Source organism: Empedobacter sp. GD03739 (assembly GCF_029843245.1).
Taxonomy (GTDB): Bacteria; Bacteroidota; Bacteroidia; order Flavobacteriales; family Weeksellaceae; genus Empedobacter; species Empedobacter falsenii_B.
Genome location: NZ_JAOCHX010000013.1, coordinates 1 through 57671, shown reverse-complemented (window position 1 = coordinate 57671; position 57671 = coordinate 1). Strand labels below are relative to the sequence as shown.

At 31.1% G+C, this 57671-nt stretch carries 47 protein-coding genes (1 of these 47 running past the window's edge); 24 read left to right on the top strand and 23 right to left on the bottom strand.

Translation table 11 applies throughout. The features are described 5' to 3' along the window. Nucleotides 1-237: the final stretch of a polysaccharide deacetylase family protein gene (locus tag N5E64_RS06045; RefSeq protein WP_280036361.1), read on the top strand. Its footprint begins 669 nt before the window's first position; the window shows 237 of its 906 coding nt (coding positions 670-906); the start codon falls outside the window, past its left edge; the stop codon is at nt 235-237. Between the two features lie 50 nt (nt 238-287). Here the strand turns inward: N5E64_RS06045 and N5E64_RS06040 are convergent, their stop codons facing one another. From N5E64_RS06040 to porU, 4 genes are all read right to left on the bottom strand, one after another. Then, nucleotides 288-689, bottom strand: coding sequence for an OsmC family protein (locus tag N5E64_RS06040; RefSeq protein ID WP_115000762.1), 402 nt, complete (start codon nt 687-689; stop codon nt 288-290). Continuing rightward, complete coding sequence (locus N5E64_RS06035; RefSeq protein ID WP_280036359.1) at nt 682-1602, bottom strand: pirin family protein; 921 nt, start codon at nt 1600-1602, stop codon at nt 682-684. Before N5E64_RS06035 ends, N5E64_RS06040 begins: the two co-directional genes overlap by 8 nt. A 126-nt stretch (nt 1603-1728) precedes the next feature. Beyond that, the gene (gene porV, locus N5E64_RS06030) at nt 1729-2910 is read right to left on the bottom strand and encodes a type IX secretion system outer membrane channel protein PorV (protein WP_280036357.1); all 1182 of its coding nucleotides are present in this window, start codon (nt 2908-2910) and stop codon (nt 1729-1731) included. A 37-nt stretch (nt 2911-2947) separates the two neighbouring features. Beyond that, nucleotides 2948-6811 carry a type IX secretion system sortase PorU gene (porU, locus tag N5E64_RS06025; protein WP_280036355.1) on the bottom strand — a complete coding sequence of 1288 codons (3864 nt, stop codon included), beginning with the start codon at nt 6809-6811 and terminating at the stop codon, nt 2948-2950. Nucleotides 6812-6975: 164 nt separating this feature from the next. Here porU and gldJ point away from each other — a divergent pair, with 164 nt between their 5' ends. The 4 genes from gldJ to N5E64_RS06005 all read left to right on the top strand — a co-directional run bounded on the left by gldJ (nt 6976) and on the right by N5E64_RS06005 (nt 11688). Next, nucleotides 6976-8604, top strand: coding sequence for a gliding motility lipoprotein GldJ (gene gldJ, locus N5E64_RS06020; protein ID WP_280036377.1), 1629 nt, complete (start codon nt 6976-6978; stop codon nt 8602-8604). 65 nt (nt 8605-8669) lie between these two features. Further along, a complete protein-coding gene (gene murF, locus N5E64_RS06015; RefSeq protein WP_280036353.1) occupies nt 8670-9950 on the top strand; it encodes a UDP-N-acetylmuramoyl-tripeptide--D-alanyl-D-alanine ligase in 1281 nt (426 codons plus the stop codon). A 21-nt stretch (nt 9951-9971) separates the two neighbouring features. Next, a complete protein-coding gene (locus N5E64_RS06010) occupies nt 9972-10493 on the top strand; it encodes a hypothetical protein (protein WP_115000770.1) in 522 nt (173 codons plus the stop codon). A gap of 85 nt (nt 10494-10578) precedes the next feature. Next, nucleotides 10579-11688 carry an endonuclease gene (locus tag N5E64_RS06005; protein WP_125349845.1) on the top strand — a complete coding sequence of 370 codons (1110 nt, stop codon included), beginning with the start codon at nt 10579-10581 and terminating at the stop codon, nt 11686-11688. 387 nt (nt 11689-12075) lie between these two features. Here N5E64_RS06005 and fsa read toward each other — a convergent pair whose 3' ends face one another. After that, nucleotides 12076-12732 (bottom strand): fructose-6-phosphate aldolase, encoded by a 657-nt coding sequence (gene fsa / locus N5E64_RS06000; RefSeq protein WP_038331430.1) that lies wholly within the window; start codon nt 12730-12732, stop codon nt 12076-12078. An 83-nt stretch (nt 12733-12815) separates the two neighbouring features. Further along, entirely contained in the window at nt 12816-13568 is a 753-nt protein-coding gene (locus tag N5E64_RS05995) for an SDR family NAD(P)-dependent oxidoreductase (protein WP_125349843.1), read from the bottom strand. A 188-nt stretch (nt 13569-13756) separates the two neighbouring features. On the opposite strand from N5E64_RS05995, the gene N5E64_RS05990 reads away from it, so the two are divergent. From N5E64_RS05990 to N5E64_RS05965, 6 genes are all read left to right on the top strand, one after another. Then, nucleotides 13757-14515 (top strand): hypothetical protein, encoded by a 759-nt coding sequence (locus tag N5E64_RS05990; protein ID WP_280036348.1) that lies wholly within the window; start codon nt 13757-13759, stop codon nt 14513-14515. Between the two features lie 7 nt (nt 14516-14522). Continuing rightward, the gene (locus N5E64_RS05985; RefSeq protein ID WP_280036346.1) at nt 14523-15284 is read left to right on the top strand and encodes a hypothetical protein; all 762 of its coding nucleotides are present in this window, start codon (nt 14523-14525) and stop codon (nt 15282-15284) included. Between the two features lie 36 nt (nt 15285-15320). Then, complete coding sequence (locus N5E64_RS05980; protein WP_280036343.1) at nt 15321-17363, top strand: S9 family peptidase; 2043 nt, start codon at nt 15321-15323, stop codon at nt 17361-17363. A 151-nt stretch (nt 17364-17514) separates the two neighbouring features. Then, the gene (locus N5E64_RS05975) at nt 17515-19377 is read left to right on the top strand and encodes a RecQ family ATP-dependent DNA helicase (RefSeq protein ID WP_280036341.1); all 1863 of its coding nucleotides are present in this window, start codon (nt 17515-17517) and stop codon (nt 19375-19377) included. A 2-nt stretch (nt 19378-19379) separates the two neighbouring features. Continuing rightward, on the top strand, nt 19380-20321 hold the full coding sequence (gene fmt, locus N5E64_RS05970; RefSeq protein ID WP_257468211.1) for a methionyl-tRNA formyltransferase: 942 nt from the start codon (nt 19380-19382) through the stop codon (nt 20319-20321). 132 nt (nt 20322-20453) lie between these two features. Next, nucleotides 20454-20741 (top strand): HU family DNA-binding protein, encoded by a 288-nt coding sequence (locus N5E64_RS05965; RefSeq protein WP_019975917.1) that lies wholly within the window; start codon nt 20454-20456, stop codon nt 20739-20741. Between the two features lie 125 nt (nt 20742-20866). Here the strand turns inward: N5E64_RS05965 and N5E64_RS05960 are convergent, their stop codons facing one another. The 3 genes from N5E64_RS05960 to N5E64_RS05950 are packed head-to-tail and all read right to left on the bottom strand — an operon-like array spanning nt 20867 to nt 23556. Continuing rightward, nucleotides 20867-22249 carry an MFS transporter gene (locus N5E64_RS05960; RefSeq protein WP_125349838.1) on the bottom strand — a complete coding sequence of 461 codons (1383 nt, stop codon included), beginning with the start codon at nt 22247-22249 and terminating at the stop codon, nt 20867-20869. A gap of 15 nt (nt 22250-22264) precedes the next feature. Further along, complete coding sequence (locus N5E64_RS05955) at nt 22265-23410, bottom strand: DcaP family trimeric outer membrane transporter (protein ID WP_257468212.1); 1146 nt, start codon at nt 23408-23410, stop codon at nt 22265-22267. Further along, the gene (locus N5E64_RS05950) at nt 23392-23556 is read right to left on the bottom strand and encodes a hypothetical protein (RefSeq protein ID WP_280036335.1); all 165 of its coding nucleotides are present in this window, start codon (nt 23554-23556) and stop codon (nt 23392-23394) included. Before N5E64_RS05950 ends, N5E64_RS05955 begins: the two co-directional genes overlap by 19 nt. A gap of 615 nt (nt 23557-24171) precedes the next feature. Here N5E64_RS05950 and N5E64_RS05945 point away from each other — a divergent pair. Further along, entirely contained in the window at nt 24172-25011 is an 840-nt protein-coding gene (locus tag N5E64_RS05945; protein WP_280036333.1) for a GNAT family N-acetyltransferase, read from the top strand. 52 nt (nt 25012-25063) lie between these two features. Here N5E64_RS05945 and N5E64_RS05940 read toward each other — a convergent pair whose 3' ends face one another. After that, nucleotides 25064-26872, bottom strand: a complete 1809-nt coding sequence (locus tag N5E64_RS05940) for a chloride channel protein (protein ID WP_280036330.1) — start codon at nt 26870-26872, stop codon at nt 25064-25066. Between the two features lie 163 nt (nt 26873-27035). On the opposite strand from N5E64_RS05940, the gene N5E64_RS05935 reads away from it, so the two are divergent. Continuing rightward, the gene (locus tag N5E64_RS05935; protein WP_125349834.1) at nt 27036-27503 is read left to right on the top strand and encodes a DUF6265 family protein; all 468 of its coding nucleotides are present in this window, start codon (nt 27036-27038) and stop codon (nt 27501-27503) included. Here the strand turns inward: N5E64_RS05935 and N5E64_RS05930 are convergent, their stop codons facing one another. Further along, entirely contained in the window at nt 27504-28697 is a 1194-nt protein-coding gene (locus N5E64_RS05930; RefSeq protein ID WP_280036326.1) for a Pycsar system effector family protein, read from the bottom strand. A gap of 24 nt (nt 28698-28721) precedes the next feature. Here N5E64_RS05930 and N5E64_RS05925 point away from each other — a divergent pair, with 24 nt between their 5' ends. Then, a complete protein-coding gene (locus N5E64_RS05925) occupies nt 28722-32444 on the top strand; it encodes a metallophosphoesterase (protein ID WP_280036323.1) in 3723 nt (1240 codons plus the stop codon). Between the two features lie 33 nt (nt 32445-32477). Here N5E64_RS05925 and N5E64_RS05920 read toward each other — a convergent pair whose 3' ends face one another. The 9 genes from N5E64_RS05920 to N5E64_RS05880 all read right to left on the bottom strand — a co-directional run bounded on the left by N5E64_RS05920 (nt 32478) and on the right by N5E64_RS05880 (nt 42368). Continuing rightward, a complete protein-coding gene (locus N5E64_RS05920) occupies nt 32478-32891 on the bottom strand; it encodes an SRPBCC domain-containing protein (protein ID WP_280036321.1) in 414 nt (137 codons plus the stop codon). Nucleotides 32892-32894: 3 nt separating this feature from the next. Beyond that, nucleotides 32895-35213, bottom strand: coding sequence for a hypothetical protein (locus N5E64_RS05915; RefSeq protein ID WP_280036319.1), 2319 nt, complete (start codon nt 35211-35213; stop codon nt 32895-32897). A gap of 66 nt (nt 35214-35279) precedes the next feature. After that, on the bottom strand, nt 35280-36035 hold the full coding sequence (gene yaaA / locus N5E64_RS05910; RefSeq protein ID WP_038336050.1) for a peroxide stress protein YaaA: 756 nt from the start codon (nt 36033-36035) through the stop codon (nt 35280-35282). Between the two features lie 268 nt (nt 36036-36303). Next, a complete protein-coding gene (locus tag N5E64_RS05905; protein WP_280036316.1) occupies nt 36304-37053 on the bottom strand; it encodes a GLPGLI family protein in 750 nt (249 codons plus the stop codon). A 14-nt stretch (nt 37054-37067) separates the two neighbouring features. Then, entirely contained in the window at nt 37068-37793 is a 726-nt protein-coding gene (locus N5E64_RS05900) for a GLPGLI family protein (RefSeq protein ID WP_280036313.1), read from the bottom strand. Nucleotides 37794-37799: 6 nt separating this feature from the next. Further along, nucleotides 37800-38552: a GLPGLI family protein gene (locus N5E64_RS05895; protein WP_280036312.1), complete on the bottom strand. Its 753-nt coding sequence runs from the start codon at nt 38550-38552 to the stop codon at nt 37800-37802. 144 nt (nt 38553-38696) lie between these two features. Continuing rightward, nucleotides 38697-39476, bottom strand: a complete 780-nt coding sequence (locus N5E64_RS05890) for an HAD family hydrolase (RefSeq protein ID WP_219034910.1) — start codon at nt 39474-39476, stop codon at nt 38697-38699. Between the two features lie 60 nt (nt 39477-39536). Next, nucleotides 39537-40826, bottom strand: coding sequence for an L-lysine 6-transaminase (gene lat / locus N5E64_RS05885; protein WP_115000945.1), 1290 nt, complete (start codon nt 40824-40826; stop codon nt 39537-39539). A gap of 12 nt (nt 40827-40838) precedes the next feature. Beyond that, complete coding sequence (locus N5E64_RS05880) at nt 40839-42368, bottom strand: aldehyde dehydrogenase family protein (RefSeq protein ID WP_280036310.1); 1530 nt, start codon at nt 42366-42368, stop codon at nt 40839-40841. Nucleotides 42369-42508: 140 nt separating this feature from the next. On the opposite strand from N5E64_RS05880, the gene N5E64_RS05875 reads away from it, so the two are divergent. Together N5E64_RS05875 and N5E64_RS05870 are read left to right on the top strand one after the other, a co-directional pair. Then, nucleotides 42509-43675: an acyl-CoA dehydrogenase family protein gene (locus N5E64_RS05875; protein ID WP_038335874.1), complete on the top strand. Its 1167-nt coding sequence runs from the start codon at nt 42509-42511 to the stop codon at nt 43673-43675. 72 nt (nt 43676-43747) lie between these two features. Further along, the gene (locus N5E64_RS05870; RefSeq protein WP_280036306.1) at nt 43748-45424 is read left to right on the top strand and encodes a PNGase F N-terminal domain-containing protein; all 1677 of its coding nucleotides are present in this window, start codon (nt 43748-43750) and stop codon (nt 45422-45424) included. 23 nt (nt 45425-45447) lie between these two features. Here the strand turns inward: N5E64_RS05870 and N5E64_RS05865 are convergent, their stop codons facing one another. Further along, nucleotides 45448-46374 (bottom strand): alpha/beta fold hydrolase, encoded by a 927-nt coding sequence (locus N5E64_RS05865; protein ID WP_280036305.1) that lies wholly within the window; start codon nt 46372-46374, stop codon nt 45448-45450. A gap of 186 nt (nt 46375-46560) precedes the next feature. Next, entirely contained in the window at nt 46561-47892 is a 1332-nt protein-coding gene (locus tag N5E64_RS05860; RefSeq protein WP_280036302.1) for an amidohydrolase family protein, read from the bottom strand. Between the two features lie 359 nt (nt 47893-48251). Between N5E64_RS05860 and N5E64_RS05855 the strand changes: the two genes are divergently transcribed. The 8 genes from N5E64_RS05855 to N5E64_RS05820 all read left to right on the top strand — a co-directional run bounded on the left by N5E64_RS05855 (nt 48252) and on the right by N5E64_RS05820 (nt 56743). Next, the gene (locus N5E64_RS05855; RefSeq protein ID WP_038336666.1) at nt 48252-48989 is read left to right on the top strand and encodes a DUF4290 domain-containing protein; all 738 of its coding nucleotides are present in this window, start codon (nt 48252-48254) and stop codon (nt 48987-48989) included. 24 nt (nt 48990-49013) lie between these two features. Further along, complete coding sequence (gene murA / locus N5E64_RS05850; protein WP_125349822.1) at nt 49014-50324, top strand: UDP-N-acetylglucosamine 1-carboxyvinyltransferase; 1311 nt, start codon at nt 49014-49016, stop codon at nt 50322-50324. A gap of 10 nt (nt 50325-50334) precedes the next feature. After that, a complete protein-coding gene (locus tag N5E64_RS05845; protein WP_038336669.1) occupies nt 50335-51012 on the top strand; it encodes a DedA family protein in 678 nt (225 codons plus the stop codon). Further along, the gene (locus N5E64_RS05840; protein ID WP_125349820.1) at nt 51009-51746 is read left to right on the top strand and encodes a shikimate dehydrogenase; all 738 of its coding nucleotides are present in this window, start codon (nt 51009-51011) and stop codon (nt 51744-51746) included. The genes N5E64_RS05845 and N5E64_RS05840 overlap by 4 nt, the downstream gene beginning before the upstream one ends. Before the next feature lie 54 nt (nt 51747-51800). Beyond that, nucleotides 51801-53663: a DUF349 domain-containing protein gene (locus tag N5E64_RS05835; protein WP_280036296.1), complete on the top strand. Its 1863-nt coding sequence runs from the start codon at nt 51801-51803 to the stop codon at nt 53661-53663. Between the two features lie 9 nt (nt 53664-53672). Continuing rightward, nucleotides 53673-54725, top strand: a complete 1053-nt coding sequence (gene ribD / locus N5E64_RS05830) for a bifunctional diaminohydroxyphosphoribosylaminopyrimidine deaminase/5-amino-6-(5-phosphoribosylamino)uracil reductase RibD (protein WP_280036294.1) — start codon at nt 53673-53675, stop codon at nt 54723-54725. 363 nt (nt 54726-55088) lie between these two features. Then, nucleotides 55089-55694, top strand: coding sequence for an IMPACT family protein (locus tag N5E64_RS05825; protein WP_280036292.1), 606 nt, complete (start codon nt 55089-55091; stop codon nt 55692-55694). Then, nucleotides 55694-56743 carry an acyltransferase gene (locus N5E64_RS05820; protein ID WP_280036290.1) on the top strand — a complete coding sequence of 350 codons (1050 nt, stop codon included), beginning with the start codon at nt 55694-55696 and terminating at the stop codon, nt 56741-56743. Before N5E64_RS05825 ends, N5E64_RS05820 begins: the two co-directional genes overlap by 1 nt. A 251-nt stretch (nt 56744-56994) precedes the next feature. Here N5E64_RS05820 and N5E64_RS05815 read toward each other — a convergent pair whose 3' ends face one another. After that, nucleotides 56995-57492 carry a hypothetical protein gene (locus tag N5E64_RS05815; RefSeq protein WP_244957947.1) on the bottom strand — a complete coding sequence of 166 codons (498 nt, stop codon included), beginning with the start codon at nt 57490-57492 and terminating at the stop codon, nt 56995-56997. Nucleotides 57493-57671 lie beyond the last annotated feature (179 nt).

Here is a 57671-nt window from a genome sequence, read left to right as displayed (position 1 = left end):
GGAAAAAAATCTGTCAATCATCAGCTTTCTTCGCCTGAAAAAATTTACGAAGGAATTGTACATCGTTTGGATCAAAATAAAACATTCGAAAAAAATCATTTGGTAATTTTAATGCACGATGATATGTTTAATGAAGATTATAATGCAGAAAAATTAAGACAATTAATTGTTTTATTGAAACGTAATCCGAAAATTGTTATTAAAGGAATTTCTGGATATCCAACCAGGATTAGCTAGATAAAATATTAAGATAAAAAAATCCACTTCATCTGAAGTGGTTTTTTTTATTAAATAAACTCTATCGTTGTTTCTATTTCGTGACCTTTTTCTAACACTTTGTGTACAGGACAAGAATTTGCAACTTTCAGTAATCTTGTTTGTTGTTTCTCATCGAAATCGCCTTCTATGATAACATGACGTTGAAAAGTGATTGGCTCAGTTGTAATCATATCAAAATTGACATCTACCTCAACTTTTTTGTAAGTAAATTCTTTGTGATTCATATACATTTGCAAAGTAATCGAAGTACAAGAAGCCAATGCAGCTCCCAATAATTCGCTTGGTTTTGCAGCTGTATCCAAACCTCCTTTGTCTAAAGGTTCATCTACATTAAATTCGTGTTTTCCTGCTTTAATATTCGAAATATAATTTTTATCCGTCGAAGTTGACGTTACATTAATATCACTCATTATCAATTTGTTTTTCGTTTTCTTTTACTTTAGTTTTTTGTTGCGCTTGCGGAATCGGAACATAATCGTCATCACCTGGAACTTTAGGAAAACGATGATTAATCCAATCTTCCTTCGCCGTTTCAATCGTTTCTCTTGAAGAACTTACAAAATTCCAAAAGATAAAATGTTCTTCTGGTAATTCTTCCCCTCCAAAAATATAAACGGTAGAACCAGCCGTAATTTCAAACTCACACAAAGTAGCTTCTTTCGCTACTAATAATTGTTTTGTTCCATACGTTTCTCCTCCATCTTTGATAGAACCTTCTAATACATACAAAGCAGATTCTCCATACAAATCTTTTCCTAAAGAAACTTTGAAATCATTTTTAGCTTTAATTTCAATAAAATATAAAGGAGAATAAACAGGTACGCCAGAAGTATGTTCACCAAACTTACCTGCAATCAATTTATAATCTGCATTTTCGTCTGACCAATTTGGTAATTTATCTGCTTCAACATGAACAAAACTCGGCTCCATATTTTCTAATTCTTTTGGCAAAGCCACCCAAATTTGTAAACCATGTAATGTTTTTTCTGTTGTACGTAGATATTCCGGAGTTCGCTCAGAATGTACAACACCTTTACCAGCAGTCATCCAATTCACAGCTCCAGGCTGAATTTCTAATTCAGTTCCTAAACTATCGCGATGCATAATCGCTCCTTCAAATAAATAAGTCAAAGTTGATAAACCAATATGTGGGTGCGGTCCTACATCAAGATTTTGATAATCTTTCATTTTTGTTGGTCCCATATGATCGATAAATACAAATGGTCCGACATGTCTTTTTTGACGAAATGGTAATAATCTACCAACCAAAAAATTTCCTATATCAGCAGCTTTTTCTTCTAAAATTAATCCAACGTTAGACATAATTAGTTTAGTTTTTTAATTGATGTAAAATTAGTTTTAACTATTAATTTAAAACTTGATTTAAGTTAATAAATAAAAAAAGGCTAACCAAAAGGTTAGCCAATTATAACTTAATCTTAACGATTTCTAGTAATCGTAACTATTTTGTGTTTCTCCTCCAAAATTCCAAGCAATACCGAAACGTAATGTGTTTTCTAAAGCATTGTTTGTATCTGACATTGGAATTAAGTAAGAAGCATTAAAAGCAAACGCATTGTATTTTAGCCCTAAACCTAATGTCAAATGTTGACGATCACCTTTCATTGGACTTTCGTGAAAATAACCGGCACGGATAAACAAAGCATCATTATAAGAGTACTCTGCACCAACAGAATACATAATTTCTTTTAACTCCTCTTTTCCTCCCCCTGGAGCATCTCCAAATGAACTGAAAATTCCAGACATTACTCCTTTATTAGGAATATATTTAGTTTCAGGAATTGGATTTCCATTTTCATCTTTCTCATATGTTGGAGTTGGAACTAATAATTTAGAAAATTCTGTTGTAATTCCTACTTTATTGTAATCATCAAATTTGAAATCATATCCAACACCTAAACGTAAAGTTGTTGGTAAATATGATGCATTATCTTCTGAGTTTGAATAGTCTAATTTTGGACCAATATTAGAGATTTGGAAACCTCCACGTAATTTACCTTCAAAATTGTTGGTATCCATTGTTTCTGATTGATAATACCCTGCAATATCAACTGCAAAAGTATTTGCTGGTTGAACTGAAACATCAGGTACACCGTTAAATAAATCTGAACGAATGAAACGACCTGTTACCGCCATAGAGTAGTTATCCGTTAAACGTAAACCATATGATAAATCGATAGAGAATTCATTTGGTTTTGCTTTTCCCATCGAAACAATATCAGTTCCTTGTAATTGGTTAAGTTCTATTTCTCCCATATTGAAATAATAGATACTTGCTCCTAATGTACTACGTTCATCTTGACCTAAAAACGTATAATAAGTAGCATTCAATAAAAATACATCATTCACCAAAGATCCCATATAAGGTGTATATGAAAAGGCTACACCTGAATAATCAGGAGCAAAAGAATACTTTGCCGCATTCCAAAATTGAGAATAATTATCCGCAGAAGTTGCAACTCCTTGATCTCCCAAACCACCTGCACGTGCATCTGGAGAAATTCTTAAAAATGGAGCTCCTGTCATTATCGGATTATTAACTTCATCTTTATTTTGAGCAAAAGTAAATCCTGATGCTAAAATCAATAAACTTGCTGTAATTTTTTTCATTCGTTATATTATTGATTATATTTTTTCTTTTTGTTTATTATTTTAATATGACAAGTTTTTCAACTGCGGTGGCTGATCCTTTACAAACCGTATCATCAACACCTTTCACATTGACCTTGTAAATATAAACACCTTTTCCTATTTTATCGCCAAAATCATCCAAACCATCCCATTCTATCGCATATTTACCTGTTCGATATCCTTCTCTAAAAGGTTCTGCTGAAACAGTTTTACGAATCGTTTTGACTAATTTTCCTGAAATTGTAAATATCTGAACCATTACATCTAACTCAGAATCACAATTATGTTCAAAATGGAAAAACGTATTCTTTGTAAATGGATTTGGCCAGTTTAACAATTTATCAATATGTAATTGTCCTGTTCCATTTTCCATTACTACAAAGTCTAACGTTACAGTATTCGAATTATTGTTGATATCCCAAAATTTTAAATTCACAGTATGTTGACCAAGTTCAAGATTTTTCAATTGATACATTACTTGTCCTTTCTGATAATCTTCAAAATTCTTATTGATACATGGGTTTGCATCACCTCCATCATAATATTCATTCAACACATAAGCATCTTGCACTTTTCCATCAAGCGTTGCAACAATATCGTGTCCAATACTTGATCCTGTTGCATTAATACCTGAATTATCAGTTAAACAACCAACCAAATAAGGCGAACGATCTGTAATTCCTCCATTCGCAAAATGAAGATTATTCATATATAATTTTCCTTGCGGACGTTCATCATCATTCAATCCTTCTTCGTTAATTCCTTCAATCGTAATTGTTTTTAAAGTCGATGCGTCTTTACCATCTTTCTCATCCCAAGCATAAAATTTTATTTTACGATTTCCTAATTCATAATTAATATCTTTCGGAACATAAAATTGAATCGTAAATTCACCTTTTTCTACTTTTCCTATTCCTTTATAAATTGTTTTATTTTCTGTTTCGAAAGTTTTTCCAGCCCAATCAGACTCCGATAAAATGGTTTTCGTTTCAGGTTTTTCATACAAACTAATCGCAATTTTCCCATTGAAACTATTATCAATAGAAGTATTAGATAATTGATTTACTTTACCTGTAATCGTTATAAAATCTAATGCTTGCATTTTACCACCAGCAAGGGCATCTACATCTTTTTTATTTTTGATGCTTAATATTTCAATATCTTGTTGTGGACGATGAATTACTAACATCGGATCTCCAAGAATACTTACACTTTTGTTATTTTGATGTTTTGGAGAATAATTTAATTTTGCTTCATTAAGCGCTTTACCAATTGTTTGATTTTCTATTCCAACTTTCTTAAAAAATTGTTCGATCAAAAAATTATTCATCGAATCTCCATAGCCTGTTCCAATCGGACGATTGGTTGTTATCATAGACAAGGCTCCTCCATTTGCGTTTTTCAACATAGCTTCTCCGGCAGAATTATATTGCGGTAAATCCCAAATTGTAAAATCACAAGTCACAGTTGTTACGATAGGTAAACGTGAATAAGCTGCATTAAAATTGGATAAATTTGTTAATTCTTCTGCTGTAATAATTCGCTCTTGCGCCCAACTACGAGGACCTCCATGACCGTAATACATCAAGAAGTTTGAACCTAACTCGATTCCATTCAAAATTGCTTGATTTACGGTTGGATATCTAACTCCGGCAGAAGTACTTTCAGGTTGATGAGCTCCCGAATATATTTTATTAATCGTATAAATTTGATTCTCAGGTTTAGAAAATTCAGTATCAATTTTGGCATTTAAGCCTGGAGTATTTACATTATTATCATTATCAGTAACTGCAACAATTTTTGTTCGCCAATCGCCATACGAAGTTCCTTTTCCTTGAACTTTATCGTAATATGAAACTATTTTATCAACCAAAATCTTTGCCTCAGTAGAATTAGAAGCAGAAATTCGTCCTACAGCTATTTCAAACCAATTGGCATCGTAACTATAAATTCCGTCTACGCTATTCGATAACATTTTTACATTATCATTTAACATTGCAAAATAATCATCCGTTGCAATCGCACCATCAATATCAAGAGAAGGTTCGTCTGTAAAAGTTGGAAGATAATTTGTAAAATCCTTTACTCTATTTTTTGGATCATAGGTTGTTGCTCCAAACAAAACACCATATTCTAAATTTGGACTTGATCTATCTTTTAAGAATTTAAAGAAATCACGAATCGCAATAGGATCTTGACTTCCAGAAGAAAAATCGTTGTAAACTTGTTCCGTTGTTACAACTGCAACATTTATCTTATCATGTTCTTTTCTAAAATTCGCCAAGCGAGTAGCTTGATCCAAATATTTTGGATGCGTGACAATTATATAATTAATATCGGTTAAACTACGAATATCTTGATTTGCTACTTTCCCTACATATTTTGCATCTGTAAAAGCATTTTCATCCTTGAATGCGACAAACTGATTCAGATGATTTGTGCTAAACTTATACAAATTACTTTGCGGAACAATTGAAGAAATTAAATGAATATCAGAAACATTCCAAACAGAAACATTTGCAGCATTATTCAATGAAAAAGCATTCACACTTCCATCATTAATATCTTCTAAAAACTGAAAAGTAAATTGCTCATTATTATAGGTTAAACCATCTTTGAAACGTAATTGTAAATAATCTAAATATGCTAAACCAGAAGGATTGGTTCCGTTAGAAGAAACCGCAATATCGATAGAATTTGAACCTAATGAAACTGTTTTATCTTGAATATTTCTATCAAATAAAGAGTTTCCTAAAGAATGAGTAAAAGTTTGTCCATTTAAATTAACGCTATATGATGTATTGTTTGCATTTTTTCCAACCACCGCATAACGCAAATATGCTTCTCCACCATTTACAGCATTCGCTTTGAACGTTTTCTTGAAACCTCCATTTAAACCAATATTTTCTCCAACCCAAATTTGCCCAAGACCATTTAAGTTAATCGAATCTTTTTCATGAAACTGTAAATTATCAAAAGTCGAAAAAGTTTTTACAGGACTTGCAGTAAGCGTTTGCTCTCCTACTCGCTTGCCATCTTCTCCATTAAAACTAATAAAATAGTAAGCAAAATCATCATATAAATTATAACGAACCTTTGCATCTTGTAATGTTGTCGTATTATTTCTATACCACTGATGCGGACCTTTTGCATAAAACAAAACATAATCTGAATTATCAAAAGAATTGTCTTCACCTCCAACAAATTTTATTGGAATTTCATTCAAAGCACTAATTCTATCTTCCGTTAAATTTTCCATCAAACGCCCTTCTCCATTTCCATAGATTTTTAGCAATTTTGGATTAAAATTAGTCGGAATTCCATTTTTAGTAAAGAAACTTTTATCTAATTTAAAAACTCCATCTTTAGAAACTTTTATTTTGTACCAATCTCCCGTTTTCAAAACACTTGTAGTCGAATTATCAATTAATTTTCGAGAAGATGCTTTTCGAGATTGTATTGATTTCGGAACAATTGAGAAAGATTCTATTTTTAAAATCTTATTATTTTGTTTGACAAATGGTACAACTTTAACAATCAGTTTTTGCTGACCATTTTTATCAATAATATTATATGAAGAAAAATTAATTTTATCTGTAATCGAAGAGGTATTCAAATCAGCCAATTCATTCTGTACTTCTCTAAATTGAACATTTGACAATTCAACTTCTTGATTTGTAGAATTTAACTCAACGACAAATTCTGGAAGAAAATATCCTCCAACAAAATAATTATCTTTATTCGAAAAAAACGGCACATTTACCTTATTTCCATTCGTTAAAGAAATTGTTTGATTATTCTCCCAATTTATTTTGTAATTTTGACTAAACAATTGAGGAAATTGAAGCAAAGTTGCTACTAAAATAAAATATTTCTTCATGTCTGAATAACGCTATTTTGACAAATATATTTTCAATCGTAAAATAAAAAAATAATTCTTACGTTTGATACAAGAAATAAAGCATTTTTTCGTTGTAAGATTAATGTCAAATGCTTTTATTTGCATTAAATTTAATTTTCGAAAACCAGAAATATTCTATGAAAATGAATAAAGGACGTATTTTTTCTCTTGCTCTTGCAGCTGTTACTATGAGTGTATTCATGGGTTGTGCAAGCAGTTCAGGAAAGAAAAAAGGAGGTGGAACAAAAAATTTCACAAGTCGTACAGGATGGAAACCAAACGATAGTAAAGGTTGGTTTTTTTCAGGTAAAAAGAAAGAAAACATCAAAGCTTGGCCTGGAATGGTTTTCATCGAAGGTGGATCTTTTACGATGGGAATTACGAAAGATGACGTGTTACACGATTGGAATAATTCTCCTGTTCGTATGCAAGTAAAATCTTTCTTTATTGGTGAAACTGAGGTTACAAACTACGAATATAGAGAATATTTAACTTGGTTAAAAGTTGTTTTCCCACCAGAAGACACACAATACAGGGATATTTATAATGGAGCATTACCAGATGAAACGGTTTTTAACAATCAATTATCTCGTGATGACTTCTCTACAGAAAATTATTTATTTTCACCAGAATTCAGCTATTATCCAGTAGTTGGTATTTCTTGGTTACAAGCCGTTAACTATTGTGATTGGTTAACAGACCGCGCAAACGAAAAAGCCTTGATGAACAAAGGAATCTTATCAAAAGATTACTATGCTAATGAAGAATATAATTACGGAAATAAGACATTTAGTGCTGAGCAATATAAGTTAGGCGATACAAATGTAAACGAAGCGATTGACTCGACGAAAATTATGAGAGCGAATCAAATCAAAACACAAAATACCCGTATCTTAAAAGCGAATCGCGCTACTAGTTCTTTAGAAGTGCAACCTTTCCGTTTACCTACAGAAGCTGAGTGGGAATACGCAGCATTAGCTTTACCTGGAAATCGTGAATACAACGAATACAAAGGAAAAGATGTTGCTCAAAACAACTTAAGAGTTACAAAAGGTGCTCAAAGAGGACAATATTTAGACAACTTCAAACAAGGACGTGGAGATTACTCTGGAATTGGTGGATTTGGTAACGATGGTTCTGCAATTACAAGTGATGTTCGTAAATATCCTTCAAATGATTTTGGTCTTTACGGAATGTTAGGAAATGTTGCTGAATGGGTTTCTGATGTTTATCGTCCAATTATTGATGAAGAAGCAAACGATTTCAACTACTACCGTGGAAATATTTTAAAAACAAAAATTGACAACGGAGCAGGTGGTTTTGAAAAATATGACGAAACAAATGTTGAATATGATACATTAGACAACGGACGTTTAGTTTACAAAGGATTACCTGGTGCTTACAAAAAGCAAACAGTATATGATTTAACAAATTATCGTGATGGTGACCCTAATTCTTCTTTATCACCACGTACTGAGGAAGGTAAATCTGCTGATCAAGCGACAAAAGATATGTACAACGCTCCTCAACGTAAATTTAGAGTAGATGAAAAAGGTCGTGTAATTTTAGAAAAAGATTCTTCTAAACGTACTTCTGACATCTCTGATGAAACACGTGTTGTAAAAGGTGGTTCCTGGAAAGACCCTATTTACTGGATAGATCCAGGACAAAGACGCTACTTACACCAAGCAAGTGCAACAAACTGGATTGGTTTCCGTGTAGCACAAGAATACTCTGGTAGTTTCGAATCAAAACGTAAGCGTAGAGGATAATAATCCTTTTCAAAATATTTTAAATCTCGGTGATTAATTTCATCGAGATTTTTTATTTTTACACTATGAAAACAGCAGAAATATTCGAAAAATTTCTTAAATCGAAAATAGTTACGACTGATACACGCAACATCTCACAAAATTGTATCTTTTTTGCTTTAAAAGGAGCTAATTTTAATGGAAATACTTTCGCTCAAGAAGCGATTAATCAAGGAGCTGCAATGGCAATTGTTGACGAAAAAGAATTTGAAAATACATCTCAAAATATTTTTTTGGTTAATGATGCTTTAGAAACTCTACAAGATTTAGCGAGAACTTATCGTAATTACCTTAAAATACCATTTATTGGATTGACTGGTTCTAATGGGAAAACAACGACAAAAGAATTGATTTCAGCTGTTTTAAAAGAGAAATTCAAAACGCATTATACTTTCGGAAATCTGAATAATCATATCGGAGTTCCTTTAACTATACTTTCTATTCCAGAAGATACAGAAATGGCTGTGATCGAAATGGGTGCGAATCATCAAAAAGAAATCGAGTTATTAGCTTCTATTTCTCAACCAGATTATGGGTATATCACCAATTTTGGTAAAGCTCATTTAGAAGGTTTCGGAGGAATTGAAGGTGTGATTAAAGGAAAATCTGAATTGTATGATTTTTTGAGAGCAAATAACAGAACTGCTTTTGTCAATTTTAATGATCCAATTCAAGTTGAAAAAACTGAAGATATTAATCGAATTACATTTTCTGATCAACATAATGCAGATGTTCAAATCGAATTGATAGAAAATGAAACTGAATATTTGGCGGTTAAATACCAAGATTTAAAAATTCAATCTCATTTAACAGGAAACTATAATTTTAGCAATATTTCGTGTGCAATTGCAATTGGACAACATTTCGGGATTAATGCTAAAACTATTCAACAAGGAATCGAAAATTATTTTCCATCAAATAATCGTTCACAAATTATCAATAAAGAAAATTACAAAATTGTGATGGATGCTTACAACGCAAACCCAAGTAGTATGGAAGCTTCGTTAAATAATTTTGCAAAATTTGAAGGTTCTAAAACAGTTATTATTGGTGATATGTTCGAGCTTGGAGAAGAATCAAAATCTGAGCATCAACGTATTTTAGATTTAGCTGAAAGTTTAGATTTTGATCAAATTTTTATTCTAGGACATAATTTTGGTGAAACAATTACGAATAATCCAAAAGTACAAAAATTTGAAAACCGTGTTGCCTTTGAAGAATGTTTGAAAGAAAATCCAATCAAAACTCAAAATATTTTGATAAAAGGTTCTCATGGGATGAGACTTGATTTGTTAGAAAACATTTAAAATCAACACCCTGATTATCTGATGAATAAATCAATATTCTTTTTTATAATTACTCTTTTCTGTTATCATTCTCTTCAAGCTCAATCTGTAATTGAATGGAAAAAAGATATGAAGCTTAATTACAAAAACTTCAAAAAGAAACCTATTCAAACAAAGGTTCCTCAAGGATTTTTAGATTCAAAATTAGGTTGGCAAATTGCAGAATCTACAGGAGAACTTCCTGAACTTTGGGTTACCAATAAATTTGATGAAAGTAATTCGTGGCTATCTATGCAACATACAGAAATTTTAAAAGAAATGCAGTTGCAATTTGACTTGTCTGAATTATATGCACGAAAAATTAGAAAAGATTTTAAAGATTTACAAGCCAAAAAAGTCATGAATAAAGATTCTTATCGAGCAAAATTTTTGTTAGGTTCTAAGAATTTTCAGAAAAAATTGAAATCGATAGCTGGAGTTTCTTTAAATCAACCTGACTTATACAAATTATTAAATAAACAAATTCAAGATTCATTGGTGATTTATCAAAATTACAGTAAATAATTTAACAATTAGTAAACTTTAAATTTCATAAATTTATACAAAGTACAAGCTGTGGAAATCACAGCTTTTTTTAGCTAAATTGTTTATGAAAAAAATTTTATGTTCTTTATCTATATTTACAGTAAGTGTTTTAGCGTCAGCGCAAGCACCAAGTAACTATTACGACACTGCAACTGGTAGCAGCTTTACCTTAAAAACACAGCTATATGAAATAATAAAAAACCATACAGATTTAACATATGGCGGATTATGGACACTTTATAATAGAACAGATTCTGATAATGGTTTTTTAGATAAATATGATGAAAAAGATAATTCTATTTATGATATTTATTCAGAGATACCGAAAAAAATTGATCCTTATAATTTTATAAAATCTTCAGATCAATGTGGCAGTTCTGGTTATAAAAATGAAGGAGACTGCTACAACAGAGAGCATATTATTCCTCAAAGTGTTTTTAATAAAAACTCTCCTATGGTTGCAGATGCATTCCATATCTGGCCAACTGATGGTTATGTTAATAATAAAAGAGATAATTTTCCTTATGGAGTTGTTGAAAGTGCAACATACACTTCTTTAAATGGCTCTAAATTAGGAAGTAATAAAAACTCTGGATACTCTGCGGGATTTTCTGGAACAGTTTTCGAACCAATTGATGAGTTTAAAGGTGATATAGCTCGTGCTTATTTTTATTTTGCTACTCGTTATCAAGAAAATGGTATTCAGAGTTGGTCTTATGCTATGTTTAATAAAACAAAAGATAAAGTTTTTACAGACACTTTCTTGAAAATATTAATGACTTGGCATTTAAATGATCCTGTTTCTGATCGTGAAAAAGATATTAATAATTTAGTCTACAGATACCAAAAAAACAGAAACCCATTTATTGATCATCCTGAATATGCAGAAAAAATTTGGGGTTCGAATTTAGGAACTGGAGATTTCGAATATCAAAAGCGTGATGATGTTTCAGTTTACAATGTAACAAATCGTTCGATTAAAGTTAAACTTGAAAATAATTCGAAATCAATTCAGAAAGTTTCTGTTTTTAATTTCAACGGACAATTAATTAATGAAGTTTCTAATTCATCAAATCAAAAAGAAGTTGAAGTTAATTTCAAAACTCCAGGTGTTTATATCATCAAAGTTGTTGGAAAACAAATGGAAATCAACAAAAGAGTTGTAATAAAATAATCATTAATCAAACCATCATAAAAAAATCCTTCGCTCATACAAGTGAAGGATTTTTTAATTTAGTAAATGGAAAAAATTATTAGTCATTATTGATATTTTTCTTAAAAAATGTGCTTCCATAAAGAAACATGATTAATAAAAAAGGGATACCAAGCGTGACTGATAATAAAATAAATGTTTTTAACATACTAATAAGAAATATTTTAGTTTCTAATACTTTTATCAATTTACAATTAATAATTTTATATTATTCACAATAAAACATCTTTTTTTATTTATTAACACTATTTTTATCAACTTGATAATTAAAAGCTTTTCATTAATATAAATTCATAAAAAAAGTCGCTTAAAATTAAGCGACTCATATATAGAAAATTCTATTTCAAATTATTGGTTCCCTTTAGCGTAATCAGCTAAGAATTCTGCTAATCCAGAATCTGTTAAAGGGTGTTTTAACAATCCTAAGATTGATGATAAAGGTCCTGTCATAACATCAGCACCAATTTTTGCACAGTTTACAATATGCATTGTATTACGAACTGAAGCGGCTAAAATTTGAGTTTCGTACAAATAGTTATCATAAACCAAACGAATTTCTTCGATTAAGTTTAAACCATCTGTCGAAATATCGTCTAAACGTCCGATGAATGGAGAAACGTAAGTTGCACCAGCTTTTGCAGCCAATAATGCTTGTCCTACAGAAAAAACTAAAGTAACATTAGTTCTAATTCCTTTTGTTGAAAAGTATTTACAAGCTTTTACACCATCTTTCGTCATAGGAATTTTAACTACGATTTGAGGATTTAAAGCTGCTAAAGCTTCACCTTCTTTTACCATTCCTTCGAAATCAGTAGAAATTACCTCAGCAGAAACATCTCCGTCAACTAATTCGCAAATTGCTTTGTAGTGATTCAAAATATTTTCTTGACCTGTAATTCCTTCTTTTGCCATTAAAGATGGATTTGTTGTTACACCATCTAAAACTCCTAAATCTTGGGCTTCTTTAATGTCAGCTAAGTTAGCTGTATCGATAAAAAATTTCATTGTTTGTTTGTATTTCGTTCAGGCAAAATTAAGGATTAAATTATAGAAAACCATTTAATCTTGAAGATTCGATCAAAAATATTTTAAACCGCTGTATATCCTCCATCAACAAGGTAATAACCGCCTGTCATAAAGGATGCTTTGTCCGAACTTAAGAATAAAACCAACTCCGCAACTTCTTCTGGCTGTCCCAAACGACCCATTGGATGTTTTGTAACAAGCAACTCTAAATGATCTGCACTCAAATTATTCGACAACAAAGGCGTCATAATATAACCTGGTCCAACTGCATTACAACGAATATTTTTTGGTCCGTATTCCGCTCCAATGTTTTTCGTCAAACCTACAACTCCATGCTTTGCAGAAGTATAAGCCGAACTCATTGGCGCAGCGACAGTACCATGAATAGAAGCCATATTAACAATAGAACCTCCTCCATTCTTTTCCATTGCTTGTAATTGATATTTACATCCGTAAAAAACACCATTAAAATTGATATCTATTACTTTTTTCCAACCATCTAGTGGATAATTTTCAGTCAGCTCAGCAGGACCACCAATTCCAGCATTGTTACAAGCTATATCAAGTTTTCCATAAACTTCAAGCGTTTTATTTACTAATGCTTCATTATCTTCTGGCGAAGAAGTATCAGCTTTGAAAAATATCGCTTCTCCTCCATTCTTTTTGATAATTTCTACTACTTCATTTCCACCTTCTTCATTAATATCCGAAACCACAACTTTCGCACCCTCTTTGGCATATAATTCAGCAACAGCTTTCCCAATTCCAGAGCTAGCTCCAGTTACAATCGCAACTTTATCTTTTAAACTTGACATAATTTTATGATTTTAATTTAAATAAAGTTAATCATTTATAATCAGATCTATAAATCATTTCTTACAAATAATATTATTTTAAATGATTCAATTTTATTAACTATTTTGGAATGAAAAATTCAGCATAACAAATATATTTAGGTTAAAACAATTCTATTTTTTTATATTTGATACAAATAACTTTTTAAATGAAAAATTTAATAGCTGCTATACTTTTATGTAGTTTTTCTACGATAAATGCACAAGAAACAAGTGATTATAAGTACATCAATATTCCTGAAAAATTTTCTAGTTTTGATAAAGATGAATATCAATTAAATAATCGATTAAGATATATTTTGACGCAGAAAAAATACGAAGTTTTACCTTCTGATAAATCTTCTTGGCCACAAGAAGTTGTGCAAAATCCTTGTTTAGCTTTGAATGCGGATATTTTAAAAGTTAAAAGTTTTTTAAATAATAAATTAGAGGTAAGTTTTACGGATTGTTCTAATAAAAATATTGAAAAATTTGAAGGAACTTCTAAGATTAAAGAATATGACAAAGGTTACCAAGAAGCTATAAAACTAGCTTTAAATCCTTTAAAATCCCAAAATGCGAAAGCTTCTGTTCAGATGGTAAAATTAGATAAATCCCAAACAGAAACAACAACTGCATATATACCAGAACTAAAAGGAACTCAGGTAACAGCTACTAATTTGTTGACAGATGGAACAACTACGTATCAAAAAATAGAACTGCAAAATGGTGGTTTTATGTTGATGTCCGAAAATGGAAATCAAGTTGTTGCAAAATTTGAACCGACCCTAAAAAATGGAATTTACAGAGTAATTGTTACTAAAGGAAATTCGAATTATTTTTCGGTAGGATACATCAGTGGAAATACAATTTCGTATGAAGTTTCTGAAAATAATAGTTGGAAAGATGTTAAATTATCAGCTAAATAATCTTGCTATGAAAATTATATTATCAAGTTTATTTCTTATTGCTTTATCGTCATTACAAGCACAAAATGTAGCTGATTACAAATATGTTATCATTCCTCAACTATTTAAAGATTTCGTAAAAGAAGATTATCAATTGAATACAGGATTGAAAACTGCTTTGAGAAAAAAAGAATATGAAATAGTAAATGAAAATTCTATTCCGTTAGATGTGCAAATCAATCCTTGTTTAGCTACAAAAGCAAATATTGAAAATACTTCTGTTGCTTTTAAAAATAAATTAAAAGTAACGTTTACAGACTGTAATAATAATGTGATTTCAACTTATGAAGGTTCGTCAAAGGAAAAAGATTTTACAAAAGGTTATCAAGAAGCCTTAACATTTGCTATGAATCAGGTTGGAAAACAAAATGCGAAAGATTTACCTATAACTAAAACAGAAAATACAACAACTACAACCGTTAAAGAAACAACGAATAAAGTCGTTACGCAAGTGTCAAATAAAACTGTAGAAAACAAAAACGTCTACAAATCAAACGGAAAAAATTACACTACAGCAAGTACAAATAACAACGAATTTGTCTTAATAGATCAAGAAAATTCACAAGTTATTGCACAATTTTATCCAGCTGCTCAACAAAATATTTTCCATGTGACAGTGATTTCTCAAAACGGAAATTACCAAACAATTGGCTATTTGAACGAAAATAATATCATCATCGAATATAAAACAGGTGATAAATCTTGGTCAACTACAACTTATTCAAAGTAAGTTTTTATAGTACATTTGCACCTTAAATTTTAGAAAATGCAAGCACCTATTGCGAAAAAAATAGAACAAAAATTAGAAAAACACGGAGATATCCGCATCGATAATTATTATTGGTTGAATGATCGTGAAAACTCTGAAGTTATCAATTATTTGAACCAAGAAAACGAATACACAAAAGCTATTCTACAACCAACAGAAGCTTTACAAACCAAACTTTTTGAGGAAATGAAAGCGCGAATCAAAGAAGATGATTCGTCTGTTCCGTACAAATTGAATGGTTATTGGTATTTGACGGAATATCAAAAAGGAAAAGAATATCCAATTCACAAACGTCGAAAAGATAGTTTAGAGAATCCAGATGAAATTCTTTTTGATGTCAATACAATGGCAGAAGGTCATTCGTATTATCAATTGGGCGGAATTTCGATGGCGCCAAATAATCAATTGGTTTCCTTTGGGGTTGACAATGTTTCGCGAAGAATTTATACGATTCAAATCAAAGATTTAACAACTGGAGAAATTCTTTCAGATAAAATAGAAAACACAACTGGAGGTTCTGTTTGGGCGGCTGATAATCAGACTTTATTTTATACAATAAAAGATGAAACATTGCGAGCTTATCAAATTTGGAAACACAAATTAGGGACAAAACAAGAAGATGATGTCTTAGTTTTTGAAGAAGTAGATGATACGTTCAATGCGTTTGTTTACAAATCAAAATCAAGAGATTACATCATTATTGGATCTTCAAGTACTGTTTCAGATGAGTTTAGATATATTCCTTCTAATCAACCAGATGCTGAGTTTAAAATCTTTCAAAAAAGAGAACGTGATTTAGAATATTCAATCGAACATTTTGGTGATTCATTTTATATTCAAACCAATAAAGATGATGCGTTTAACTTCAAATTAATGAAAACTTCTGTCGAAAAAACAGAACAAGAAAATTGGATTGATGTGATTCCTCATCGTGAAGAAACATTGATTGAAGGTTTCGAAATTTTCAAAAATTATTTGGTTATCGAAGAACGTACAAACGGTTTATTGCAGATGAATATCAAAGCATGGGATAATTCAACTGATTATTATTTGCCATTTAACGAAGAAACTTATACAGCAAATGTTGGCACAAATCCAGATTTTGATACTGACATTTTGCGTTACGGATATACATCGTTGACAACTCCTTCTTCTGTGATTGATTTTAACATGAATGATAAAACATTCGAAATCAAAAAAGAGCAAGTTGTTATAGGTGATTTTGATAAAGAAAATTATATTTCTGAACGTATTTGGGCAGAAGCTCGCGATGGAGAAATGGTTCCAATCTCATTGGTTCGTCGAAAAGATACGCCTCTTTCTGCCGAAACTCCTCTTCTACTTTACGCTTATGGTTCGTATGGTTACACGATAGAGCCTTATTTTAGTTCGGTTCGATTAAGTCTTTTGGACAGAGGTTTTATCTATGCAATTGCACATATTCGTGGTGGTCAATATCTTGGTCGCGAATGGTATGAAGATGGAAAAATGTTAGAAAAGAAAAATACTTTCTTCGATTATATTGATGCAGCAAAATATTTGATTCAACAAAATTATACGTCATCAAAACACTTGTACGCAATGGGAGGTTCTGCTGGTGGATTGTTGATGGGTGCTGTGATTAATTACGAGCCAACATTATTCAATGGTGTAATTGCGCAAGTTCCTTTTGTGGATGTTGTCACAACAATGTTAGACGATTCTATTCCATTGACAACAGGGGAATATGATGAATGGGGAAATCCAAACGAAAAAGAATATTACGATTATATGAAATCGTATTCGCCTTACGATAATGTGGAAGCGAAAGCTTATCCAAACCTTTATGTTTCGACAGGTTTACACGATTCTCAAGTACAATATTGGGAACCTGCAAAATGGGTGGCGAAATTAAGAGATTTAAAAACAGATAATAACATTTTACTTTTAGATACAAATATGGATACAGGACACGGTGGTGCATCTGGTCGATTCGAGTCATTGAAAGAAGATGCAAAAGAAGATGCTTTCTTATTTATGTTAGAAGGGATTACAGAATAAATTTCAAACCAAAAAGTCAACAAATTTGTTGGCTTTTTGTATTTTTTAATGAATGAAATTCCACTTTTTGTAAAATACAGAAAAGGTATAATCAGTTAATTCTTCTAATAAATCACAGATTTTACCTAAATTTACAACAAAGCTTTGTAATTTGACACCAAAAGAAATTCTTTTTAAGTATTGGAATTATCCTTCTTTCAAAACGCCGCAAGAGGAAATCATCGCAAGTGTTTTGGAAGGGAAAGATACATTAGCAATTTTGCCGACTGGTGGCGGAAAATCTATCTGTTATCAAGTTCCTGCGATTATTTTTGATGGATTAACATTGGTCATTTCGCCGCTTATTGCGTTGATGAAAGATCAAGTTCAGAATTTACAATCCAAAGGAATTTCTACGGCATATATTACCAATGAAATTGACCAAAATACGATTGGAAAAATTTTGGACGATTGTCAAAACAATAAAATCAAATTATTATATGTTTCGCCAGAGCGTTTGCAAAGTAGAATTTTTGTCGAGCGATTGAAACAAATCAATATTAGTTTGCTAGCTGTTGACGAAGCACATTGCGTTTCTGAATGGGGACATGATTTTCGACCTGCATATCATCGAATTTCAAGATTAAAAACTATTCTTCCTAAAGTTCCAATCTTAGCTTTGACTGCAACAGCGACAGAGAAAATTCAGCAAGAAATTGTTGAAAAATTAGAGCTAAATAATCCTGAAGTTTTCAAATCTTCTTTAAAAAGAGAAAACCTTTCGTACAATGTTTTCCTTTCTGCTGACAAGAAAAATGATTTGATTTATTATTTAAAAAAATATCCTGGTTCGAGTATTATTTTTGTTCGAAATCGAAAATTAACCTACGAGATTGCAAGTTTTTTAAGTCAAAATGGATTTGATGCCGATTTTTTTCACGCCAAATTAACCAAAGACGAAAAAGAGCAAAAACAGCAAGATTGGATGTTAAGTAATTCGCGAATTATGGTTTCGACAAATGCGTTTGGAATGGGAATAGACAAACCAAATGTTCGTACCGTTTTTCATATCGATTTGCCACAAGGAATAGAAGCGTATTACCAAGAAGTTGGGCGCGCTGGACGTGATGAACAGGAATCGTATGGAATTTATTTGTACAATCCTGATGATCGAATTCAAGCAGAAAATATTTTCAAAGCGAATTTACCTTCGCAACAAGATTTTATCAAAATTGGGAATTGTTTGTTTAGTCAATTGCAATTAGCGGAAGGCGAATTAACGGAAATGAATTATCAATTGGATCTTCCAAAATTTGCCGAAAAATTTGGTTTAAATCTTAAAATGGTTCTTCAATTTTTAGAGTTTTTAAATACGAAAGAAATCATTCAGCAAAAAAATTATTCACAAAATAGTAGCATTCAAATTTTGGCGTCACCACATTCGATTAATTTGAATGAAAACCGAATTTTTGATTATTTACAACGTCATTACCCTGGAATTTACACTTATAATAGAGAAATTTCGGAAAGTAAAATGGCGTTTGAATTGCATATGAGTATTGGCGACATTAGGAATAGCTTACACGAATATGCAAAAAATGGTTCTATTGATTATTCGGATCGATTTTTAGCGCGATTTAGATTTCTTGTTCCGCGCGATTCTAATGCGTTTAAAAATAAATTGTGGAAAGATTTCGAAGCAATTCAAGTGAATAATTGGAAACGTTTGCAAGCTATGGCTTATTATGCCGAACAAAATACAATTTGTAGAGAACGTTTATTATTTGGATATTTTAATCAAAAATCTGATCAAAATTGTGGTAAATGCGATGTTTGTCAATCCAAAAAACAAAATGAAAACTTTAATTCAACCGATTTAATTGAATATTTGAAAGAAGGTACAAAAACGCAAGCCGAAATCCTTTCAAAATTCATAAATTCGCCAAAAGATAAAATCGTCGAAGAATTGCAATATTTGATAGACGAAATGCGAGTTCAACCAATTGGATTCGATTCTTATAAACTAATAGAATAAAAATGCGAGTAGTCTTTATGGGTACGCCCGAATTTGCGGCGACATCTTTGAATGAAATCAATACAAATAGTCATCACGAAATAGTTGGAGTTGTTACTGTTCCAGATAAACCGTCTGGTAGAGGACAAAAAATGAATATTTCTGATGTCAAAAAATATGCAGTTGAACATAATTTGCCTTTGGCTCAACCAGAAAAATTACGAGACGAAGCTTTTATCGAAACATTAAAAAGCTGGAATGCTGATGTTTTTGTTGTTGTAGCTTTTCGTATGTTGCCACAAGTTGTTTGGTCAATTCCGTCGAAAGGAACATTCAATTTACACGGTTCACTTCTTCCTCAGTATCGCGGAGCTGCACCAATTAATTGGGCTGTGATGAATGGTGATCAGGAAACTGGAGTAACAACTTTCTTAATTGATGAAAAAATTGATACCGGAAATATCTTAATTTCTGATAAAGTAGAAATTGGAGAAAATGATAATGTTGGTAAAATTCATGACGAATTGATGCATATCGGTGCGAAATTAGTCGTGAAAACGTTGGATGGTTTAGAAAATGATTCATTAAAACCTCATCCGCAAGATGAAACAACAGAATTAAAACATGCTCCAAAAATCTTTAAGGAAGATTGTAAAATAGATTGGAACGATTCAATCAATACTATTCACAATAAGATTAGAGGACTTTCTCCTTATCCATGTGCATGGACAACTTTTGGAAATGGCGAAAATTATAAATCGTTAAAAATATATGCAGGTCTAAAAACGGATATTGTTGTTGAAGGAGAAGATTATCAATTAATTTTACAAAAAAATAACCTTTATATCAATCTACCTCAAGGAGTTTACGAAATTTTAGAACTTCAACCGGAAGGAAAGCGTCGTATGACAGCCAAAGATTTCATCAATGGACATCAAAACGAGGATACCTTATTCGTAAAATAAGTACTTATTTACTGATTTTTGACACAGATTTCATAAAATTTTGCATTTTTCTTGAAATTTTTTGCGTTGAAACTTGCACAAATAAAGGGAAAGAGTATATTTGTGTATAAATTAATTTAAAAAGTTACAACTATGAACAAATCAGAACTTATCGATGCGATTGCAGCTGACGCTGGAATTTCTAAAGAAGCTGCTAAAAAAGCCTTAAACTCATTTACAGAAAATGTAACTAAAGCTTTAGCAAAAGGAGACAAAGTTGCTTTAGTAGGATTCGGTACTTTCTCAACTTCTGAGAGAGCTGCAAGAACAGGTATCAACCCACAAACTAAAAAAGAAATTAAAATTGCTGCTAAAACAGTAGCTAAATTTAAAGCTGGATCTGAATTATCAGGAGCAGTTGATACAAAAAAGAAAAAATAATATTTCTGATACAATAAAAAAATCCATTCGTTTGAGTGGATTTTTTTTGCATTGAAATTTAATTCCTCTAAAAAAATCCTTCAAGAATTACTTGAAGGATTTTTACATTTTGTCTATTATTGATTTTAATTATCTTCTGTTAAATCTGTTTTGTATGTTTCTGGAATTGTAAAATAATTCACTAAAATCGCAATAAAGATTAATATCAATGGATAAGCTAATCCAATATAAGGCGACATAGCAGCCGAAACGATAATCGTACTTTTGATTAATTCCGTTACAAAAGTTGTTGCTCCACCAATAAATCCATTTCCCATATTTTGTGCAAATCCCATACTAGTGTATCGAATCTTTGTTGGGAAAATTTCTAACATAAAAGCTCCAAGCGGACCATATGTTGCTGCTCCTGCAATTGAAGTAATTAAACTTACAACTACAATTCCTAAAACTGCTAAATTCGAAATATCATGAACTTCTTTCAATCCTTCAGGATTTCCTAATTTCATGTACAAAAAAAATGATAATGGAATTAAGATAAAACTACAAATCATTCCACCTAACATAACAGGTTTACGACCAATTTTATCACTTAATGCACCAAACCATTGATAGAAAAATGAACTAAATAATGTAGAACATAAAACAACAATTAAAACTGTTTCGTAAGGTAAGTTAACTGCGCGTTGTAAGAAGAAAAGCGTAACGAATAACGTTGTTTGCATAATTGTACTTTGCGCCGCATTTCCTCCAAAAATAGCCTTTAACATTAACTTTACGTTTCCTGGAGTTGTAAAAGCATCTTTAATTGGAGTTTTAGATGTTTTTCCTTCTTTTTTTAATTGTTCAAAAATTGGACTTTCATGTAAGCGTTGACGAATAAAGTAACTCAAAATCACTAATATTCCACTAAATAAGAATGGAATCCTCCATCCGAAACTTGCAAAAGCCTCTTCTGATAAAAATGATTGTGTTAAGAAAACAACTGTTAAACATAATAATAATCCAATTGGAACAGTTGCTTGAATAAACCCTGTGTAAAATCCTCGCTTCTCTGCTGGCGCATGTTCTGCTACATAAATTACAGCACCTGCATATTCTCCACTAATTGCAAGTCCTTGCATAATGCGGCAAAACAATAATAAAACAGGAGCAAACCAACCTACACTATCAAAAGTTGGAATACAACCAATCAAGAATGTAGCTGCTCCCATCATAATTAAAGAAACTAAGAATGAATATTTTCTACCAATACGATCTCCAATACTTCCAAAAATTAATGATCCAATCGGACGGAACATAAATGATGAAACCACTACTGCAAGTGTTTCTAAGAAATGCGACGAACCATCGTTAGGAAATAATTGTGTTGATAATACACTAGCTAAGATGATTGCCAAGAACATATCGTACCATTCGATTAAGGTTCCGACAGATGATGCTAAAATAATTTGGAAAATATTATCCTTCTTCGCTACTGTTTGCGAAGTATCTAAAGTATTTGTACTCATGTTTTTTGTGTAATATTAGAAGTTAAATAATGTTGTCAGTTGAAATCTATTGTTATTTGCTAAATATTTATTTTCGGTTCCCGTACCTTTTATCGTCGCATCTGCCCATTGCGCTGTGCTTCGATCATATTCTAATCTAAATTTTAAGGCTTTGCTTAAGGTAAGATCTAAACGAGGAACTACTTTGTACAAATAATTTACAGTGCGTGTACCTGGAGTTGCCGAAATTGCGCCCCAATTTGTCGTTACACCATAAGATATTGATGCAATTGCTCCTTCTACTGGATTTTTCACACCATTATTTCTAACATAACCTGCAAATAGTCCGAACGAAAATTTACCTGTTGAGTTTTGTTGCAAATCAATCCACATACTATGCGTATTCATTGGTTTATATGTTTCAACAGCCGTCGGACTTGTTTGATATCCTACAATTCCACCAAGTTGTACAAAAGACGACGCATCTTGCATCAAATATCCAGCGAAAGTTACTTGTAAAGGTTTTGTATTTAACTTAGAATAAGCCATAAACGAAACATTTTCAACTCGTTCATTAGACTTAACAGGAGGATTTCCTGAAGATAATTTTGGCTTCAAATTTTCATATTGCGCACCAATTCCGGCAGTAAAAACTTGTGATTTATATTGAAATTGAAGATGAGCCGCTGGCATTCCACTATTTCGAAAGGGCTCTGTATTTGGAGTAAAATCTCGTTGAGAATGTAAAGCAGCAATAACTTTAAATTTGTCTGTGAATTTATGCGTTAAACGAACTTGAGGATTACGATTTAAAGCATAAACAGGCGCACCAGTTCCATAATTTGCAACATTTGGCAAAGCTTCTAACACAACGAAAGGATGCCAATATTGTCCAATCCCTAATTGCGTTTTCTCCCAATCCAACATCACATATGCGTGACGCAAACGAAACTCGTTGATTCCTCCTTCTGTTGCTCCAAAAAATTCTCCCTCTAAAATACCAGAAGTTTTAGCTCCAAGTAATTCTGGACCTTTCAAATTAACACCAGCTCTCGAAACAATCGATAACATGTGAAATTTAGAAGCTGCATTGATATCAGCACCGTTTACATCCGATAAACGATCTTTTGGATAAAGCGGAACCAAAGCCTCTCCTGCTCCAATCATTTGACGCGTATCCATAAAATATCATTCCTGATAAATCCATAAAACTGCACATCAACTTTGTCTTTGTTTTCTCTTGGTTGTATTAATTCTACTTTTTCTACAACCACACTATCTGTCGTTTTCTGTTGAGCAGAGACATAGCTATAGCTATAGCTAGACAAGCCAATTTTGTTAAATTTTTACTCATTTTTTTTGTGATAATTTGAACGACTAAAATAATCAAAAGAAAAAAACTAACAAATGTTCGTTAATCATTTTTTGATAATTTTTCAAAGCTTTATTAAATTCATCATATGTTTAAATATTTTTTGAGAAATAGATATTTTGAAATAAGTTTTGGAAAGAAATTTTGAGAATTTGGTATTTTAATTAGTGTAACAAATACACTTTACTTGAATTCTTCGAGGAGTATTTTTCAAAAAAAATCGAGAGAAGAATAATTGTTTCAACAAATGAGGAGAAAGTTAGACTTCTCTCGTAGTTTTAGTTTTAAAAATGTATGCAAATTTATTGATTACAGAATTTTCTTCAGCATAATCAATAATAAGCTTATGTTAAATCATAAAAAAAAGAAGTTTTCTTAATTCTATATATTATCCTCTACACTATTTTTAAAATTTATGTATAATTATTCAGTCAATATTATTAAATAAATTATATTTTTATCAAATTCGGATTACATAGTTCAAATAAAATTCAATCTTTATTAATTTTTTAAGATTTTTTTTAGAAAAAACTTAAATGTTGGGGCTATTTTTGCTATGCAAATTACAGCTATGCAAACAAACATTGAAATACACTCATTAACTCATGTTGATTTGGAAGAATTATCAGCCTTATATAATCTTTCTTATCAAAATTATTACGTTTCTATCAATCTTTCAACTGAACAATTTCAGGGAAAATTAAAAATGGAAGATATCAATCTTGATTATTCTGTAGGTGCTAGTATTGATGGAAAATTAGTTGGCTTTTTACTTTATGGAATTAGAAATTATAACGAAGTAAAAACAGCTTATATTGGTGGAACGGGCGTTTGTCCTGAACATCGTGGAAAAAAAATCACACAACAAATGTTAGATTTTAGTTTTCCAAAATTGAAAGAACAACAAGTGAAAAACATATTTTTAGAAGTAAATATTAAAAATGATTTTGCTATTAACGCTTATGAAGCTTGTGGTTTCGAAAAAACAAGAACTTTAAACAGTTATAAAGGAATTCCTATTTTGGTCGTAAATCCATTACATGAAATTATAGAATTTAGTGATTTAGATTTGATTACAAGTGAAAACTTTTGGGACATAAAACCTACTTGGAAAAATGATATTCAAAGTGTAAAAAATATCATCGAAGATTGTCAAATAAATGGAATTTATGAAGATGGAATTTTAGTTGCTTATAAAATTATCAACAAAAATAATACACGTATTTATCAATTTGGTGTTCATCACGATTATAGAAATCGTTATTTAGCTTCCATCCTTTTCAGCGATTTGAAAAATAAAGAGATTAAAATGATTAATGTTGACGAAAGAGAAATCTCTACAAATGATTTTATTCAATCGATGGGATTAGAATTGTACGACAAACAATATGAAATGAAAAAAGAATTATAATGAAAAGCCTCTAAAAATAGAGGCTTTTTTTGTATATTATATTCAAATATTTCTACTCAATTCTCAACTTATTCAAATTACTTCGATAACTTTCTAATAATAAACTTTCGGTTACATAACCTTCAAATTTACCTTTTTTAGTGAGTAAAATATAATCTATTTTTTTTGCTTCCATCATTTTCATCACGTTAGCAGCATTCGTAAAAATAGATGTCGAAGTTGCTTCTGTTATACATTCTAAGTAACTTTTATCAATATTATCATTAAAAATAAATGATCGAATATTATCTAAAACTATAATTCCATGAATCGATTCATCTTCATTGAGGACTGGAATAAAATCTTGTGTTGTAGTAGAAAAAATTTCTTTTATATCTTCAATTGAATTGTAAACCGTCAATGTTTTGATATTCTTGATATAAATCGAAAACAAATCAATTTTATTAAACAAATTTCGGTCTTTATCAGATGTAAAAACAATTCCTTTTTCTGCTATTGCGTATATATCCATCGAATATTTGTCGTATCGTTTTGAAATTGCAAAACTTATCGAAGAAACAATCATTAAGGGAATAATTAATCCATAACCTCCCGTAATTTCGGCAATTAGGAAAATTGCTGTTAATGGCGCATGAAATAACCCACTTAAAACAGCTGCCATTCCAACAACAGTAAAATTACCGACTGGAACTTCTTTGAAACCGATTAAATTAAAGAATTTTGCAACGAAAAAACCAAGATATGACCCAACAAATAACGAAGGCGCGAAGTTTCCTCCGTTTCCTCCACTTCCTAAAGTTAAACCTGTTGCAATAGATTTGATTAAAATTGTGACAAAAACAAATCCTAAAACTATCCATTGATTCGTTCTAAAACTCTCTAACAATGAATTATTTAAAATAAAACCAGCTTCATCATTTGCTAAATATTTTATACTCTCATAACCTTCACCAAATAATGTTGGGAAAAAGAAAATCAATATTGCTAAACTTCCCGCTCCAACAATCGCTCGCCAATATACATTATCCGAATAATTCCCTATCAAATGTTCAACTTTACGAAATAATCGAGCATGGTAAACTGAAACAAACCCCGCTAAAACACCCAAAATCACATAGAAAATAACATTATGATAATCAAATCCTAACGCATAACGAAAGGATAATAACATATTGCTTTTTAATGTTAAATTGGCAATTAAAGCTCCTGTTGCAGAAGATAACAATAAAGGAATAAAAGCAGTAACACTCATATCCGCTAATACAATCTCTATCGCGAACAAAACACCTGCAATTGGTGCATTGAATGCAGTCGCAATACCAGCTGCAACACCACAAGCCAACAAAAGTGTTCTTTCTTTGTATTTGAATCTGTAATATTGTGCATAATTAGAACCAAAAGCTGCACCAGTAATTGTAATTGGAGATTCTAAACCAGCCGAACCACCCATACCAACTGTTAAGGAACTCGTTAAAATCTGAGCATACATCTGTTTTTTAGGCATTATTCCAGACTTTTTAGCTACAGCAATCATAATTTGAGAAGTTCCCTTTTCTATCGAACCATCCAAAAATTTCTGCACAACAAAAACCGTCAACAAAATACCTATAATTGGCAATATACTATTGATATAAGGTAGTTTGACTAAATTATTAATATAAATAGTAAATTGAAAAACATTGTGCGCAAAAGTTTTTAGCACAATCACTGCAAAAGCAGATGAAATAGCTACTAAAATACACGATAAATACAAAAATTGTCGCTCTGATAAAACCAATTTTAACAGGTTCAACAAGTTTTGAAAAAAATTAAATGATTTTTTAATGTATTGAAAAAACTTTTGTTTTGTAGAAAGTCGCATACTTCAAAAATAGTGTACCTTTTGTTTATTGCCTAATTTAACTGCCACGAATTACACAAAAAGTAAACCAATAATACATAAAAGAATAAAATTTTTGAGAAAAAATCATTTCTATCATTTTAACTATTTCAAATTGATTATTTTTACTATTAAGCACACTAATATGAAACTATTTACTTTTCTTCTTTTATTTATTTTTTTGTTGAATTCTTGCGAATCAACTAAAACTTCTGCTGATAAACCAAGTTTTGATTTTTTGGTTGGAGAATGGATTAGAACAAATGAAAAATCGGATCGAAAAACGTATGAAAACTGGAAAAAAGTTGATAAAAACACTTTTTTAGGTTGCGGGTTTACAATCAAAAATAATGATACAATTTCGCAGGAACATCTTACTATCACAAAGATTGATGATAAATGGATATTGAAAGTTAATTTGGACAAAACTAAAAAAGAGACAACTGATTTTGAGTTAATCAATTCTGATAGAAATTCGTTTACATTAGAAAATCAAGAGAATGATTTTCCTAAACTTACCAAATATTGGAAAATTGGTCATCAGTTAAAAGCTGAAATTAGCAATGATGAATCAAGTAAAATTGCTTTTACTTTTGAAAAAGTAAAAAAATAATTAAGCAACATTTGTGATCATCGCGTAAGCAAACGTTAGAACGGATAAAATTGTTCCGATCATAAAAATTGTGTACGTGATGCTTAACAAACGATATTTTCTTTCCAAAACTTTTCCTAAATAATACAAATCTCTTGTCAAAGAAGTATATACATAATCTCTGTCTTTCATCAACTCTTGCATAGCATCATCGTAGGCTTCAAGTGACATTTGATAAAAATTACCAAAGAAAAGCAAATTCACTTTTTTGTTTTTTACATCTTCTTCGTTAAAACTTTCGTACGTTACATTTGGTTTAGTTGCTAAAATTGCAAAAATAATTGAAACAACGCTTGATAAAAGCATTACAATTGAAGGTAAAAGTAAATATTCATTCTTTGGACTTCCTAATTTTGGAACCAAAGTAGAAAGTGCAATCGAAATCACGATAGCATTTACAGACAATAAGATATTGGCTTTACTATCCGCAATATCGCTTAAACGAGTATGATTATTTAACGTCACACGAAAAAGTGTATCAACTCCACGTTCTGGTTGCTGAATTTTATCGTTTTTCTTTTTCTTAATTTCATACTTATTAGGAATATCACCAATCAACTCTATCTCTTTGATTTTGTTTTGTGTATAAATTAAGTTTTCTTCTTTTCCTTTTTGCCAATGTTTTTTTGCGGCATCTGTATAAAAATGATGAACATTTAGAAAGAAATTTCTATTTTCTAGATGCCATTCGTAGTCCGAAAATTCTTTGTGACAAATTTTGGCAATTTCATCACGTAACAACTCAGAAATCTTAGGATATTCGGTTTGTCCTAAATGATAGTTATCTGCATCTTTTACAATTGCTTCACCTATATTTTTCGGAACACTATTTAATGTTGTGATTAAAATATAATCTTGGACTTCGTTGATGTAATTTTCGTCGAAATTATGCTCGCTCAAATACTGTTTTGCAATATTTGCACTTTCTTTTTCATGACCTTGCACGGTTTTTGTATATCCCGTATCATGAAACCAACCAGCAATTAATAATTTTTCTCGTAAATCTGTAGATATTTGCTCTTCGGTAGACAACGTTTTTATAGCTTCTACAACTTTTACAGTATGCATAAAATTATGATACGTAAAATCTAAAGAAAGATTATCTTTGAACAGATTGAAAACATAGTTTTCTATATCTAATAACAATTGGTTCATCACAAGTTTTTAACGCTTAAATGTATGAAATTATTACCAACACTGAACAACAAAAAATTGAATTATCCTTTTTTGGCTTTAGTAGGTTCTTGCCTTTATATGACATCTTGCGCTACGCAACATCCTCAATATGGGAGAAACATTAAGACAGAAAAAGTACAAAATGTAGAAGGAAATAAAATACAATCTATCTATTTAATTGGCGATGCAGGAGATCTTGATCAACCAAAAAATAAACAAAATTTAGAAATTTTAAAGAATCAATTAGCGAAAGCTGACTCTTCTTCTTACCTTTTCTTTTTAGGTGATAATGTTTACGAAAATGGAATTGTAACAGATTCTACAAAAGCTGAATATACAACAAGTAGAGAAAAACTTCAATTTCAGATTGATTTAGCGAAAGAATTTAAAGGAAAAACTCTTTTTATTCCAGGAAATCATGATTGGCGGAATGGTGTAAAAGGATTAAAAGAACAAGAAAAATTAGTCAAAAAACAATTGGGTAATAAAAAATCTTTTTTACCAAAAGATGCGTGTCCAATTGATAAAATAAATGTAAATGATAGTATCGGAATTATTGCGATAGATTCTGAATGGTATTTGCAAGATTGGGACAAACATCCTGGTCTAAATGAAAAATGTGATATCAAATCGCGAGAAGCTTTCTTCGAAGAATTAGAATCGCAGTTGAACAAATATCAAAACAGAACAACTGTTATCACAATGCATCATCCGTTATATTCGAACGGAACACATGGTGGACAATTTGATTTCAAAAAACAGTTTTATCCATTAGGAGATAATTTCAAAGTTCCATTACCGGTAATCGGATCTTTTATTAATTTATTAAGAAGTACAACAGGTCTTAGTCCTCAAGATGTTAATAATTTCAAATACAGAGAAATGGCTTCTCGTATTGCAACGCTTATCGAAAATAGAAATAATGTAATTGTTGTTTCTGGACACGATCACAACTTGCAATATATTCAACAAAACAATGTCAAACAAATTATCAGTGGTTCTGGTTCTAAAAAAGAATCGGCAAAAGCGGTTGGTAAAAACGATTTTTCTTACGGAGATAATGGTTTTGTTGTACTAGATTTATATGATAATGGCGCTTCTAAAGCTAATTTCTATGGTTTTAAAGACGATGGAATCGAATTATTATTAACAAAACAAATTACAGAAAAGAAAAAGGAATATTTGGCACAAGTTTATGATGATAAAAAAATGCCAAAAACGAAAGAAACAAGTGTATATCCATTAGAAGATACACGTAAATCTGATCCGTATAAATTCTTTTTTGGTCGCCATTATCGTCGAACATATGGACAAACAATTACTGCTAATACTGTTAATTTAAGTCAACTAAATGGAGGTTTAACCCCTGTTAGAATGGGTGGTGGACATCAAACGCAAAGTTTACGATTGGCAAATGCAAAAGGTGAAGAATACAATATGCGCTCGGTGAAGAAAAGTGCCACGCAATTTATTCAGCAAGTAGCGTTTAAAAATAAATATGTTGCAGATGAATTTGAAGATTCGTTCACAGAGAAATTTTTGATGGATTTCTATACAACCAATCATCCATATTATCCATTAACAGTTGCTAATTTGATGAAACCGATCAATATTATGCATTCTACGCCAAAATTATATTATGTTCCAAAACAAGAAGCCTTGAAAGCATATAATGAAAATTTTGGTGATGAATTATACATGATAGAAGAACGACCAATGTCCGGATATCAAGACGGTGTTTTCGGAAAACCAAAAGATATTGTTAGCACAGATGATATGTTGGCTGCGATTCACAAAAACAAAGATGTTGTCGTGGATAAGCAAGCCTATATTCGTGCACGACTTTTTGATATGTTAGTTGGAGATTGGGATCGACATTCTGACCAATGGCGTTGGGGCGTTTACAAAGAAAATAAACAAACTATTTATAAACCAATTCCACGTGATAGAGATCAAGCATTTCCACGTTATGACGGACTTTTCTTTCATTTGATTATGAAAATTCCTCCGCTTAGACATATGCAAGATTACAAAGATGATATCAAAAATGTAAAATGGTTCAACAGAGAGCCTTACCCGTTGGATTTAGCCATTTTAGAATCATCCGATCTTGATTTATGGAAAAAAGAAGCAAAATATATTCAAGATAATTTGAGTGATGATTATATCAAACAATCATTTGAATTAATTCCTGAAGAAACAAAACAAGAATATGATCAAGAAGTCATTAATAATCTTATTGCTCGAAAATCTAAATTAGAAAAATTTGCTGAAGAATATAATAAAGTTCTTCGCAAATTAGTCATTCTGAAAGGAACAAACGAAGATGAAGATTTTGTGATCACTCGTTTACCAAAGGGAAAAACAAATGTAAAAATCTATTCAGGACAAGATCGAACTTTAATTCTTGATGAAGATTTTGATAAAAAAGAAACGAAAGAAATTCGTTTATATGGATTAAACGGAAAAGATAAATTCAAGGTTGAAGGAAAGCCAAATAACGCTATTTTAGTTCGTATTATTGGTGGAATAGATGACGATATATACGAAGTAAAGCGTTCTGCAAAAGTAAAAGTATATGATTACGCTAACGGAAGCGATGCATCTGAATCTACCTTTTTAACATCGAAAAATTTTGTCAACGATTACGAGGTTAATACATACGATTACAAACAACCGATGTATAATTTCTTTACTATGTTACCTAATATTGGCTACAATCCTGATGACGGAATAAAAATTGGTTTATCGCCAACCTACACTGTCAACGGTTTTGATCGTAAACCATATTCGCAACGTCACAATTTGCAATTAAGTTATTATTTTGCGACAGGCGGTTGGGATGCCAAATATAAAGGAACGTTTACAAAAGCGTTGGGTAAGTGGAATTTAGATCTTAATGCAGCTTACACGAGCCCGACTTATAGTACAAATTTCTTTGGTTTAGGAAACGAGACCGTGAATAATCAAGAAGAAATTGGAATGGATTATAACCGTGTTCGATTAGAAAGTTATAGCATTGGACCGTCTATTTTCAAGATTATGAATAACAATGGGCGTTTAGATTTTTCTGCGATTTATAGTTACAAAAAGATTGAAGAGAATAAAGATCGTATCGTCGAAGATTTACCATCAATTAATAGAGACGTTTTCAAAGGACAACATTTCGGAGAAATTGGAGCCAAATATTTGTTCAAAAATTACGATAACGAATCATTGCCAAAATTAGGTATGACATTTTTAGCTAATGCAAAGTGGATTTCTAACTTGACAGATTTTGAACGTAATCATTTTTACACAGAACTTAATTTAGGTTTTACGCACAAAATTTCTGCAAATGGAAGATTAACAGTTGCTTCTATGCTAAAAGGTAAAGCAGTTTGGGGTAATTTTATGGAATTCTACCAAATGGCTAATTTAGGTGGAGATCAAGATTTACGTGGTTATCGATTAGGTCGTTTTGCTGGAGACAAAGTTTTCTTACAAACATCTGATTTACGATTTGATGCTTTACGTTTCAAAGCCGTTGTTCCATTGCGATTAGGCGTTTTTGTTGGAGCTGATTATGGACGAGTTTGGTTAAACGGAGAAGACTCAAATAAATGGCATTCATCTATGGGTGGCGGACTTTGGATAAACGGAGCACAATCTATTACCGCAACAGTTTCATACTTTAAAGGTGAAGATCCGGGACGAATCGTTTTTGGATTGAATTTCGGATTTTAACATATAAAAAAATAACCTTCAAAAATTTGAAGGTTATTTTTTTTGTACATATTTCTTGATTGCTTGCATCATATTTATCCACGCATTTTCTGAATGCGAGCGCTCAAAATCATCCGCAAAATCTTTTCCTTCAATTGATAGATAAGTAAAATTACCCGAAACTTTCAAGTTAAAAATCACTTCAATCTCATGGTTTGAATTTTGTTTTTTGTAATTATATCGCAAACGTTCATTCTCCATAATTGATGTAATCAAAGCTTCATCTACCAACGTTTCATTATTTTTTTGCGATACAAACTTTATCTTCTCTCCTACTTTCCATTCGTTACAAGTCATTTTTATATTTTCAAAACATTCATTAAATGCTTGTTCATCTGTCAAAACTTTCCAAATATTTTCGACAGTACTATCTATCGAAATATTAAGCAATACATCATCTTTTTCCATTCTTTATTCTTCTATTTTTGTATATTTTTCGAGTTTATTTTTATAATTAATCGAAACTCTAATTGCTTGCAAACCACTTATACCTTGCAAATCATCAATTTCCAAATATTCAACATCTTTTTTCAAAAATTTCTTATCAATTAATAAATTGATATAATTTGAGTATTCTTCTTTTAGGATAACTTCGGTATAAATAATACAAATTTTGTGTGGCAAATTGATTCGTTCATTTGTTCCTTTCACAAAAGCTTTACTCAATCTTTTCTTGATTATTTCATATTTTGCATTGTTATATCCATTAACATCAAAACGTTTCTCATCTAATTTGAACAAAATATCTAAAGTGGTATTCGTTGCAAAAATCAACGAAGCAACCTCAACTTTTAATGGTGTTTTTTTCTGAATTTCTTTATACGATTGCTCCATCGAAATCATCGCCTGTAGTTGCCAATATCTAATTTCTCGAATATTTTGATAGGAGAATTTTTTGAATGGCGCAATACTTCGTCCAACATACAAATTATAATCAATTCCATCTGTCTTGAAACGTTCGTAATAATGCGGAAATACATCTTGAGCATCTTTCTGAAAAGTGTCTAATTTGTTCGACAAAAGTGAATTTGTCATTACAATTGTTTGGTCAAATTTTTTGCGTTCTACGTAAAATAATCCCGTTGTAGAATCTAACTTTTTTAGATATTCTTCGATAATTGATTTCTCATTGTCCTTTACATATTTGGGAATTTCAGGATGAATATGCAACGTAATGTAATCAAATAATTCGCTTTCGAAATAGATTTTATCTACATTATCTATTCGTTGCAAAAAATCAGTCAAATCGTCAATATAATCCAAAAATTTATTCTTTTTTGTACGATTATATAACTCGTTACAAATCAAAATCAAGTAATTAATCTGATTAGTATAATCCATTTTTAAACATTGATTTCGAATCACTGACGAATTTCTCACATCCAATTCACCATAAATTGGATATACATTTTGAAAAGAAATCTGCGATTTTTGTTTTGTGTTTCCCGGATGCAATATATGTTCACGAGCTTTTTCTCTAAATTTCCAATCTACACTTGGATGCAACGACGTATATTCGGTTTGTATATAAGCATTGATTTGATTCTCAAATTCTACCGTATAGCGATAAATAGATTCTTCTAAAAGAGGCGTGATTTCGCGTAAAAGGTTTGCATTAATTCGATTGAAAACTCCAGATTCTTTCGAACCTATTTCTAAAATACCTAAATGAGATTTTCCGTTTTTCAATGGGTAAAGAATCAAACTTTTCAAACCAGATTCATTTGCCATTCTCAACATTTTATCTTGCGGAAACTTCTCCAAAGCAGCGTCAATATTAGAAACAACATAATAATCTGATTTCGATATTTTGTTCTCTAAATCAGCACAAAAAATTTCATTCAGTTTTATTTTTTTATGATTATCAATCAATAAACTATCATTCAATTGTAATAAATGACTAATTTCTAATTGATTTTTATCCGAATTATAAGCTGAAAAACCGACTTCTAAATTATTGATCCTAAAAATAGATTTTAATGCAGAAATAATATCATTTCGAACAATATTAAAAGGTTCTCCATAAGATAATAATTTAGATTTTAAGTTAGAAAGTGCAATTTCAGTCGTATTATCAAAAAATGATACAAGATTAAACCCTTTTGCAATCCAAGATCCAATTGGAATTTTTCTCATCCACAAAGCTGTATCTTCATAATTATTCAACAACTCTTCAATTTCATCTTCAGTCAATTTAAATTTATCTTCGGATGGATAAATACGAAAATAATCATGGTTTATATCAGTCCCAAGATAAATTCTGTAGCCATTTTGATTGTCTATCACCAACTGATTTGATAAATTAAAATCTAAATTTTTATGATAATATTTTGATAAGATGAAGCAACAACAAAACTTATATAATGTATCATAATCTAAATCTTCAAAATTGAATTTTAGTCGTGATTCATTATTATCAATCAACTCTTTAAGTCGATCCGTTGCAAAAATAAATTTATCTGAAAAGGGAAAAGTTATCGCTTTTAAATTATATTTTACAAATGGATTAGGAATAATTTTCTCAATAATTGGCTCAACATCTTTAATAATTTTCTGAAAATCTTCAAATGTTTCAACACCATCAATCAACTCTGGTCGAGTAGCTTTCAGATATTCTAAAAAAGCTTTAAACTCTCCAAAGTTGTATTCAGATCGTTCTAATTCTTCAATCAGCGATTGGAACGAGTAAATAATTTTGATGGGTAATTTATCGATAAAATTTTCTTTCATATATGATTTAAAAATAACAAAAGACTACTAATAAAGCAGTCTTCAAGTTATTATTTTTTTTAGTCATTATCTTGTAAATACCAAAGTTTCTTCGGTAGAAAGGTTCTCATCAAAACGATAACCATCCACGTCAAATGCTTTCACTTGATCCAAAGTTTCAACTTTATTTTCTGCACAATAACGCGCCATTGCACCACGAGCATGTTTAAAATACATCATGATTTTTTTCAATTCACCGTTTTTGTAATCTTGAAACTCTACATCAATCATCGGAACTTTTAACGATTTTTTATCCAAAACTTTAGCATATTCATTACTTGCTAAATTTAAGATAAATTCTCCTTTTTTTAGTTTCGAATTTAGAAAAGGTGTCAAAATTTCTTTCCAAAAACCATACAAATTTTTCGAACCATGAACATCTAATTTCGAACCCATTTCCAAGCGATACAACATTACTTTATCCGAAGGACGCAACATTCCATAAAGCCCAGATAACAAAAATGCATGTTTATTGAAATAATCAAGTGCTTCGTCGTTTAACGTCTCAGCATTCAAACCTCTATACACTTCACCTTTGAAAGCTAAAGCTGCTGGAATAGCTTGTTTCGCAGTAGGTTTAACATTCCAAACCTGATTACGCTCCACATTCATTTCTGCAATATCTTTCGAAATTTTCATTAATTTTTCAAGATCAGTTGTACTCATCTCTTTCATAACATCCATAATTTTTTGCGAATGTTCTAAAAATTGAGGTGTTGTTGCTCTCCATTTAGCATTCGTTTCCAAATTCATCATCTTCGCTGGCGAAAGTAATATTTTCATGTATCAAAAAATCTTAATTAATAAAAAAAGTATTCTGTTAGAATAAAATCTAATTCAACTCTTCTTTAACAAAGATAAGAATTGTTTGCTTTAGAAAAAGTGTAATTATATTGATTAAAAATATTCACAGATTATAAATAACTATTAATTAATATCAAAAAGGATTTAATTAAATTTTCGGTTTTCTTCGTCAATCATTTTTTCGAAATCTGACTGACTTATCTGTTTTCCTTTGGTTGATTTATTTATTGTTCTCTATACTATAAACTTAATCTTTATCTACTCCTTGGCTATTCATTTCTTGTTGTTTCTTAAAAAAAGCATCCATTTCTGCTTTATACGTTTTGAAATCAACAATTTTCCCTTTCTTTGGTTGATTTATTGTTACATTTTTCTTCGCTTCTTTTACAGATGTTGCTTTGTATGTAATAACCATATCAGCATCGTCGTTCGTTTTTCTTTCTAATTCTAAAATCAAACCAGGTAATCCCATATACTTATCTGGTCCTGAAGGAAAAGACAAAGAAGTAGCAAACCAAGCTGTAAACTCTTCTTTATTGATTTTTGCAGTCGCTTTACGAACATCAAAACCTAAGACTTTTTTCTTGTCGCGTGTTATAGTCCAATTAATTTTAGGAATAGAATCTTTGATAATTCGATCCATTCCAAAACCAACTGATTCGTGCATATAATAATTTTCAAGCAAATTTTTATAATACAATCCATTTCCTTGATTACTACTATAGCTTACTGAATTTCCACCATTTAGTGTTGGTTTTTGATTATAATTAGAAGCGGTTTTATTTGTTACTAAAACATAAGGTCTAGCAATTTTCATTTGTTCAGTAAAATACTTAATCGTCTCATCTTTACTCAATTTGCGGTTGTCAATTGTAACTGAACCTTGAGTTTTACTTGCGTCATATACTGTATATACATCATATTCTACTTCTAAAACATCTTGAGCATTTACAAAATAACACAAACTGCTTAATACAATCAATAGTAATTTTTTCATAGTTTTTATTTAGATTAATCTTTATCTACACCTTGATGTTCATTCGAACTTTGTTGGTTATAATCAGCTTTCAGCTTTTCAAATTCGGCTTTAGAAATTTCCTTAGCCTTGAATAATTTCTTAAATTCTAAATGATCTTTTGTGGTAACAGAAGTTGCTTTCAAAGAATAAGATGGATCAATAATTCCATTTCGAATAGATTCCACCTTTAATACCAAACCTGGAAGATTAATGAATTCTTTTGGACCAAAACGTTTGGGTAAACTTGGTGCGTACCAAATGATTGATTTATTATTGTCATCATATTTTACAACTGCTTGTTTAACATCAAAACCCAAATAGGTCGATTTTTCTTGCGTTAATTCGTATTTATAATGTGTCGAAATGGCATCAGTTACAAGGTATTTTTTATTCTCTATCATCCATTCTTGTTTCATTTTATTTTGATTGAAATCTTGTTCGAAATTATACGAAAAAATACCATACATCGTAACTAACGCATTCCCTTGAGAATTATTAATTTTCTCAATCTTAGAAAAAACACTTTTTCCTTTTTCTATTTGTAGCACATAATTTTTTGGAACAGAAAGTGCTTTTATAAAATCATCATCCAATTTTTCTTCCTTCCCATCTTTTCCTATAATTCTAGGAATAAAAACTTCTTCATATTCAATCTCTAGAGCTTCTTGCGCTTGAACTAAATTACAAAAAAAACTAATGAAAATTACTAAATATTTCATTTAAAATTATTTTTTGTCCACTCCTATCGAAAAAGATTCTCTCATTTTTTGACGAGATTCATCTTGCAATTTTTTAAACTCTTCTTGTGTTATTTCTTCACCTTTTATAGGTTTAGTTTTAGACATTTTCTTAGGGTTTAAGTTAATTTTATCCGCTTCATAAGTCATAATCGAACCAAATTTACCACCCGTTTCGCTCACCGTTTTCAGAATCAAACCTGGCAATCCATTCACTTGATTTGGTCCTGCATCAACCTTAATATCTGGCGCAAACCAAGCTGCTATTTGCTTACCTTTATCATTACCAATAGCTTTTTTTACTTTGTGACCCAAAATCGTATCTTCAATATCTGTAATTTTCCATTCATAATCTTTATATGGCGTGACCACAATAAAATTTTGTTTATCTAAAACGACTTCTTGGCGAAACGCTTTCTTACTTATTTCATTAATCAGATCTTTATATTCTCCTCCAATATTAATTGAAAAAGCCCCCATAGAGCTACCATTTTGATCATTATTAATGGTTTCTATTTTTTTGTAAACGGACTGATGATCACTATATTCTAATTGATAATAAATATTTGGAGACCCACCAATTTTTATTGTACCTCCTCCTTTTTGTGCTTGCTCTCTTTCAAACTCCTTTATTTTTTCTTCATCATGCTTTATATCGTATTTATAATCGACAATAAGCTTTTCTTGCCCAAAACCATAATTCGAAAAAAGTAAAAATCCAGCTAATAATAATTGTTTCATTATGTTGTAGTTTATAATTAATACTCTAAAATAATTTTTATTTTTTAATTCTACAACAATAGAACACGTAATTAACACAACATTGTGAAAAGAAAAAAATCCAACCTAAGTTGGTTTTTTTTCTATATAAATTAAAATAAGTTTCTAAATTATCTCAAAGTGTTTCAGCGCATTCCATATTCCGTGATTATCTGCAGAAGTTGTATAATAATCAGCCGCTTCACGAACATTCTCTTTCGCATCGCCCATTGCTACACCTATTTTACAACCTTTCAACATACTAATATCGTTACCACCATCACCAAAAGCCATTGTTTTAGTTAAATCTAAATTATCGCGTTCAGCCATTCGCTCTATTCCACGCATTTTACTAATATTTTTCGGATTTATATCAGCAAAATATTCTATCCAACGTGTTCCTACACTGTTTGTCAACACATTTTTCATCAAATAATCTTCTTGTTCTTCGTTCACAAAAAAATTCATTTGCATAATATTATCTTTCGGCAAAGTTCGAGGATCAACCACTTCTGGAAGTTCCATTCCAAAATAAGCAAACGATTTTTCTACATTCTCATTCACACGATTGATACTAAACGCTTCTTTCGTCATATACGAAAATGAGAAAGGATTTTCATCATCATATTGTAACAAAGCCTCTATATCATTAGGGTTGATGTAATCTACAAAAAATGATTGACGGTTTTCGTCGGAGCACATTCCTCCATTATTATTGATGTAACCATCAAAACCATAATCAAAAATATGCTCAGGCATATCCACCATATTTCGTCCTGTTGCGATGTATATTTTTTTGTTTTTTTGTTTCAATAATTTCAACGCTTCGATTGTCGAATCACTGATTTCATGGTTTTCAAAACCTTGTAATGTTCCGTCAAAATCGAAGAAAAAAGAATCTATCATACTTTAGTTTTATCTTTTACAAAATTAAAAAAGCAACCTTTGTTTGGTTGCTTTTGCTGTTTATTTTAATGCTAATTTAATAATTTCTATTGCTTTATTGGTATCTTCTTCGGAAATATTGAGATGAGGACGCATTCGCACCGAGTTTTCACCACAAGGAAGAATAATCATATGATTTTCGAAACATGTTTTGATGAATTCTGAACGATCCAAATCTGATGAAAAATCAAACGCAATGAACAATCCTAATCCACGAATCGAATGAATTTTCTTCGTTTCTTTTGCGATTTCATTCAATTTTGATAAAATATATTTTCCTTTCTCTTCCGCATTTTCAACTAATTTTTCTTGTTCAATCACTTCTAAAATTAATTTGAAACGCAACATATCGATATAATTTCCACCAAAAGTCGAATTAATACGGCTTGATTCCTTGAAAACATTATTCGGAATTTGATCTAACTTTTCTTTATTCGCTAAAATTCCACAAACTTGTGTTTTCTTTCCAAACGAAATCACATCAGGAATCACATCATAATGCTGAAAAGCCCACATTTTACCAGTCATTCCCATTCCTGTTTGTACCTCATCAAAAATCAATAAAATCTCTTCTCTATCACAAATTTCTCTCAATTTCTGAAAGAATTCTTTTCGAAAATAATTATCTCCTCCTTCACCTTGAATCGGCTCAATAATAATACAAGCAACTTTATTTTTGCGTGTTTCTAAAGCATTTTCAATTTGTTCAATCGCACGTTTTTCAGCCTCAACAACCTTGCATAAATTATCTTCTGTAACAGGATAAATTCGTTTTGGATTTTCAATTCTTGGCCAATCAAACTTTGGAAAATATTCGTATTTACGAGGATCTTTCGTATTCGTTAGCGATAATGTGTAACCAGAACGTCCATGAAACGCTTGCTTAAAATGAATGACATCACTTGCTTCTTTCTCAATTCCTTTCGAAAAATTTAATCTTGTTTTCCAATCAAAAGCCGTTTTTAGTGCATTTTCTACTGCCAATGTTCCTCCAGAAATAAAGAATAAATATTGCAATTCTTTCGGCATCGCAACACGCTCAAATGTATCAATTAAATCGGCATAATCTTTTGTATAAATGTCTGACATCGCAGGTTTATTAACTGCATTTCGACCTAAAAAATCTATTTTCGCCATCAAATGTGGATGATTATAACCAATCGCAGTCGAAGCAAACATTGAAAATAAATCCAAATATTCAATGCCATTTTCGTCTACAACATAGGATCCATGCGACTTATCCATATCCATTACAATCGGATATCCATCTGCCAATATATGTTTTGCTAATCTTTCGTGTACTGTACTCATCTCTGTAAATTTTTAAAAATCAAACTTAATTCCTTGCGCCAATGGCACTTCTGTCGAATAATTAATTGTATTCGTTTGTCGTCGCATATACGCTTTCCAAGCATCCGAACCTGACTCACGCCCACCTCCAGTTTCCTTTTCTCCACCGAAAGCGCCGCCAATTTCAGCTCCAGAAGTTCCGATATTTACATTTGCAATTCCACAATCAGAGCCTTGCTGACTCAAGAATAATTCAGCTTCACGAAGATTATTTGTCATAATAGAAGACGATAAACCTTGTGCCACATTATTCTGAATTTCAATTGCATTTAACACATCTCCAGAATATTTGATTAAATATAAAATTGGAGCAAAAGTTTCGTGTTGAACAATTTCGAAATGATTCTCAACCTCAGCAATTACAGGCTTTACATAGCAACCGCTTTCAAAACCATTTCCTTCTAAAATTCCTCCTTCAACGATAATCTTTCCTCCTTCTTCATTAATTTTTTCTAATGCTTTTGAATACATTTCAACCGCATGTTTATCAATCAACGGACCAACATGATTTGTTGTATCCAACGGATTACCTATTTTTATCTGTTTGTAAGCATTTACTAACGATTCTTTTACCTTATCATAAATAGATTCGTGAACAATCAATCTTCTTGTTGTTGTACAACGCTGTCCAGCCGTACCAACTGCACCAAAAACAGCCGAAGTCAACATAATTTTTAGATCAGCATCTGGTGTAACAATAATCGCATTATTTCCACCTAATTCTAAAATTGTTTTACCCAAACGAGCCGCAACCACTTTATTCACTTCAATTCCCATTCGCGTAGAACCTGTTGCAGAAACCAAAGCCACACGAGAATCTTGTGCAATCAATTCTCCAATTGTTTTATCTCCCATCACCAAAGAAGAAACTCCTTCTGAAATATTATTTGCTTTTAAAACTTCTGCTAAAATATGCTGACATGCAACTGCACATAAAGGCGTTTTTTCACTTGGTTTCCAAATAACAACATCGCCACAAACCATCGCTAAACACGTATTCCAAGACCAAACCGCAACTGGAAAATTAAACGCAGAGATCACCCCTACAATTCCAAGCGGATGATATTGATCGTACATGCGATGCAGCGGTCTTTCCGAATGAATTGTCGAACCATATAATTGACGAGATAATCCAACCGCAAAATCACAGATATCGATCATTTCTTGCACTTCACCTAAACCTTCTTGATAAGATTTCCCCATTTCATATGAAACTAATTTTCCCAAAGAAGCCTTTTTTTCACGAAGTTTCTCTCCAAATTGACGCACAATCTCTCCACGTTTCGGAGCAGGAATCATTCGCCATTCTTTGAAAGCAACTTGCGCTTTTTTTATCACTTCTTCATAATCATCTTTTGTTGATGATTTAACTTTTCCAATCAATTTTCCGTCTACTGGCGAGTAAGAAGAAAGCTCTTCACCTTTTCCAAACCAAGTATTTCCTGTTGATGTTCCGAGATTTTCGGAAGAAATACCTAATTCTTTTAATTCGTTTTCTATCATTTTTTTGTGTTATTTTGTGTTTTAACTTTTACCTAAATTAGTCAAAAGTTTCATAAATTAAAATTTTTAATAAATATTATTCAGAATAATTTTTAATTTAATGAATAATCGTTAGATTTAATAAAATAAAACCGCATAAAATGAATTCAACTACAGATTATTTTAAGATTGATGATTTATTAACCGAAGAACATAAATTAATTCGTCAATCTGTTCGAGATTTTGTGGACAACGAAATAAAACCTGTGATAGATGATGCTGCTCAACATCATAAAGATATTCCAGATTTAATGAAAAAATTAGGCGCAATTGGTGCTTTAGGACCGTATATTCCAGAAGAATATGGAGGCGCTGGCTTGGACCAAATGTCGTATGGATTAATCATGCAAGAATTAGAACGTGGCGATTCGGCTGTTCGTTCTGCTGCATCTGTACAATCTTCGTTGGTGATGTATCCAATTTTTTCTTTTGGATCAGAAGAACAAAAACGCAAATATTTACCAAAATTAGCTTCAGGAGAATTCGTTGGAAGTTTTGGATTAACTGAACCAAATCACGGTTCAAATCCTGGCGGAATGGAAACTCGTTTGACTAAAAATGGTGATCATTATATCTTAAATGGAGCAAAAATGTGGATTACAAATTCACCAATTTGTAATATTGCAGTTGTTTGGGCAAGAGATGAAGAAGGAAAAATTCGTGGAGTTATTGTAGAACGCGGTATGCAAGGTTTTACAACGCCAGAAACATTGAATAAATGGTCATTAAGAGCTTCAAAAACAGGTGAATTAGTTTTCGAAAATGTAAAGATTGAAGAATCTCAAATTTTACCAGACGTAAAGAGTCTACGTGGACCATTATCTTGTTTAAATTCTGCTCGATACGGAATTTCTTGGGGTGTAATTGGCGCTGCAATTGATTGTTATGAATCTGCTTTGAAATATTCATTAGAACGAACACAATTTGGAAAACCAATTGCTTCTTATCAATTGCAACAAAAAAAATTAGCTGAATTTATTACAGAAATCACGAAAGCACAATTATTATGTTGGCGATTAGGAACGTTGAAAAACGAAAATAAAGCAACGCCTGAACAAATTTCTATGGCAAAACGCAACAATGTAAAAATTGCTATTGATATTGCGCGAGAATCTCGTCAAATTATCGGTGCAATGGGAATTGTAGGCGATTTCCCTATGATGCGACATGCTGCAAACCTGGAGTCTGTAATCACTTACGAAGGAACGCATGATGTCCATTTATTGATTACTGGCGCTGATGTGACAGGAATTAATGCTTTTGTATAAGATATTTTTTCATACAATCAGATATTTTTATAGGTTTACAATTCGTTTGTAAACCTTTTTTATTTATCACACATGAAATTGAAATCAATTCTACTTATCATTTTTTGTATTCAGGCTATTGTTCTTGACGCACAGGAAACCTACAAAATTACGTATGAACGCTTTTCGAATGGAAAGAAAGTGGAAGAAAGCAATCCCATACAAGTTATTGCGAATATAAAAGAAACCGTTATTGGAAAGCAACAAAGTTTTAGTAATTCTTCAAATTATCCTGATGAAATGTTTTATTATACCAAAACAAATCCATCAATTATTTCCTTGATTACACAATTTGACCCGACTAATTCTATCATTACAAATGATTCTGTCGCGTTTAATAAATCAGTTTTCACGATTTCTAAAGAAACAAAACGAATTTTAGGTTTACGTTGTAAAAAAGCGACGACAAATATCAATTCGAATACAATAGACGTTTGGTTTGTGGACAATATGGACTTGAATGCCTCTCCTACAATGGTTGGAATGAATTTAGGTTTTGTGTTAGAACTTACTCGAAATAATAATTCAACGATTCGAGCTTCAAAAATAGAACGCGAAAAAGATTTGATTCCAAGTCAATTTATTCAAAAAGAATTGCATCAAAATCGAGTTGATTTATTGACATATAAAGATATTATTTGGAAAAGTAAATTTGTCGATATTCCGCTTTTATCACATCAACAAGTTAATTTTAGTAAAGATTTTTCGTCAAATGATTCAATTTATCGCTTTGCAAATGGAACTGTTGTAATTCGAAAAATTAAAATTCCTCAAATTAAAGTAGGAAGCCAAGTTTTCTTAAATGTTTCGCAACAATCAAATGGTGATGCTTACGATAGAACAGGTTCTGTATTTTTGATTCCACGTGATTCTAAAATTACATTTATGGATGGTTTACAAAAAGGAATCAATCAATTACCAATTTATACATCAGCAAATAATAAAAAATATCAAGGTTATTTTTTAACTGAAAATTATTCACCAACGATAGAATTAATGCGATTTTTCACACCTTTTGGAATCAAAAAATTCAATCATATTCAATTAAAAAATCAAACTTGGGAAACCGAAGCAAAATATCGTCAAGAAATCACAGAATTCCAAGGTTTATTATCTAATCAAGAGGTTTTAATCGGTTTCTTTATTGGAAATTATGATCAAGGCGGACATATTATTTCTGCCAATATTTCTGTTCATCCATCAGGTTCTACAACAATGCCAATTAAAAAGGCTTTACCAATTTTCAACACTGCAAATGTGATGGAAATGGCTGGACAAGAATACCCTACTTTATTCGAAAATCCGAATGGTTTTACAGTAGAATTCACGTTGAAAGAAGATTACAACAATGCTAAATTGCGTTTTACAACAACTGGACATGGCGGTTGGGAAAATGGAGATGAATTTGTTCCAAAAGAAAATAGTATTTTTCTTGATGGACAAAAAGTATTTAATATAGTTCCTTGGAGACAAGATTGTGGTTCTTATCGCGCTTACAATCCAGCTTCTGGTAATTTTGATAATGGTTTGTCATCATCCGATTATAGCCGTTCTAATTGGTGTCCAGGAACAATTACAAATCCATATTTTATTAATTTAGGAGATTTGAAAGCTGGAAAACATAGCATACAAGTGAAAATTCCGCAAGGAAAACCTGAAGGAAATAGTTTCAGTTATTGGAATGTTTCTGGTGTTCTTTTAGGAGAATAATTTTTTTGGAGCAAAAAGATTTATTAAACGTCTTTTTGCTCTATTTTTTTATGATTTATCAAAACCATTAACCAATCTACAATATCTTGATAAACTTGCTCTTTAATAGATTCATTCAATATTTCATGTCTCAAGTTTGGATATAATTTCATTGTTACATGTTGAAATCCATTTTGCTTTAAATCTTTATACGATTGCAAAACTCCTTTACCAAAATCACCAATTGGATCATCTGCTCCACTCACAAAATAAATAGGTAAAGATTGCGGTATAGCTTTTGCCCAATTCTTTTTTGTTGCTTGTATATTTAAATTAATCAAAGTATAAAAACCGTTAACAGTGAAAGGTATTCCGCAAAGAGGATCTTTCAGAAAATTTAAACGATTTAACTCATCTAAACTAAGCCAATTAGTCTCATGAAAATTTTCTTCATTTTGAAAATGTTTATTATTCGATTTTGAAAAAATAGTATTAAGTAATTGACTTCTTTTATGAGGAATCAATTTATTTAGAATACTTAAAAAACTACTCAATAATTTAATTCCAGGAATTCTACCTCCTGTTCCCATAATTATAGCACCATCAAAATGATTTCCATATTCTTGAAGTAGGCAACGTGTTATAAACGATCCCATTGAATGCCCCAAAATAAAATGTGGTAATAAAGGGTATTCATTCTCTAACAATTTAGCTAAATCTTTTGCCGTCTTTATTAAATTTTCTTTTGGATTATCTAAGCAGAAAAAACTGTAATCTTCTTCTATTTTAGCTGTTCTTCCATGTCCTAAATGATCATATAACAAAACTAGAATTCCTTTGTCAGCCAAATACTTTGCAAAATTTTCATATCGCCCACTATGTTCTTGCATACCATGGACAATAAGTAAAGTAGCTATAATCTCATCTTCTGGAAGAATTACTCTATAATAAACATTCTCTGGTATTGACATTTTTATTAAGATTTAATTATTAATTTACAGTTTTACTTATTCAAAATCAACATTTTTATAAACAAACCATTGACTTTTTCAACAAATTTCAAGCCGATAAATAAGATCTAAAATTTCTAATTTTTATAACTAAAAAAACGAGGTAAATAAAAATTAACCTCGTTTTTTTTATGATGTACAATAATTTTACTTTTTAGTTTTAATTGTATTCTTATAAATCTGACCATCTTTAATAATCACTAAAAAGTTTTTATCAGGATTAGCTATTAATGATAAATCTTTCAACGGATTTCCATCAACCAAAATCAAATCTGCTAAAGCTTTCTCTTCTACAACACCTAATTTCCCTGGATATGGACTTCTTAAACCAGATAATTGCAACAATTCTCCATTATCTTGCGTAACCATCTTTAAAATTTCGGCATTTGTAAACCATTTTTGAAGACGTAATATGTAACTATTTTGATCATCATTCAACTCAGGTTCAAACAAGAAATCCGTTCCCCATGCAAGCTTCACACCAAGTTTTTTTGCTAAAGGCCAAACTTTATCTTGACCATCCAAAACTGGTTTACGTTTTTCTTTTCGCTGCTCGTCCATGTTTTCATTATTATCCATCAAATTTTGAAGGCTTAACCAAACTCCTTTTTTGGCAAGAATTTTTAATGTTTCTTCATCTAACATTTGACCATGCTCAATTGACTTCACTCCTGCTTCCACAGCACGTTGCACAGCTCTCGGCGTATAGGCATGTACCATTACATACGTTCCCCAATCTTCAGCAGCATCAACTGCAGCTTTCATTTCGTCAAAAGTATATTGTGTAACATCAATCGGATCATAAGCAGAAGACGTTCCTCCACCTGCCATTAATTTGATTTGACTCGCACCAAAACGTAAATTCTCTCTTGTTGCAGTCAAAACTTCATCTCTTCCATCAGCAATAAAAGTAGCTCCTAATTCCTCTGCACGAGATGCTTTACCAAAAAAACGACGCGAACGTTCATCAGGAGTTCTAAAATCTCCGTGACCAGCTGTTTGACTAATCGTTGCACCCGAAGGCCAAATTCTAGGCCCTGCAACTTTACCTTTATCGATGGCTAATTTCAAGGGAAAAATTGGCCCACCAGCATCACGAACACTCGTAAAACCACGCATCAACATTTTGTGGGAAGCTTCGCCAACCTTATTCATTAACATTTCTTCGGACATATCTGGCGACATCATTTGCGCCATCGTCAATGAACCAAATACCATGTGTACATGAACATCTATCAAACCTGGCATCAACGTTTTTCCTCCTCCATTAATTTTTACAACGTCTTGATTAGGTGAAGAAATTTTTGCAGAACTAATTTTTTCAATTTTTTGCCCAGAAACCAAAACATTCATCGGCGATGTTAATGCTTGAGTTTGATGATCTAAAATTCTAACATTTTCAATTAAAATCTGTTTTGTTTGAGCAAAAGTAAAAGTGGTAGCGAGAAAAAAAAGTGCTATTATCGACTTTATTTTCATAATTTATTGTTTAATTGCCCTAAAGATACGTTGAATGCGTGTAATTTGAGGATAAAGTTTAAATTAAAAATATATTCATTTAAATCATTCAAACAAAAACCCAAATTTACTTTTTATTAAAAGAAAATACTATATTTGTTGACAACCAAAAGGTTTTAACTTAATTTTCCTTGGTGATAAAGATTTTCAACTATTTTGAATTGAATAGACAAAATCTTGTTTTACGGTTTATCTTCTTCCGACTATAATCGTTTTTTAAGGAATAAAATTTAATAAAAAATTAGCAATCAATACACCTTTTCTACCCAAATAATCGGATAGAATTTTGTAAATTTGTAACCAATACATTAGAAAATTTAATGGAATATAATACACTTCGTTCGCAATTGATTATTCCAGAATATGGTCGTCATATTCAAGAAATGGTAAATCATTGTAAAACAATAACAGACGAAACAGAACGCAACGGATTTGCCGAAATTATAATTGAAGTAATGGGAGAATTAAATCCTCACTTGCGCGATGTACCAGATTTTCAACATAAACTTTGGGATCAACTTTTTATCATGGCAGAATTTGATTTGGATGTAAAATCTCCTTATCCAATTCCGACAAAAAAAGATACGGTAAATAGTAAACCAAATAAAGTAGAATATCCAAAAAGCATCTATAAATACAGATATTACGGAAACAATATTCGTAAAATGATTGATGTTGCTGTAACGTGGGAAGAAGGCGAAAAACGCGAAGGTTTGTACTTTGCGATTGCCAATCACATGAAAAAATGTTATTTACTTTGGAATAAAGATACTGTTGATGATCAAGTTATTTTTAATCATTTGTACGAATTATCTGATGGTAAAATTGATTTGAGAAAAGTTGATGATCATTTGGTTTCTCCTGATCGTTTAAATTCGAATAATAATCATTCAAACAACAATCAAAACAATAGAAGTTACCAAAACAATAATCGTAATCATCAAAATAACAACAATCGAAATAATAACCAAAATTCGAATAATCGTCAAAACAACAATAACCGAAATAATCAAAATAACAACAATCGAAACCAAAACGTTCGAAACAATAAAGGTTAAATCAAAACTATTTAATACAACTAAATGGCTACATTTCAAATAAAGGGAGGGAAACCTTTGAAAGGAGAAATTACTCCGCAAGGTGCTAAAAATGAAGTACTACAAATTTTATGTGCGGTTTTATTAACCAATGAACAAGTTCGTGTTAAAAATATTCCAGACATCCGAGATGTCAATCGTTTGATTGAAATTTTGGGTGATTTAGGCGTAAAAACACAAAAAAATGGAAAAGGAGATTTTACTTTCCAAGCCGACGAATTACGATTAGATTATTTAAAAGGAAAACAATTTCGTAAAGATGGTGCTGCATTACGTGGATCAATCATGTTAATGGGACCACTTTTAGCTCGTTTCGGAGAAGCTTTTATGCCGAAACCTGGAGGAGATAAAATTGGGCGTCGTCGTTTAGATACGCACTTCGAAGGTTTCTTTGCGTTAGGAGCAAAATATCGCTTCAATCCAGACGAAGATTTCTATGGTGTAGAAGTAGATGAAAACGGATTGCAAGGTTCGTATATGTTATTAGAAGAAGCTTCTGTAACAGGAACTGCAAATATTATTATGGCTGCAGTTTTGGCGAAAGGAACAACAACTATTTACAACGCTGCATGCGAGCCTTACATTCAACAATTGTGTAAAATGTTGAACAGAATGGGTGCTAAAATTTCTGGAATCTCTTCTAATCTTTTAACGATTGAAGGAGTTGAGAAATTAGGCGGAACTGAACATACATGTTTACCAGATATGATCGAAATTGGATCTTGGATTGGTTTAGCAGCAATGACAAAATCTGAATTAACAATCAAAAATGTTTCGTGGGAAAATTTAGGTGTTATTCCAGATTTTTTCAGAAAATTAGGAATCAAATTAGAACGTCGCGATGACGATATTTATATTCCAGCTCAAGAACATTACGAAATCGAGCGTTTTATTGACGGTTCTATCTTAACAATTTCTGATGCGCCTTGGCCAGGATTTACACCAGATTTATTATCAATTATCTTGGTAATTGCCACTCAAGCAAAAGGAAGCGTTTTGATCCACCAAAAAATGTTCGAATCTCGTTTATTCTTCGTGGATAAATTAATCGATATGGGCGCGCAAATTATTTTATGTGATCCGCACCGTGCAACAGTAATTGGTCTTAATCACGAAACTCCGTTGAAAGGAGCTGAATTAACTTCGCCAGATATTCGTGCCGGTATGTCTTTATTGATTGCTGCACTTTCTGCGAAAGGAAAAACTGTTATTCATAATATCGATCAAATTGACCGTGGTTACGAAGATATCGATGTACGTTTACGTGCTATTGGAGCTGATATAATTAGAGCTTAAAAAATAAAAAATGCAATCTATTATTGAGTTTATCACCAATTTTGTTCAACGCCCAGACAAGGTATTAATGGACATTATCAATAATTACGGTTATTGGATATATGTTATTTTATTCCTGATAATTTTCGCCGAAACTGGTTTAATTATCATGTCATTTTTAATGCCTTTTTTACCTGGAGACGCACTAATATTTTCGATTGGAATGATTGCTGCAAGCGATGACCAAAACCATTTGCATATCGAATATATTATTCCATTACTGATGGTTGCAGCAATTCTTGGTGATAACGTAAATTATTATGTTGGACGAAAATTTGGCGGTTGGATTTTAGGACGAAAAGACTCATGGTTTCTTAAAAAGAAACATATCGAAAAAGCAACAGAATTTTTTAACGAAAATGGTAAAAAAGCAATTATTATTGCTCGTTTTATGCCTGTTGTTCGTACTATAATTCCATTTATTTGTGGTGTTACAAACCTTAATTATCGCACATTTATTACCTATAGTTTTATAGGTGCGGTGCTTTGGGTTGGCGTTATTTCGCTTTTGGGACACACATTAGGTCAGTTTGACATTGTAAAAAATAATTTAGAGAAATTCATTTTCGGAATTATATTATTGGCGAATATGCCGTTGATTATCCGAATCGTGAAAGCTCAATTCAATAAAAATAAAACAGAAGAATGAGACAATTTGGATTAATCGGAAGAAATATTTCTTATTCATTTTCTAAATCTTATTTTGCTGAAAAATTTAAAAACGAGAACATTGTAGACGCTGTCTACAATGTTTTTGATTTACAGCAAATCGATGAAGTAGAAAAAGTATTCGAAACCGAAGGTTTAGTGGGCTTTAATGTCACAATTCCTTACAAACAAGAAATCATTCCACTTTTGGACGAATTATCGCCAGAAGCCAAAGCAATTGGTGCGGTAAATACCGTTTTAATAAAAGATGGAAAACGAATCGGACATAATACAGATTGTTACGGTTTTCATCATTCGATAGAACCTCTTTTAGAACCTCATCACAAAAAAGCGTTGGTTTTAGGAAATGGAGGCGCTGCAAAAGCGGTTTTTTATATTCTTAATTTATTGAAAATTGACTATAAAATTGTTTCGAGAACAAAAACCGAAAATCATTATTCTTATGATGAATTAAATAAAGAAATCATTCATAATCATCAAATTATTGTGAATTGTTCTCCAGTTGGTACTTTTCCAACTATTGAAAACGCTCCACTTCTACCCTATCAATTTATTAACGAAAATCATCTATTGTACGACTTGATTTACAATCCACCATTGACAAAATTTTTAGAAAATGGTCAACAAAACGGAGCCAAAATAAAAAATGGTCACGAAATGTTGGTTCTACAAGCCGAAAAAGCTTGGGAAATTTGGAATAATCGTACAAAATAGACTTGATATTGTCCTCAAATTTTATTAGATTTGAGAAACAAAACTTAATTTCTTATGAATACTGAAATGGATAACCTGCAAAATGCAGACGGAGAACAATTACCTAAACCTGCAACTACAAACGACTCTAACACGGAATCTTACAAAACGGAAGAGTTAACGAACCAAGAAAAAATAAGCGATATTTCGTTCAAAGATTACGAAACATTTAGTTTTGATGTTTTGATTAACGAAGCAAAAAATCTATTAAGTAAATATGACGTTCAAGAGATTCGCGAGCATTTTAATCAAATTCGTGATGCATTCAAAGCTAAATTAGAAGAAGATGAAGCTGCGAAAAAAGAAGCTTTCTTAAGTGAAGGTGGTGATGAATTAGATTTTAAATACGAAACATCTTTTAGAGCAAAATTTAACGCTGTTTACAACGATTTTAAAAATCAATTAGCAGTTTTTCATAAAGAAAACGAAAAAAAGGAATCTGATAATTTAAAAGAACGTTTAGAAATTATTGACGAATTGAAAGCCTTGTATCAAGAACCAAGTGATTCTTCGGCGGCAATGTTCAAGAAATTTCGTGAGTTAAAAACTCGTTGGCACAATGCAGGAAGAATTCCGAGCAAAAATGCTGAAAATGTATTCAAAAATTATTTTTTCCATTTAGATAATTTCTACACGTATTTGGATATGAATAAGGAATTGCAAACATTAGATTATGCACATAATCTTGAAGTTCGTCAATCGATTATCAAACGTGCAGAAGAATTAATTGGAGAGCAAAACGTGCAAAAAGCCTTGAATGAATTGCAATATTTGCATCGTTTATGGAAAGAAGAAGCCGTTCCTGTACAAGAAGATTTGCGTGAACCAACGTGGCAAAAATTCAAAGAATTAACAAATAAAATTCATGACCGTAAAGGTGAATTGAATGAAAAAATAAAACAAGAGCAAAAAGATAATTTAGAGAAGAAGAATCAAATTATTACTCGTATCAAAGAAATTTCTGAGCAAGCAACAACAAAATCGCATGGCGATTGGCAAAAAGCTATTTCTGAAATAAACTCTTTGCGTGAGAACTTTATCACAATTGGACGTGTTCCGAAAGATAAAAATTCTGCAACTTGGGAAGCTTTCAAAGAAGTGACAAGACAATTTAATCACATCAAAAATGATTTCTATAAAAATCTAAAATCAGAGCAACAACTGAATCTTGAAAAGAAATTAGCTTTGTTAGAAATTGCAAAACAACATACGGAAAGCACGGATTGGAATGCTTCTGTACAAGTGATTAAAAAAATCCAAAATGATTGGAAAAAAATTGGTCATGTTCCAAGAAAAAATTCAGACAAAATCTGGAAAGAATTCAAAGATACATGTAATCAATTCTTTGATCGTTACAAAAAACGTCACGAACAAGCGAATCAAAAATTGGAACTAAATTTCGAAAAGAAACAAGCTTTCTTAAACGATTTCAAAAATCAAACGATTTCTGAAGACAAAGATGAGGCGTTGAAACAATTAGAAGAAATTCAACATAATTGGACAAATTTAGGAAAAGTTCCATCAGAAAAAATTTCAATCAATCAAGAATTTACAGATGTTTACCACAAAAAATTAGATGCTTTAAATCTTTCTAAAAATGAATTGAGCGATTATAAGTTGAAATCATTTGTCAATAAAGTAAAATCTGGAAATAATGGAAATTTATTGGATGATGAGATTAGAAAAACACGTAAAATAATTGAGGATTTAGAAAAAGAGATTAATCAATTGGATAATAATGTACATTTCTTTTCGAATGCAAATGAGAACAATCCTTTTTTAAAAGATGTTTACAAGCAAATTGACGATAAACGTAAAAAATTAATTGAAGCAGAAATCAAACTGAAAACATTATTCAATATTGATTTTAATGCATAATTTTTGGGCATGACACAACAATCTATCGATGAGCAATATATGGCTCGTTGTATACAAATTGCAACAAACGGGTTAGGAACAACATATCCTAATCCGTTTGTTGGTTCTATTATTGTACATAACAACAAAATTATAGGCGAAGGTTTTACGTCAGAATATGGTGGACCACACGCCGAAGTGAACGCAATTAATTCGGTTAAAAATCAAGAATTATTAAAAGAATCTACGTTATATGTTACGTTAGAACCTTGTTCACATCATGGAAAAACACCTCCTTGCGCGGATTTGATTATAGAAAAAGAGATTCCAAAAGTAGTAATCGGAACTCTAGATCCTTTTGCGAAAGTAAATGGACAAGGTTATTTGCGTTTGCTGAAAAATGGTGTTGATGTAACTTTAGGTGTTTTGGAAAAAGAATGCATCAAACTTAATAAACGTTTTATCACTTTTCATCAGAAAAAACGTCCATATATTATCTTAAAATGGGCACAAACAGAAGATGGATACATGGGACGCGATGATGTACAATTATGGATTACAAACCAATATACAAAGCAATTAGTGCATAAATGGCGAACAGAAGAACAAGCTATTTTGGTTGGAAAAAACACAGCTTTAATTGATAATCCGCAACTTAACACGCGATTATGGGAAGGAAATAATCCGTTGAGAATTGCGATTGACAAAAACTTAGCGATTCCGAGAAGTTTCCATTTATTTGATCAAACACAACCTACTGTAATTTTCAATTCGATTGAAAATTGTTCTGAAGAAAATTTAGAACTTGTTCAATTAGATTTTACACAAAAAATATTGCCGCAAGTAATGGATTATTTGTACGAAAACAATATTCAATCCTTGATTATTGAAGGTGGAAGTGATACCATACAACATTTTATTGATGCTGATTTGTGGGATGAAGCACGAATTTTGAGTTCGGATACTATTTGGAATGAAGGAATTTTAGCTCCTCGACTGAAAGGAACTCGAACTGAAAAGCATCGCTTTTTGAATGATGAATTAAATATTTTCGAAAATAGAATAGAAATTGAAGAGCCTTAGAAATGAGGTTCTTTTTTTATTACCTTTTATCAATTATTAAATCAGTTTCTAATATCCAAAGAGAGTTTTTGAAAGATTATGATTATTACAGATTTAATTCATCTAAATCTTTATCAAATAACACTAAAACTCTTCCTTCAAATAAATCATTATTTATTTCAATAACTTTTCCACTTTCTCCAATTAAAATCTAATAATGATTTCCATCTTTTAAATCATTTGTATTCTGTTTTCCTAAAAAAGTATTTAAAATTACTTTATCATTCAAATTCATTCATAATTTTTTTCATCACTCATAAATATAAAACCTTTTTTCTTTAAAAGTACTATTTAAACTATCTTTGCGCTACTTTTCAATACAACATGACGGATAATTATCGTACAATCGAGAAAGCGGTGGAAGATGTAATTTTCAAAGAATTGGGTAGTAAGTTTATTAATTTTGCTTATCCAGTTGAAAATGAAGATGACATCAAAATTTATTTGGATCAATTGCGCGAAATTCATCCCGACGCTAATCATCATTGTTACTCTTACGCTCTTGGAATTGATGGTAAAAATCATCGTGCAAATGATGACGGAGAGCCAAGTGGTTCGGCTGGTTTACCAATTTATAATCAAATTTTATCAAGCGAAATCACCAATGTTTTAATTGTTTCTGTACGTTATTTTGGCGGAACAAAATTAGGAATTCCTGGTTTGGTAAAAGCCTATAAATATGCGGCACAAGTTGTGTTAGAAGAAGCAAATATTGTAGAAAAATTTGTTTCAAAACGTGTGAAAATGGTTTTTAACTATGATCAACAAGGAATTGTAGAACGCAATGTCGATCGTATTTCTGGAGAGATTAAAGACAAACATTTTTCTGATAAATGTATGTTTACAATTTCGGTAAGAGAAAGTAAATTGGAAGAATTTATTCGCATGTTTGACGAATATTATCAAATGGAAATTAAAATTATTGACTAATGCTAAATAGCTTAACTTCTTTACGTTTTTTCTTTGCTTTTGTCGTTTTCTTAAGCCATTTAACGTTTGTAAAAACTGATTTAGCTTGGTATAATTATCTAAAAAATAACGTCTTTTTCGAAGGTTATCTTGGTGTTGGTTTTTTCTTTATTTTAAGCGGATTTGTTATAGCGCTTAATTACGAAAAGAAAGTCATCGACAATCCAAATTTTGATAAAAAGAAGTTTTATATCGCGCGAATTGCTCGAATTTATCCACTTCATGTCCTAACCTTTTGTGTCATGTTACCATTTGTTATCATCAATGTTTGGCAAGGTTATTTTCATTGGGATATTGCAGGTGCGAACTTATTTTTATTGCAATCTTATATTCCGGTAAAAGATTTTTATTTCTCTATTAATAACGTTTCCTGGAGTATTTCGACCGAATTATTTTTCTATTTGATGTTTCCTTTTTATGTGATTTGGTTGCATAAATTCCCGAAACTGAAATATATTTTATTACTAATTATTCCGATTATTATTTTTGCAGAACCTTATTTCAGAACAAATATGAAATTGGAAAAAGCGATTTTTTACATCAATCCAATTGTTCGCAGTTTCGATTTTATTTTAGGAATTATTACCTGTCAAATCTATAAAAAGATAAAAGATACGCCTATCAATTTTTCGAGAGGAACTTTAATAGAAATCGCTGCAATTACGGTTTTGGCAATCTTTTTTTACTTCCACAATGATGTTGCGAGAGCTTTTCGTTATGGAATTTATTATTGGATTCCGATGGTTGGAATTGTCCTAATTTTTGCTTTACAAAAAGGTTTCTTTTCGAAAATACTTCAACACAAAATTCTGGTTTATTTAGGTGAAATCAGTTTTGCGTTTTACATGATTCATATGATTGTGATAAAATATGGAAATCAATATTTACCTAAAATCAATGATTTTCAGAAAATTGGAATTTATTTTGTAATTGCTTTAATTTTAAGTGCATTAACGTTTGAATATTTTGAGAAACCCGTTGCGAAGTGGATCAAAAGTAAAGTGAAGTAGTAGCGAGTATTTCTAAAAAATTAATTCAAATAGTTGATTATAACTGAGATTGTGACAATAATAATTGAAACAACAATCAAAATATCTAAGTAATTTTTTTTTTTGAACCAAAATTTGTAGTTCGTTTGCGTTTTCGTGAATACACTATTTCTTTGTTCATTTTTTAAAAGAAAATAAGCCGCGAGTTACCACGACTTATTTGTCAAATAATTAATAGTACATTATATAGTTAAAAGTTCTTAGTAATCCTATTACTGATACTTGTAGCAACTTCCTGTTTTCTTTGCCGATTTACCTGTCATTTTATCAGATAATAATAGAATAAATGGACATCTAACTTCTGCAGCTTGTTGTTTTAAAACTTTTTCTGCACGCTCATCTTTTCCATTTCCAGTTCGGAAGTTAATCATACCTGTTTTAGATTTTAAATCATCTCCTTTTTTCAAACCTGCAACCAAAGATTTATCTTCCAAAATAATCACTTTCCCCCAATCTTTATCGTCAGTAATTTCAATTTTATCAGAAACATCCTCAATACGAGTGCTTTTCCCGTAAAATACTTTATTAACAGAATATTTACTCAAAGACTGTATAGCATCTTCTCCATCATACGTATATTCTACCGTAAATTCTCCCACACGCTTAATCTGACCTTCGATAATCTCACCAGAATGTTTGTAAATTTTATCTACTTGTCCAAATGCTAGCGAAGCCATAAGACCTAATCCTAAAATAAAAATGTTTTTCATTGTTAATTGTTTTAAATATTGACTTAATTTTAATTGATTTCTAAAATACTTTCAGTTTCGTTGATTGTAATTATAGTTTTTAGAGGACTAGATTCCAGTAAACCATAATTTTCTTTTAGATTGGTGGTCGGTTTTTTCAATAAATCAATTAATTGATCAATTGATTCTTGATAGATTTC

Excerpts from the sequence above, each read along its gene's own strand:
- porU (WP_280036355.1), bottom strand. The coding sequence starts at position 6,811 with ATGAAGAAATATTTTATTTTAGTAGCAACTTTGCTTCAATTTCCTCAA.
- N5E64_RS05930 (WP_280036326.1), bottom strand. The coding sequence starts at position 28,697 with ATGAACCAATTGTTATTAGATATAGAAAACTATGTTTTCAATCTGTTC.
- N5E64_RS05895 (WP_280036312.1), bottom strand. The coding sequence starts at position 38,552 with ATGAAACAATTATTATTAGCTGGATTTTTACTTTTTTCGAATTATGGT.
- yaaA (WP_038336050.1), bottom strand. The coding sequence starts at position 36,035 with ATGAAAATATTACTTTCGCCAGCGAAGATGATGAATTTGGAAACGAAT.
- N5E64_RS05955 (WP_257468212.1), bottom strand. The coding sequence starts at position 23,410 with ATGGATACGCGTCAAATGATTGGAGCAGGAGAGGCTTTGGTTCCGCTT.
- N5E64_RS05865 (WP_280036305.1), bottom strand. The coding sequence starts at position 46,374 with ATGTCAATACCAGAGAATGTTTATTATAGAGTAATTCTTCCAGAAGAT.
- N5E64_RS05840 (WP_125349820.1), top strand. The coding sequence starts at position 51,009 with ATGAGACAATTTGGATTAATCGGAAGAAATATTTCTTATTCATTTTCT.
- porV (WP_280036357.1), bottom strand. The coding sequence starts at position 2,910 with ATGAAAAAAATTACAGCAAGTTTATTGATTTTAGCATCAGGATTTACT.
- N5E64_RS06010 (WP_115000770.1), top strand. The coding sequence starts at position 9,972 with ATGAATAAATCAATATTCTTTTTTATAATTACTCTTTTCTGTTATCAT.
- N5E64_RS05935 (WP_125349834.1), top strand. The coding sequence starts at position 27,036 with ATGAAACTATTTACTTTTCTTCTTTTATTTATTTTTTTGTTGAATTCT.
- N5E64_RS06040 (WP_115000762.1), bottom strand. The coding sequence starts at position 689 with ATGAGTGATATTAATGTAACGTCAACTTCGACGGATAAAAATTATATT.
- N5E64_RS06035 (WP_280036359.1), bottom strand. The coding sequence starts at position 1,602 with ATGTCTAACGTTGGATTAATTTTAGAAGAAAAAGCTGCTGATATAGGA.
- N5E64_RS05945 (WP_280036333.1), top strand. The coding sequence starts at position 24,172 with ATGCAAACAAACATTGAAATACACTCATTAACTCATGTTGATTTGGAA.
- N5E64_RS05825 (WP_280036292.1), top strand. The coding sequence starts at position 55,089 with ATGACGGATAATTATCGTACAATCGAGAAAGCGGTGGAAGATGTAATT.
- lat (WP_115000945.1), bottom strand. The coding sequence starts at position 40,826 with ATGAGTACAGTACACGAAAGATTAGCAAAACATATATTGGCAGATGGA.
- N5E64_RS05920 (WP_280036321.1), bottom strand. The coding sequence starts at position 32,891 with ATGGAAAAAGATGATGTATTGCTTAATATTTCGATAGATAGTACTGTC.
- N5E64_RS05835 (WP_280036296.1), top strand. The coding sequence starts at position 51,801 with ATGAATACTGAAATGGATAACCTGCAAAATGCAGACGGAGAACAATTA.
- N5E64_RS05985 (WP_280036346.1), top strand. The coding sequence starts at position 14,523 with ATGAAAATTATATTATCAAGTTTATTTCTTATTGCTTTATCGTCATTA.
- N5E64_RS05820 (WP_280036290.1), top strand. The coding sequence starts at position 55,694 with ATGCTAAATAGCTTAACTTCTTTACGTTTTTTCTTTGCTTTTGTCGTT.
- N5E64_RS05890 (WP_219034910.1), bottom strand. The coding sequence starts at position 39,476 with ATGATAGATTCTTTTTTCTTCGATTTTGACGGAACATTACAAGGTTTT.
- N5E64_RS05900 (WP_280036313.1), bottom strand. The coding sequence starts at position 37,793 with ATGAAATATTTAGTAATTTTCATTAGTTTTTTTTGTAATTTAGTTCAA.
- ribD (WP_280036294.1), top strand. The coding sequence starts at position 53,673 with ATGACACAACAATCTATCGATGAGCAATATATGGCTCGTTGTATACAA.
- N5E64_RS06005 (WP_125349845.1), top strand. The coding sequence starts at position 10,579 with ATGAAAAAAATTTTATGTTCTTTATCTATATTTACAGTAAGTGTTTTA.
- N5E64_RS05960 (WP_125349838.1), bottom strand. The coding sequence starts at position 22,249 with ATGAGTACAAATACTTTAGATACTTCGCAAACAGTAGCGAAGAAGGAT.
- murA (WP_125349822.1), top strand. The coding sequence starts at position 49,014 with ATGGCTACATTTCAAATAAAGGGAGGGAAACCTTTGAAAGGAGAAATT.
- N5E64_RS05905 (WP_280036316.1), bottom strand. The coding sequence starts at position 37,053 with ATGAAAAAATTACTATTGATTGTATTAAGCAGTTTGTGTTATTTTGTA.
- gldJ (WP_280036377.1), top strand. The coding sequence starts at position 6,976 with ATGAATAAAGGACGTATTTTTTCTCTTGCTCTTGCAGCTGTTACTATG.
- fsa (WP_038331430.1), bottom strand. The coding sequence starts at position 12,732 with ATGAAATTTTTTATCGATACAGCTAACTTAGCTGACATTAAAGAAGCC.
- N5E64_RS05855 (WP_038336666.1), top strand. The coding sequence starts at position 48,252 with ATGGAATATAATACACTTCGTTCGCAATTGATTATTCCAGAATATGGT.
- N5E64_RS05880 (WP_280036310.1), bottom strand. The coding sequence starts at position 42,368 with ATGATAGAAAACGAATTAAAAGAATTAGGTATTTCTTCCGAAAATCTC.
- N5E64_RS05815 (WP_244957947.1), bottom strand. The coding sequence starts at position 57,492 with ATGAAAAACATTTTTATTTTAGGATTAGGTCTTATGGCTTCGCTAGCA.
- N5E64_RS05875 (WP_038335874.1), top strand. The coding sequence starts at position 42,509 with ATGAATTCAACTACAGATTATTTTAAGATTGATGATTTATTAACCGAA.
- N5E64_RS05845 (WP_038336669.1), top strand. The coding sequence starts at position 50,335 with ATGCAATCTATTATTGAGTTTATCACCAATTTTGTTCAACGCCCAGAC.
- N5E64_RS05990 (WP_280036348.1), top strand. The coding sequence starts at position 13,757 with ATGAAAAATTTAATAGCTGCTATACTTTTATGTAGTTTTTCTACGATA.
- fmt (WP_257468211.1), top strand. The coding sequence starts at position 19,380 with ATGCGAGTAGTCTTTATGGGTACGCCCGAATTTGCGGCGACATCTTTG.
- N5E64_RS05915 (WP_280036319.1), bottom strand. The coding sequence starts at position 35,213 with ATGAAAGAAAATTTTATCGATAAATTACCCATCAAAATTATTTACTCG.
- N5E64_RS05870 (WP_280036306.1), top strand. The coding sequence starts at position 43,748 with ATGAAATTGAAATCAATTCTACTTATCATTTTTTGTATTCAGGCTATT.
- N5E64_RS05965 (WP_019975917.1), top strand. The coding sequence starts at position 20,454 with ATGAACAAATCAGAACTTATCGATGCGATTGCAGCTGACGCTGGAATT.
- N5E64_RS05925 (WP_280036323.1), top strand. The coding sequence starts at position 28,722 with ATGAAATTATTACCAACACTGAACAACAAAAAATTGAATTATCCTTTT.
- N5E64_RS05980 (WP_280036343.1), top strand. The coding sequence starts at position 15,321 with ATGCAAGCACCTATTGCGAAAAAAATAGAACAAAAATTAGAAAAACAC.
- N5E64_RS05860 (WP_280036302.1), bottom strand. The coding sequence starts at position 47,892 with ATGAAAATAAAGTCGATAATAGCACTTTTTTTTCTCGCTACCACTTTT.
- N5E64_RS05940 (WP_280036330.1), bottom strand. The coding sequence starts at position 26,872 with ATGCGACTTTCTACAAAACAAAAGTTTTTTCAATACATTAAAAAATCA.
- murF (WP_280036353.1), top strand. The coding sequence starts at position 8,670 with ATGAAAACAGCAGAAATATTCGAAAAATTTCTTAAATCGAAAATAGTT.
- N5E64_RS05995 (WP_125349843.1), bottom strand. The coding sequence starts at position 13,568 with ATGTCAAGTTTAAAAGATAAAGTTGCGATTGTAACTGGAGCTAGCTCT.